This window comes from Streptomyces sp. SID5464 (genome assembly GCF_009862985.1).
GTDB classification, from domain to species: domain Bacteria; phylum Actinomycetota; class Actinomycetes; order Streptomycetales; family Streptomycetaceae; genus Streptomyces; species Streptomyces chartreusis_D.
In genome coordinates this window covers 402,593-455,624 of sequence record NZ_WWIQ01000010.1, presented here as the reverse complement: position 1 = coordinate 455,624, position 53,032 = coordinate 402,593, and the positions used below count along the sequence as shown (strand labels likewise).

The following is a 53,032-nucleotide window of genomic DNA, read 5'->3' as shown; positions in this document are numbered from 1 at the left end:
CGGCGCCACCGCCGACCGCACGGTCGTCGCCCAGAAGGGCGGCCTGGCGGAGGTCGCGATCGCCGTCTGACGGCGGCAAGGCCATGAAGGGCCGCACCCCACGGGTTGGACGCCTGGGGTGCGGCCCTTCGGGCTGCCCGGACCTACGCTGGACGTATGTACGCACGACGGCGGCATACGTACTTCGCGATGATGGGCCTGTGCATCGGCCTCTTCGTCCTGGCCTGGGGTGTCGTGCGGTTGTGGTCCATCCCTGTGGCCGTCGGGATGTGCGTGGTGGCCATGGTCATCCCGCCCGTCGCCGCGATGGTCGCGAACCGCCGGGGGCCGGAGGACCGCTGGTGGGACGACCCGTCCGGGGATCCCCAGTCCGACGAGTGGTGGGACGAGCTGGACGGCAAGAAGCGGCACTGAACCGATGAGGGGGGAGCAACCGTGCGCCTGACGGCGGCGACTCTGGACGCCCCGGACGCCCGTGAGCTGGCCGCCTTCTACCTGCGGCTGCTGCCCGGGTGGCGGGTGTGGCGCGGGGAGGAGTGGCAGGACTGGGTGCACATCCGGCCGCCGGGCGGCGGCACCGGCCTGTCCTTCCAGACCGAGCCCGCCTACCGGCCGCCCGTCTGGCCGAGTACGCCGGACCGGCAGCAGATGATGATCCACCTCGACATCGAGGTCGACGACCTGGAAGAGGAGACCGCGCGGGCCCTGGCCGAGGGCGCGCGGCTCGCCGCGTACCAGCCGCAGGACGGCGTCCGGGTGCTCCTGGACCCGGCGGGCCACCCGTTCTGCCTCCACACGGAGGCGGCTCAGTAGACGAGCGCCTGGGTCTCGTCCGCCAGCGCCTCCTGCACGAAGACCTGCGCGCCCGCGATGCGGACGCCTTCGATGACGTCCTTCTCCGTGATGTCGCGGCGGGCCGCGCACTGCGTGCACAGGGTGACGCGGCCGGCTGCCAGGACCGAGTCGAGCAGGTCGGGGAGCGGGGCCGCGTGCGGCAGCTCGAACTCGGCGGCGCGGCCGGGCAGGGCGAACCAGGCGGATTCGCCGGTCAGCCACAGGGAGACGTCGACGCCGCTCGCGACGGCCACCGCCGCCACCGTGAACGCCTGGGAACACCGCTCGGGGGCGTCGGCCCCCGCCGTCACCTTGATCACCAGCTTCTTCGCCATAGCCGGAATCGTAGTGCCGAAGGCGCCCGCGTAAGCTGGCCCCGGCCCTGTGCACACATCCGCACCCCGCTCAAGGAGCACCCCGTGGAGCTTTTCTTCGAAATCCTGTTGGTCCTGGTCGCCGTCGGCGTCCTCGCCTTCGCCGGACTGACCGTGAAGAAGCTGTACCAGGGCCAGCGCTGACCCCCGTCTAGGAACTTCCGATGATCGAGATCCCGTCCGACCTCCACAAAGACCTCGTCCCGCTCGCCTTCCTGCTCGGCAACTGGGCCGGTGCCGGTGTGCACGACTTCCCCGGCTCCGAGAAGTGCAACTTCGGGCAGGAGGTCGCCTTCACCCACGACGGCCGGGACTTCCTTGAGTACCGCTCCCACAGCTGGGTGCTGGACAAGGACGGCAACAAGGTCCGGCCGCTGGAGTCCGAGCACGGCTTCTGGCGGATCGACGCCGAGCGCAAGGTCGAGGTGACGATGACCCGCGACGACGGCGTCATCGAGATCTGGTACGGCGAGCTGGCCGACAAGAAGCCGCAGATCGACCTCGTGACGGACGCGGTGGCCCGCACCGCCGCCTCCCAGCCGTACACCGGCGGCAAGCGGCTCTACGGCTACGTCAAGAGCGACCTGATGTGGGTCGGCGAGAAGCAGACCCCCGAGGTGGAGCTGCGCCCCTACATGTCGGCCCACCTGAAGAAGGTCGTCACCCCGGAGGAGGTCGAGCGCTGGGCCAAGGCCCTGCCCGACGACATGCCCGACGACGGCATCGCCTTCTTCAAGTAGTTCTAGACTGGCCGGTGTGGTGAGCACCGACTGGAAGAGCGATCTGCGGCAGCGCGGCTACCGGCTGACCCCGCAGCGGCAACTCGTGCTCGAAGCCGTGGACACCCTGGAGCACGCGACCCCCGACGACATCCTCGTGGAAGTGAGGAAGACGGCGTCGGGGGTCAACATTTCCACGGTCTACCGGACGCTGGAGCTGCTGGAGGAGCTCGGCCTGGTCAGCCACGCCCATCTGGGGCACGGAGCGCCGACGTACCACCTCGCGGACCGGCACCACCACCTCCACCTGGTCTGCCGTGACTGCCAGAACGTGATCGAGGCGGACGTGTCCGTGGCGGCCGAGTTCACGGCGAAGCTGCGGCAGACGTTCGGGTTCGACACCGACATGAAGCACTTCGCGATCTTCGGCCGCTGTGAGGACTGCACCCTCAAGGCTTCAACTACCGAGTCGTAGGCTTACGGATATGAAGAGCCCCCTGCTGACCCTGCCCGGCGCCGTCCCCGCCGAGGGCGTGGACGAAGGCGTCGCCGCCCACTACGGCGATCTGTTCCGCGAGCAGCGTGCCCTCGCCGACGGCACCGGTTTCGTGGACCTCTCGCACCGGGGGGTCGTCACCGTCACCGGCGAGGACCGGCTCGCCTGGCTGCACCTCCTGCTCACCCAGCACGTCAGCGACCTCCCGGCCGGCCAGGCCACCGAGGCGCTGATCCTCTCCGCGAACGGCCACATCGAGCACGCCCTCTACCTCGTCGACGACGGCGAGACCGTCTGGGCCCATGTGGAGCCGGGCACCCAGGAGGCGCTGATCGCGTACCTGGAGTCCATGAAGTTCTTCTACAAGGTCGAGGTCGCCGACCGCACGGCCGACATCGCGGTCGTGCACCTGCCGGCCGGCTCCATCGCGGAGGTGCCGCAGGGCGTCGTCGTACGGGAGACGCCGTACGGCCGGGACCTGTTCCTGCCGCGCGCCGACCTGGAGGCGTATGCCGCGCAGGCCGGGCCGCCCGCCGGGATCCTGGCCTACGAGGCGCTGCGCGTCGAGCAGCACCGGCCCCGGCTCGGCTTCGAGACCGACCACCGCACCATCCCGCACGAGCTGGGCTGGATCGGCTCGGCGGTGCACCTCCAGAAGGGCTGCTACCGGGGCCAGGAGACGGTCGCCCGGGTGCAGAACCTGGGCAAGCCGCCGCGCCGGCTGGTCTTCCTGCACCTGGACGGCAGCGAGGTCCACCTGCCGGTGGCCGGCACCGAGGTCCGGCTCGCGGACGACGGCCCCGACGGTCGGAAGATCGGCTTCATCACGACCTCCGTACGCCACCACGAGCTGGGGCCGGTCGCCCTCGCCCTGGTGAAGCGGAACGTGGCCGTGGACGCGCCGCTGGTGGCCGGGGACACCGCCGCCGCCCAGGAAGTCGTCGTCGCGCCGTAAAGCTTGTAGACCTTTCGGGTCAGATTTCGATCAGCACGGTGAACGGGCCGTCGTTCGTCAGTGATACGCGCATCGCCGCCCCGAAGCGGCCCGTGGCCACCGTCGCGCCCAGCGAGCGCAGCTGGGCGACCACCTCGTCGACCAGCGGCTCGGCGACATCGCCGGGGGCGGCGGCGTTCCAGGTGGGGCGGCGGCCCTTGCGGGCATCGCCGTACAGGGTGAACTGGCTGATCACCAGGAGCGGGGCGTCGATGTCGCTGCACGACTTCTCGTCGTGCAGCATGCGGACCGACCAGAGCTTGCGGGCCAGCTGGGCCGCCTTCTCCTTGGTGTCCTCGTGCGTGACGCCGACGAGGACGCACAGCCCCTCGCCCTCGATCGCCCCCACGGTCTCGCCGTCCACGACGACGCTCGCGCCGTCCACCCTCTGCACCACTGCTCGCATACGTCCATCATGCAGGGCGGTGAACATGAGACCGCGGGTGGTTCGCACATGGCCCGAAAGGGTGGTTTGCTCAGGGCGCCAACGGGCCGCGCACGGCCGTATTTTGCTGCTTAACCGCCCATCTGGGGTCTATCGGGGGCACTCGTTCCCATAGCGGCCACTTGGGGTGGCACGATGCTTTCACACACCGGTCGAGGGGACGGTTGAGGCACATGAGCACATCCAGTACCGGACATCCGCTGGGGGCTGTCTGGTCGAGCCACACGGGGACCGGGGCACCGGAGTACCACCGGCCGCCCACACAGCGCACCGACAGCCCGCCGCTGCCCTCGGACGCTCCCGAACACGACCTGGTCGCGCTGAGCCTGCCCGAGCTGCGCACGCTGCGCCGCGACGCCCAGCGCGACGAAGCCGACCTCAGTTACGTACGGCGGCTGCTGCAGGGGCGGATCGACATCCTGCGGGCGGAGCTGACGCGGCGCACCCCGGTGGGCGCGGCCTCCGTGGCCGTACCCGCGGAGGCGTCCGTCGTCGAGCGGCTCGCGGAGATCCTGCGGGACTCCCCGGCCCGGCACCGTTCCTCCGCCCGTCATCTGACCCTCGGCACGCCGCGGGGCGAGGAGTACCGGCGGCTGGCCGCGGAGATGCTCGCCGAGGTCGAGCTGTCCGACCTGGACGCCCGGACGGACCTGGAGCTGAACACCGCGATGGGCCGGCTCGTGCGCTACGAGCAGCAGGTCTCCCGGCGGCGGCAGCGGCTCCAGCGCACCGCCGACGAGTGCAGCGCGGAGATCGCGCGCCGGTACCGCGAGGGGGAGGCCCAGGTCGACGACCTGCTCGTGTGAGGCTCCGCGGGCCCGGGGAGGGCCGGCGGTCGGATATTTACGCGACACCGACCGGCCCTCCGCCTAGCGTGAATCCATGACCGCCACTCCCCGCGCCGACGGCATCGACGTACGCCCCATCACCGAAGCCGAGTTCACCGACTGGCTGCGTGCCGTGAACACCGGCTTCCTGCGGGTGCCGGGCCCGTCCGAGGAGGAGATCGAGGGGCGTCGCCGGCAGTTCGTCCCCGGCCGTCATCTCGGCGCTTTCGACGGCGGCCGGTGCGTGGCGACCTTCCGGTCCTTCGACCAGGAACTCACGGCCGTGGGCGGGGCGAGCGTCCAGGCCGACGCCGTCTCCGGCGTCACCGTCACCGCCACCCACCGCCGCCGCGGGCTGCTCAGCCGGATGATGGCGCGGGACCTGGCGGCCGCGAAGGAGCGCGGGGACGTCGTCGCGACGCTGATCGCCGCCGAGTACCCGATCTACGGCCGGTACGGCTTCGGGCCGGCGACCTGGATGTCCGAGTGGACGGTCGACGTGCCCCGCGCCGGTCTCGACGCCCGCTGGGCGGGCCCGGCGGACGGCGGCCGGATCGACCTGGTGGACGGCGAGGACGTCCGCAAGCTCGGCCCGGAACTGCACGAGCGGCTGCGCCGCACCCAGCCCGGTGTGATCACGCGCGACGAGGTGTGGTGGAAGCTCAACACCGGCGCGCTGCGGTTCGACCCGTCGTGGAAGCTGCCCTTCTTCGCCGTGTACCGCTCGGCCTCCGGCGAGGTCGAGGGCATGGCCGCCTACGAGGTCGACGACCACTGGGGCGACGCCAAGCAGCCGTTGAACACGGCCACCGTGAGGTGGCTGCTCGGCGCGACCCCGGCCGCGGAGCGTGCCCTGTGGCAGTACCTGTGCTCCATCGACTGGGTCGTGACGGTCAAGAGCGGCTGGCGGGCGCCCGACGACCTGCTCCCGTTCCTCCTGCCGGATCCGCGGGCGGCCAGGATCACCTCGCTGTCGGACTGGCTGTGGGTGCGGATCCTCGACGTCGTACGGGCGCTTCAGGCGCGGACGTACGAGGGGGAGGGGACGCTGGTGCTGGAGGTCGCCGGCGTGGACGATCTGACCGGGGGGCGCTACCGGCTGGAGGCCTCGGCCGCCGGGGCGTCCTGCACGCCGACCACCGAGAGCGCGGAACTGACTCTCGGACTGGGCGAGTTGGCGGCGCTGTGGCTCGGTGACGAGTCGGCGGTGCGGCTGGCGGCGCTGGGCCGGGTCCAGGAAGAACGAGCGGGCGCCGCCCGGAAGGCCGACGCCCTGCTGCGCACGTCCAGGCGGCCTTGGTGCCCGGACATGTTCTGAGCCGCCCTCCTTCCGCCGACGACTGGGATCCCGCATCCGTAGCGAGCTGTCGGGGCTCCCGGCTCCCCTCCGGAAGGGAGCCCCATGATGGATGGCCAACCCCTTGAAGGCCTGACCATGTCACCCAAGTTGGCGACCAACTTCACTGTACTTATCTCCGCTTGGAAGCGGCTCATAACCACCTGGTGCTGAACTGCCGAAAGATGGCGGGAAGTTGTACTGTTTGGTTGTGGACCCGGAACACGCCTCCGTCAATGGACGGAAGAGGTCGCAGCGGCCACAGAGAACACATCGCGAGGTGGCCGACGAACTGCGCGCCCGGATCAGGTCAGGAGCACTGCGGCCGGGCGAACGCATGCCCACCCAGGCCCAACTGGCCCACGAGTTCGGTGTCGAGCGCGGTGCCGTACGCCAGGCCCTGCGCATCCTCCAGTCCGAGCGGCTGCTCACCAACGTGTCCAAGGGCAGCCCGGCGACCGTCGCCCCCGACCCCGCCAGGGCGCTGACCGGCCCGGAAGCCCCGCCCCTGCCCACCACTGTGGCCCTCGCACCCCGGATCGCCGAGGCCTTCGCCGCGGAGCACGTCGAGATCGACGCCGTGTGCCTGACCTCCATCTCCCTCACGCTCGCCATCGGCGAGCCGCTGCGGCAGATCCACGCCGGACGGCTGAAACCGGCCAAGGTCGACGTCCGGGTCCTGCTGCCGAGCCGGGACATCGACCTCGCCTTCCCGGTGCCGGTCGAGGGGTGCGGCGACGACTGGGTGCACGAGCGGTGGCTGGCGATGCGCAACGCCCAGGGGCAGGTCCTCCAGCACAACCTGCTGGCCCTGCGCTCCACGCACGGCATCGACGTGCACGTCACGTTCCGCGCGCTGCCCTTCACCCCACCGGTGAAGCTGTACCTGCTCAACAACACCGAGGCGCTGTTCGCGTACTACACGCTGATGCGCCGGGAGGCCGAGATCGACCACGAGCACCTGGAGATGTACGACGCCCAAGGCACCCAGTCGATGCTGTTCTCCTTCCAGCAGGGCCCCGGCCTGCGCGACACGACGTTCGTCGAGCAGTCGCACCTGTGGTTCAACGCGCTGTGGGAGACGATCAGTTCGGAACTGGTGCTCACGAGCTGACTCAGCGGGCGGGCCCCGTCATCAGCAGCGCGAGCACGACCGCTCCCGCCGAGCTGACGGCCGGGCTCTTGGCCTTGATGCCCACGGTGAGAAGGATCAGCCCGACGATTCCGGCCGGACCGTACTTCCACTGGACGAGCTGTTCGAAGGCGACGACGAAGGCGGCGGAGAGGAGAGCGAGGGCGGGCATCTGAGTTCCCCCTTCGGAAGCAAAACTTCCGCCAACTCAGGTGAGTTGGCAACCAACTCTGATTAAGTTGTCCCCGCTTGGCTACTAGCAATAAACAACTTTCAAACAACTCCCGTCAGATGGATCAGAGTTGTAGCGTTTGGTCGTGACCCAGGACAACATGGCGGAGAACGTGGCAGTGAACGGCAGCAGCAGGCTCTCGCCCCAGAAGATCGCCGACATCCTGCGGGAACGTATCCGCGCCGGTGACCTCAAGCCGGGCGACCGCCTGCCCACCCAGGCCGAACTGGCGGAGGAGTTCGGCGTGGAGCGCGGCGCCGTCCGCCAGGCCCTGCGGGCACTCCAGGAGGACGGCCTTCTCGCCGACGTCAGCAAGGGCAGCCCGCCGCGGATCGCCGCACCCGTTCCGGCCCGCGGCGAGCCCCAGCCGACGATGGTGGGCCTGGCGCCGCGGCTCACCGAGGCGTTCTCGGCCCGCCGGGTCCGCGTCGACGTCGTCTGCCACACCGCGGAGACCCTGATGGTCGCCATCGGCGAGCCGCTCCGCCTGATCCACGAAGGCCGGATCCGCCCCGAGTCGATCGACGTCCGCATCCTGGTCCCGTCCCGGGACATCGAACTGGCCTTCCCCGTCCCCGTGGAGGCGCACGGCGACGACAACCCGGTCCACACGCGGTGGCTGGCGATGCGCAACGCGCAGGGGCAGGTCCTCCAGCACAACCTGCTGGCCCTGCGCTCCACGCACGGCATCGACGTGCACGTCACGTTCCGCGCGCTGCCCTTCACCCCGCCCGTGAAGCTGTACCTGCTCAACGGGGAGGAGGCGCTGATCGGCTACTACATGCTGACCAGGCGCGCGGAGGAGTGGGGCAGCCAGACGCTGGACATGTACGACGTCCTCGGCTCCCAGTCGCTCCTCTTCTCCTTCGTGAAGCGGGCGGGCCTGCGGGACGCGGCGTTCGTGCAGGAATCCCAGAAGTGGTTCGACGCCCTCTGGGAAACCATCACCACGGACCTGACACTCTCCTAGTGACTTCTGATACGACACAGACTGGTTCGGCGACAGTCGAGAACGAGAACGATCAGCACCACCTTCCGACTCTGATCAAAAGCGCCCGTGTCGTGCTGTGGGACTTCGACGGGCCCATCTGCCGGCTGTTCGCCGGTCACTCGGCGGACCGGGTGGCGAGCGACCTGGTGTCCTGGCTGGAGAGCCGGGGTCTGCACGGTCTGCTGACCGAGACGGAACGCGAGTCGCTCGACCCGCAGGTCGTCCTGCGCGCCGTGGACCGCAGGCACCCCGGCAGCGACCTCGTCGCGGAGCTGGAGGAACGTCTCACCCAGGAGGAGCTGAGGGCCGCGTCCTCGGCGATGCCGACCCCGTACGCGGATCCGCTGATACGCACCTGGTCGGCGGTGGGCTCCGGCCTCGCGATCACCACCAACAACTCCCCGCGGGTGGTGCGCAAGTACCTCGAAACCCGGGGCCTCGTCGGCTGTTTCGCCCCCCACCTGTACGGCCGCACCCAGGAGCTCCACCTCCTGAAGCCGGACCCCCACTGCCTCAACCGGGCGCTGAACGCCATGGGCGCCGCCCCGGCCGACGCCCTGATGATCGGCGACACGCCCTCGGACCGCGAGGCCGCCGCCCGGGCCGGGGTGCCGTTCCTCGGGTACGCGAGCAACCCCCGCAAGGCCAAGCTCCTGAGGGAATCGGGAGCGGACGCGGTGATCGAGTCCCTGGAGCCCGTACTGGCGTTGCTGCGCGGCCAGTAGCGCCGGTTCACCTGAGAGGGGGTGAGTTCGGCTCGATAGCCGGGTTCTCCCCTGATGACGGTGTCCGGTGGAGTAACGTGCCTTCCCCCTTACACCATCCGCACCACCGGGGCAGGCTGAACCACCCAATGACACCCCCATCGGTCTCCGGTGCTCGGCAGCGAGCAGTCGAGATGAGTGGCGACCCGAACCTGGTCAAGGGGCCGCTCAAGGGGTACCACCACGAGACCTACGTCCTCGCGTTGCCCGGCGGGACACGAACCGTCAAGGTCCGCGAGCCGCGCTCCGAGATCCTGTGGTTCGACCGGAGGTGCTTCAAGTCGGAGGAGGCGCTGCTGCGCGCCCTCCAGGAGCACATCAGTCGCGTCCCCGGCATCGTCGATGTCGCCGGTATGGGCTTCCAGGACTTCATCGAGGGGCGGACGCTCGGTGAGCAGCGGCGGCCGGGGCGGCGCGTTCCCGACGCGGTGTTCGACCAGATCGTCGACCTCTTCCGGGAGATGGTGCGGGTCACGCCGGGCATGCTGAGTGTGCAGCGGCGCTGTGAGGACCGGGACCGCGCCGAGGACGGGGACAGCGACGGCTTTCTGGAACGTCTGATCGTCTTCGTCGAGGAGCAGGTCTACCGGAAGAACCACACGGCGTTCGCCGGCCTGTTCCGCGCGCTCGGTATCTCGGACGAATCGTTCACCCTCCTGAGGAAGCACGTGCTGGGGCTCCAGGAGCGCCCGTTCTGTCTCCTGCACGCGGATCTGCACCGGGAGAACCTCGTCCTCGACCCGGAGGGCCGGCTCTGGGTCATCGACTGGGAGCTGGCGATGCTGGGCGATCCGCTCTACGACCTGGCCACCCACCTCTACCTGATGCGCTATCCGGCCGATCAGGAGAGCCGTATGGTCCGTGAATGGTGCGACCTGGTCGAGAGGATCCGGCCGGGCAGCTCGTCCGGGTGGGAGCGGGACCTGCCGCTGATCCTCGACTTCAAGCGGGCGCAGTCGGTCTTCACCGACGTCATCCGGGTGTCGCTGTCCCTGCGCGAGGACGCCGCGTTCAACTGGGTGGCCCTGCCCGTGGCCGCCGGCAAGCTCCAGAAGATCCTCACCGCCGCCGCGCAGCCGCTCGGACTGGCGCAGGTGCCGAGCCGTTCGCAGATCATGGCCGCGCTGATCCGCTGGCACGGTTCCTGACGGGAACCCCGCCCCGCGGTACTGCGTAGGCTCGCCGCATGAGTGAGATCGGGCTGCGGGAGCGCAAGAAGCAGCGGATGTACCAGGTCGTGTCGGACATCGCGATCGGGCTCTTTCTGGAGAAGGGGTTCGACGCGGTGTCCGTCGCCGAGGTGGCGGCGGCGGCCGAGATCTCCAAGCCGACGCTGTTCCGGTACTTCCCGGCGAAGGAGGATCTGGTGCTGCACCGGATCGCCGACCACGAGGGCGAGGCCGCGCGGGTCGTGACGGAGGCCGAGGGGGAGCCCGTGGCGGCGTTGCGGCGGCACTTTCTGGAGGGGCTGGAGCGGTGCGATCCCGTGACCGGGCTCAACGACGATCCCCGGGTGCTCGCCTTCCACCGGCTGCTCTACGGGACCCCCTCCCTGGTGGCCCGGGCGCACACGCATCAGGAGCGGTCCGAGGCCGCGCTCGCCGAGGTGCTCGGGGGTGATCTCGACGCGCGGCTCGCGGCCGGGCAGATCATGGCCGTACAGCGGATCCTCGCGATGGAGAACTGGCGGCGGATCGCGGCGGGGGAGCGGGTGGCGGACGTACGGGCGGACGCGGTGGCGGCGGCTGAGCGGGCGTTCGGGTGGCTGGCGGCGGGGCTGCCGCCGCGCGTCCGGGTGGACCGGCCCAGTAGTGATACTGAGTAATAAATTTAACTCGGTTACGTTCTTTCGGTACGCTCGGTGGAATGACGTCGACCGAGCCTGCCCTTCAGTACCTCCTCGACCGGGAACGCGCCCACCACGAGCGCTGCCGGGACGCCCTCGCCGCGATGGTCCAGGGCGCCGGTGAACAGGTCGTCGTCGGCGAGGACGTCTCCGCGTCCGGTGCCGACGCCGAAGTCCTCGGATACCAGCTGCGCAGCAGGGCGAAGGCGTTGCGTGAGCTGCCCGAGGGGCCCTTGTTCTTCGGGGCGCTTCAGGGGGAGCAGGGTGAGTTGCACATCGGGCGGCTGCGGATCTCCGAGCATCCCGCCGAACCGCCCCTCGTCGTCGACTGGCGTGCGCCCGTCTCGCGCGCCTTCTACCAGGCCTCGGCCCGGGACCCGCAGGGCGTCGCCGTGCGCCGGCGGTTCGGGTGGGCGCCCGGCAGCCGGGGCGACTCCGGCGACCTCACCGGCCTGGAGGACGAGCACCTGGGGCAGGGCGAGGCGCGGACCAGTGAGATCGTCGCCCGGGAGATCGAACGGCCTCGCGTCGGGCCCATGCGGGACATCGCCGCGACGATCCAGCCCGAGCAGGACGACCTCGTACGCGGGGACCTGGCGGTGTCGTTGTGCGTGCAGGGGGCGCCCGGCACCGGCAAGACCGCCGTCGGGCTGCACCGGGCCGCGTACCTGCTCTACACACACCCGCAGCGCATCCGGCGCGGCGGTCTGCTGATCCTCGGGCCCAACCGCACCTTCCTGTCGTACATCGCGGAGGTCCTGCCGTCCCTCGGCGAGACCGGTGTGCGGCAGTCGACGCCGGCCGAGGAGATCGCACGGCATCCGGTCAGGGGCCATGACGAGCCGGCGGCGGCCGTCGTCAAGCACGACGCCCGGATGGCCGAGGTGCTGCGGAGGGCGCTGTACGCGCGCGTGCGCGCCGACGGCGGTGGTGGCGAGGCGCTCGCGGTGCCCGACGGGGCGTACCGGTGGCGGGTGCCGGCGGCGGAGCTGGCGCGGATCGTGGCCCGGGTGCGGGAGGAGGAACCGCCGTACGGGGTCGGGCGCGAGCGGGTGCGGTCGCGGATCGTGCGCTCGGTGCGCGAGCAGGCCGAGCGGCGGGCCGGGCCGCAGTCCAACGCCTGGGTGCGCCGGGTCGAGCGGGCGCGGCCGTTGTCCGCGTACGTCGACGCCGTCTGGCCCCGGGTGCGGCCCGAGGAGGTCGTGGCCGGACTGCTCGGCGATCCCGGGGCGCTGGCGGAGGCCGCCGACGGGCTGCTGGACCCCGGCGAGCAGCGGGCGCTGCTGTGGCGGAAGCCGCCCCGGACGTGGAAGTCGGCGCGCTGGTCGGCCGCCGACCTGGTGCTCCTCGACGAGGTCGCCGGGCTGATCGAGCACCCGGAGGGATACGGGCACGTCGTCGTGGACGAGGCACAGGACCTGTCCCCGATGGAGTGCCGGGCCATCGCCCGCCGGGCCCGCTTCGGCTCGCTGACGGTCCTGGGCGACCTGGCGCAGGGCACGACACCGTGGGCGGCCCGCTCGTGGCCGACCGTCCTGGCGCACCTGGGGAAATCGGACGCGCCCGTGGTCGAGCTGACCACGGGCTTCCGTGTGCCGCGGGCGGTCGTCGGCCTCGCCAACCGGCTGCTGGAGCGGCTGGACGTGGACGTACCGGCCACCCGGTCGCTGCGCGGGGACGGGGAGTTGCGGATGCGCGAGACGGACCCGGACGGTGTGCCCGGCGCGGTCGTGGAGGCCGTCCGGGACGCACTCGGGCGGGAGGGCTCGGTCGGGGTCGTCCCGGCGGACGCGGACGTGCCCCGGATCCGGGCGGCCCTGGACGCGGCCGGCATCGACGCGGCGGGCCCGGAGGAACTCGGCGCACGGGTGTCCCTGGTACCGGCGAGCGTCGTCAAGGGCCTGGAGTACGACCACGTCGTGGCCGTCGAGCCGGCGACGATCGCCGAGGCGGAGGAACGCGGGCTGCACCGGCTGTACGTGGTGCTGACCCGGGCGGTGTCACGTCTGGAGGTGGTACGGGGGAGGCCGTTGCCGTTCTGACCTGTCTGTCAGGCCCGGGAGTCGCGACGGCGTCCCCACGGTGTCCCCAGGCTGTGGACGCCCGCGCGGGAGGTCACGTGGTCATGAGGCCGGGGCGAAGGGGCCGTTCCCGGTGAAGGCCAGTTCGTGGAAGCGTTCGCCGATGTGGCGGTGGGTGGCGGCGTCCGGGTGGACCTCGTCGGGGAGGGGGAGTCCGGCCGCGTCGGACGCGCCGTAGAGGTCGAGGCCGTCGAGGTAGTGGATGTTCGGGTCGTCGGCGGCGCGCTGCCGGACGATGCGGGACAGTTCCTCGCGGATGACGCCGAGCGTCAGTTTCCCGGCGGGCACCTCCGCCGGGTCGCCCATCGCGGAGAACCGCAGCCGGCCCTCACCGAGCGCGCCGAGGTCGGGGGCCGTGGGCCCGGGCGTGGCCTCGTGGATGGCGCAGTGGATGGAGGAGACGACCAGCAGCGGGGCGTCGGGGTGCCCGTCGCGGATCGTGTCGAGGAAGCCGTGCACGGCCGGCCCGAACGCGCGCAGCCGCATCGCGTCCGCGTTGACGATGTTGATGCCGATCTTCACGCTGATCAGGTCGGCCGGGGTGTCCCGCATGGCGCGCGCGGTGAACGGGTCGAGCATCGCGCTGCCGCCCAGACCGAGGTTGACCAGTTCCACACCGCCGAGCGACGCGGCGATCGCGGGCCAGATGGCGGTGGGGCTCGCGGCGTCGGAGCCGTGGCTGATCGAACTGCCGTGGTGCAGCCACACCTTGCGGCCCCGGTCCGGCACGGGCTGCACGGGCGCGTCGGTGCGCAGGGCGACGAGCTCGGTGGTCTCGTTGTGCGGCAGCCAGATCTCGACGTCCTTCTCGCGCGCGGGCAGGCCGGTGAAGCGGACCGTACCGACCGGGCCCGCCGTGACCTCACCGTCCCAGGTGGCCATGTCGATCGTGAGGACGTTGCCGCCGGTCCCGGGGGCCTGGCCGGCCGGGCGGCCGTCGACGAGCAGGTCGTACAGGCCGTCCGGGCGGGGCGGGAAGCCGGCGTAGTCGCGCTTGGTGCGCAGCGTGTCCAGTTCGACGGCGGTCGCGGCGGTACGGAACGCCAGCCGTACGCCCGAGGGCTGGGCCTCGGCCATGGCCAGCTGGGCGTTGGTGTTCTGGGCGCGGGCCCGGGCGGGCAGCCGGTGCGGGAGCAGCCCGTGCTCGGTGCGCTCCACGTCGAGGGCGCCGCGCAGCAGGTCCGCCGTGAGGGGGGTGGTGATCCAGTCGTGCTCGGTGTGCATGGGTGTCAGCCTCGGGAGTCGGTGGGGGGTTCGGGCCAGTTGCGCAGCAGCGTGTCGAGGGCGTCGAGGATCCGGGCCCAGGTGACGTCGGTGTCGGGGGCGCTGTGGCTGAACCCGCCGCCCATCTCCAGGCTGACGTACCCGTGGAAGACGCTGCCCAGCAGCCGGACCGCGTGGGTCTGGTCCGGTTCCGTCAGGTCGTAGCCGCGCAGCAGCGCCCGGGTCATCTGCGCGTGCCGGACGCCGGCGCTCGCCGCCGCCGTCTGCGGGTCGAGTCGCAGTTGGGCGGCGGCGTAACGGCCGGGGTGCTCCCGGGCGTAGTCGCGGTAGACGTTCGCGAGGGCGGCCAGGGCTTCCTTGCCGGCCCGTCCCGCCAGGGCGTCGGCGGCCCGGTCGGCGAGTTCCGTGAGCGCGAGCAGGGCGATCCGGGTCCTGAGGTCCTGGGAGTTCTTCACGTGCGAGTACAGGCTCGCGACCTTGACGTCGAACCGGCGGGCGAGGGCCGAGACGGTCACCTGCTCGAAGCCGACCTCGTCGGCCAGCTCGGCACCTGCCCGGGTCAGGCGTTCCGGTGTCAGTCCTGCGCGTGCCATACGGCCACTCCCTTCTGCCAGAAAGAAGTGTGCATCTGCCTAAAAGCATTAGGCAAATCGGTTGCCGACTTAGGCGTCCTGGAGGGCACGCCGGGCGGGTGCCCGCAGCCTCCTGCCCCGCCTGGTCAGGCCCCAGGGCTTCAGCACGGAGATCACCGTCATGAAGACGTAGGCGGACAGCGAGACGACCGGCCCGAACAGGACGTCACCGGCATCGGGCAGGGGCCCGCCCGCGGCGACGGCGGTGACCGCGGAGTTCACCCCGGGGCGCAGGGCGAACACCGTGGCGGTGGTCGTGGCGAGGGTCAGCCAGAACTTCGTGCAGACCCATCGGTACCGGGCGAGTCCCCACGGCGTGCCCAGGGACAGCACCAGGCCGCTGAGCAGCGTGAGGAACGCGACGGGGAGCAGGAGCCGGTCGGCGAAGAGCTTCATGGCCCGGACGGACGCCTCCACGGTCACGGCGGACCCGGTGGTGGCCGCGGTGGCGCCGAGCGCGAGCAGCCCGAGCGTGAGCCCGAGCCAGCTCGCGGAGGCGATGACGTGGACGACGAGGACGGCCCGGCGCGCCGGGCGGCCGAGTTTCGGAATCGGGTGCGGCTTCTGCTTCGGCTTCACGCTGCCACCGTGCCGGGCGGGAGGTGGCGGAAGCGTCTCACGGCGGGAGTAAAGCGGCGTACTGGCGTCGGAGTACGGGCGGGGTGCCGGCAGTACTCGCCCGGCGTGACGGCCCGGCCCTGTCAGCACGGTCGTCTACCTTCACGGCATGACCGAGCCCTCCCACCTCGCCGCCGTCCGAGAGTCCTACGACACCGTCGCCGCCGACTACGCCCGACTCGTCAAGCAGCCGGCCGAGCTGGACCCGGTGTCGCGCGCGATGCTGGCCGCCTTCGCCGAGCTGGTACGGCCGCCGCACCCCGGGCCGGTGGCCGACCTGGGCTGCGGCCCGGGCAAGGTGACGGCACATCTGGCCGCCCTGGGAGTCTTGGTGTTCGGCGTGGACGTGTCGCCGGAGATGGTCCGACTGGCCCGGGCGGCGTACCCGGATCTCCGCTTCACCGTCGGCTCGATGACCGCGCTGGAGACCGGCAGCGGCGAACTCGGCGGCATCCTGGCGTACTTCTCCACCCACCACACCCCGCCGCAGTGGCTGCCGACCGTGTTCGCCGAGTTCCACCGCACCCTCGCGCCCGGCGGGCGGCTGATGCTGGCCGGCCCGGTGGGCAGCGGCGAGCACCTGCGCCCGTCGCACGCCTACGGCGACCACCCGGTGTCCTACGAGTCGTACCTGCTGCCGCCGGACCGCATCGCCGAACTGCTCCACCGGGCCGGGCTGGTCGTCACGACGCGGGTGGTGCAGGAGCCGGAGGAGGGGATCAAGCGGCGGACCGGCACGTTTCTGGCGTACAAGCCGCACTAACGGGAGACGGGGCCCCGCCGCTACCCGCCGTGCAGCCACACCCGCAGCGGACCGACCGGCTCGAAGCCGTACCGGACGGCGGTCTCCAGGTCGTCGCCGCTCTCGTAACCGACCACGGGCAGGCCGGGGAAGAGCCGGTCGAGCGCGTGCAGCACGACCGGCCAGGCCGCGTCTGGCCCGCCGTCCCGCCCGAAGACGTTGGAGACGCCGACGACGTGCGCGCTGCGGCAGGCCACCGCTCCGGCCACGACTCGCCCGTCACCGGACCGTCCCGCGATCACGGAGGTCTCCGGGTCGGCGAGCAGCCCGTCCGGGAAGAGGCCCGCGTGCCCGGCGCCGCCGTCCCAGGCCAGCGCCCAGGCGCGCAGTGTGCCGGGATCGCCCACCACGTCCCACGCGAGATCCGTCGGCCCGGGAGCGCGGGCGGGCGCGGCCGTACCGGCCGGACGGTGGATCCACTGGGCCTCGAAGAGCACCAGGAAACCGGCCCCCGTCAGATCGAGGTCGGCGAAGCTGTCCTTGACCGCGGCGCCGGGCGAGCCCATGTCGACGCGTGCCACGAGCGCGTCCGGGTCGGCGCCCGGCTCCAGCGTCACCGCGTCGGGGTAGTGGACCGGTGCCCGCCCCGCGGCGGCCCACGCCTCGCCCCCGAACTCACCCGCCACCCCGTGCGCCCGGCACATCGCCGCACACCACTCGGCGTTGTTACGGGCGGCGGCCCGGACCGGCAACTGCCGTGAAGTCGTCACGAGCGCAGATCATGGCCGCGCGGGGCCCGGCTCGTCGAACCGTTTTCGAGGTCCGGTCACTTTCCGGCCGCTTCTAGGGTGATCGCGAGAGGGTCCACCCGATGACCGGCCTGGAGGCGGCATGTCCGTACGGATGACGTTGAGCGCGATAACCCTGGACTGTCCTGATCCGCTCGCCCTGGCGGCGTTCTACCAGGCCGCCACCGGCCTCGAACCGCACCCGAGGTCGAACGCCGACTTCGCCTCTCTGGGCGGTGGGGACGGACTCTCCCTCGGCTTTCAGCGGGTCGACGGCTACCGGGCCCCCGGCTGGCCCGGCCAGGACGTGCCCCAGCAACTGCACTGCTGCTTCAGGGTCGCGGACCTGGAGGAGGCCGAGGCCCGGCTGCTGGAGCTGGGGGCGGGCAGGCCGGAGCGGCAGCCGAACGAGAGCAGGTGGCGCGTGCTCACGGATCCGGCGGGGCACCCCTTCTGCATCGTCGGAGGCTGACGTGCCCGCCTTGTGGGCCAGAGCGGGGCGTCGAACACCTGCGGATCCGGGCTCCTCAGGGTGGCGTGGCGCACTTTTGCAAGCGGGTGCTTGCAATAGTTAGCGGGGTGCGGCACTGTGGAGCCATGGCATCGCTCAACGTCGGCAATCTCGGTGACTACCTGCGCGAACAGCGGCGCAACGCGCAGCTGTCGCTGCGGCAGCTCGCCGACGCCGCCGGGGTGTCCAATCCGTATCTGAGCCAGATCGAGCGCGGGCTGCGCAAGCCGAGCGCGGAGGTGTTGCAGCAGGTCGCCAAGGCCCTGCGGATCTCCGCCGAGACGCTGTACGTCCGGGCCGGCATCCTCGACGCCGAGCGGGACCTGGACGAGGTCGAGACGCGTGCCGTCCTCCTCGCGGACCCGACGCTGAACGAGCGGCAGAAGCAGGTGCTGTTGCAGATCTACGAGTCCTTCCGCAAGGAGAACGGGTTCGGGACCGGCGACGGCTCCGCGGTCGTCGACCTCGTGGTCGCCGAGGACGAGGTGGACGGAGACGGGGACGCCCCGGACGGCGGCACCGGGATACGACCGACCCGCACGGCCGACGGCGGCCGGCCCGCCGTTCGCCGTCCCCGCGACAGCGACGGCAGCGACGGCGGTACGTCCGCGTCACCGTCGGCGACCCGCCGCACCCGCAAGGACGACGGCGGTACGTCACCGTCGCCCGCCCGCCGTACTCGCAAGAACACCGGCGGTACGTCCGCCGCCCGCCGGGCCCGCAAGACCACCGGCGGCAGTGACACCGACCCGCAGCAGACGGCCGGCTGAGCCGGACCAGGGCACCGGCCGTACCGCTGCGGATCACACGACCCTCAGCCGAACCCTCAAGCGAAACAGAATCCGGGAGGACCATCACCATGGCCATCACCGACGACCTGCGCAAGACCCTCAGCGACCCGACGCCGCTCTACTTCGCCGCAGGCACCGCCGACCTCGCCCTTCAGCAGGCCAAGAAGGTGCCGGCCCTGGTGGAGCAGCTGCGCTCCGAGGCCCCCGCGCGGTTCGACGCCGTACGCAACACCGACACCAAGGCCGTCCAGGAGAAGGCCTCCGCCCGGGCCAAGGAGGCCTCCGCCCGCGTCAAGGAGACGCAGCAGATCCTCCAGAACAAGGTCACGGAGTTCATCGGCTCCATCGACGTCGACATCAAGAAGCTCGGCAGCACGATCGACGCGGACCTGAAGAAGGTCGGCGAGACCGCCCAGGACTTCGCGCTGCGCGGCGTCGGCGTGGCCGCCGAGTACGCCGTCAAGGCGCGGGAGACCTACGAGAAGGTCGCCGAGCACGGCGAGCAGGCCGTGCGCACCTGGCGCGGCGAGGCCGCCGAGGGCATCGAGGACGTCGCCGAGGGCGTCGAGGAGCTGGCCGTGGCCGTCGAGCCGAAGGCCGAGCCGGTCAAGGTCAAGGAGGAGCCGGCGAAGCCCGCCGCCACGGCCGCCCCGGCGCAGAAGGCTCCCGCCAAGAAGGCCCCGGCGCGCAAGACCACCGCCAAGAAGACCACCCCGCCGGCCAAGTAGGACGGCGGAGGGCGCAGAGCGACCACACGGGCCGGGCACCCTGGGGGTGTCCGGCCCGTTGTACGGGTACGGTGACCGCGTAGGGACGAGCCGAGTCAGGTGGTGGACGTAGTGCTGATGCAGGGCTTCGCAGGGTTCATGTGGCTTCTGAGCATTGCCCTGATCATTTTCAGCGGCTTCGCGTTGTTCGACGCCGCCGTGCGGCGGGAGGACGCCTACCGAGCGGCCGACAAGAAGACCAAGCCGTTCTGGCTGATCATCCTCGGGCTGGCCTTCGTGGTGAACCTGCTCTTCCCGATCCTGTCGTTCCTCCCGATCATCGGCCTCATCGCGACGATCGTGTACATGGTCGACGTGCGCCCCGCCATCCGCGCGCTCCCCGGCGGCGGCCGCAGCCGGCGCGGCTCCAGCAGCGACGGTCCGTACGGCCCCTGGAACGGCGGCCGGTAAGACCCCGGCAGCACCGGAGCCCGGGGCCCGGGGGTACGGCAGCTGTACCCGGTCCCGGGTCCGGGGCTTCGGCACCTGTCACCCGGCCCCGGAGCCGGGGCTACGGCACCCGGTCCAGCAGCAGTACCGCCACGTCGTCCGTCAGCTCGCCACCGTTGAGGGCGCGCACCTCGTTCACCGCCGCCCGCAGCAGCTCCTCGCCCCGCAGCCCCTCGGCGAACTGGCGGCGCACCATCTCCGTCATGCCCTCCTGGCCGAGCCGCTCCCGGCCCTCGCCGACGCGGCCCTCGATCAGGCCGTCGGTGTAGAGCATCAGGCTCCACTCGGCGCCCAGCTCCACCTGCATCCGCGGCCAGCGGGCACCCGGCAGCAGCCCGAGGGCCGGCCCGTTGTTGTCGTACGGCAGCAGGCGGGCCGGCTTGCCCGGGCGGGCCAGCAGCGGCGACGGGTGGCCCGCCAGGCACAGGCCGGCGCGGCGGCCGTCCGGGGCGATGTCCACCGTGCACAGGGTCGCGAAGATCTCGTCGTCGGCCCGCTCGTGCTCCAGCACCTGCTGGAGCGTGCCCAGCAGCTGGTCGCCGCACAGGCCCGCCAGCGTCAGCGCGCGCCACGCGATCCGCAGCTCCACGCCCAGGGCGGCCTCGTCCGGGCCGTGACCGCAGACGTCACCGATCATGGCGTGCACGGTGCCGTCCGGCGTGCGCACGACGTCGTAGAAGTCGCCGCCGAGCAGGGCGCGCGAGCGACCCGGGCGGTAGCGGGCGGCGAACCGGAGCGGGGAGCCGTCCAGCAGCGGGGTCGGCAGCAGACCGCGCTCCAGGCGGCGGTTCTCCTGGGCGCGCAGCCGGCCCTCGGCGAGCCGGCGCTCGGCCGACTCGGAGCGCTTGCGCTCCACCGCGTAGCGGATCGCCCGGCTCAGCAGCCGGCCGTCCAGCTCGTCGCGGAAGAGATAGTCCTGGGCGCCCACGCGCACCGCCTCCGCGCCGCGCTCGGCGTCACCCGAGGCGGTCAGCGCCAGGACGGCATGCCGGGGTGCGAGCTCCAGCACGTGCTTGAGCACGGCGAGCTCGTCGTCGGCGTCGCTGCGGCCCGGCGCCGGCAGCGCGAGGTCCAGCAGGATGCAGTGGACGTCGTCGGTCAGCAGCCGCCCGGCCTCCGTGAGGTTGCGGGCCGTGCGGACGCGGATCGGCTTGCCCGCCTGGTCGAGCATGTCGGGCACGATCGGCGAACCGGCCGGATCGTCCTCGATCAGCAGCAGGGTCAGGTTGGTGTGGGCGGTGTTGTTCTCCACCTTGTCCGTGATGTTCCCGGCGGTGTCCGGCGTGCGCGGGGCCGCTGCCGAGGCGTCCGTGACGGACTGCTCGGCGGGGCCGTCGCACCGGGACTCGGCCTGCGCCTGACCACTCTCCACGGCCGGGATCGCTCTCTGCCGCGGTATGGGTACGGGCATCGTCTTGGGTTCCTTCCCTCCCCCCGAGGGCATGGCGGGGGCGAGGGACCTCGACCCACCGACCGGGACCATAGCGGGTGTCGGCGCCGCATTGGAATGGTGTGAGCCACGCCGCTGCGCCATCGGCCAGTGTCATATGCCGCGAAATGCCCCCCAGTTGGACACCGCCGGGATGCTGTGGGGATGACGAACGTCACGTCAGCGTGCGGTTTGGAGCCGGATTCGGGGTGGGCTGGGTCACGTCGTCCAGGTCACCGCCGCTCAGTCGGTGCCGGCGTCGGCGTCCGGTCGTACCACCCCGAGGATGGGCATCGATCCGGCCCCCGCGAGGGTCACCGTCCGCCCGGGCCGCGGCGCGTGCACGATCACCCCGTCGCCGACGTACATCGCGACATGGCTGGCGTCGTCGAAGTAGATGATGAGGTCGCCGGGCCGCATGTCCTGGATGTCGATGTGCCGCAGCTGCTTCCACTGCTCCTGCGAGGTGCGCGGAATGCCGCGGCCGGCGGAAATCCAGGCCTGTGAGGTCAGTCCGGAGCAGTCGTAGGTCTTCGGGCCCTCGGCGCCCCACTGGTAGGGCTTGCCGATCTGGGCCGTGGCGTACGCGACGGCCTTCTTGCCCTGCTCGGAGGCCTTGCCCTTGATCTCGTCGAGGATGCCGGAGTCGAGCCAGGCGGTCTGCGCCTTGCCGGCGGCCTCCTTCTCCAGCTCGGCGAGGCGCTCCTGCTCCTCCTTCCGGAGCTCGGATTCGAGCTTCTCCGCCTCCGCGATCTGCTTCTCGATCTCCTTCTGCGCGGCGGCCTTGGCCTTGCGGCCCGCCTCCAGTTTCTTCCACTGCGCGGAGGCGTCCCGCGCGTACTGCTCCAAGTCCTCCTGGGTGCGGGTCAGTTCCCTGATCAGGCCCTTGGCCGCGTGCTGGCCCTGGCGCACCCGCCCCGCCCCGTCGAGGAACTCCTGCGGATCGTCGCTCAGCATCAGATGGGCCTCGGGCGGCAGTCCGCCACCGCGGTACTGGGCGGCGGCCGCGGCGCCCGCGCGGTCCTTCAGCTTCGCCAGCCTCTCCTGGCCCTTGACGATCTTCTTGGCCAGCTTGACGATCTCGGCGGACTGCTTGTCCGCCTTCTCCTCGGCGGCGTTGTACTCGTCGGTGGCGCGGGCCGCGGCGCGGTAGAGCTTGTCGAGTTTCTTGCGTACGGCCTCGAGGTCCTTGTCGGGCGCGAGGGCCGGGCCCGCGCTCGGGGTGGGTGCGGGACCGGGGCTCGCGAACGCCGTGCCCGGTGCCGCCAGCACCGTGAGCGCGCAGACCACCGTCACGGCCGTCGCGATCAGGCCACGCTTGCCCGTTCCCATACCTCATCCCCCAAAGTGATTAACCGTCAGTAACGTCCGGTTCGCCTGGGGATGCTGCCACGTCGGCGCGCGAAGCGACAGGGGTAGTACTTCCCTCGGCCCCCTCCCCGACATGCCCCCGGCATGACGATTTCCCCGCCTGTGTGACGAACGACTCAAAGAGATCGTTCCCGGCGGGCCCGGGGCCGGGCCCGGACCGGGCGAGGGGGTTTCAGCCCCGCGGCGCCAACGCCTCCCACCGCACCGTCACTTCGCCCTGCCGCCACCGCACCGGCCCGTCCGTCACCGGCCAGTCGGTGGTCAGGTCCCGTACCGCCCGTATCCAGCGCTGGCGGGCGCCGTAGGACGCGTAGGGCGCGGCGGCGGCCCAGGCGCGGTCGAAGTCGCGCAGGAAGGCGTGCACCGGCTCGCCCGGGACGTTGCGGTGGATGAGCGCCTTCGGCAGGCGCTCCGCCAGGTCCGAGGGGCGTTCCAGGGAGCCGAGCCGGGTCGCGAAGGTGACCGTGCGCGGTCCCTCCGGGCCGAGCGCCACCCAGACGTGCCGGCGCCCGATCTCGTCGCAGGTCCCCTCGACCAGCAGCCCGCCGCGCGCCCCGGTCGCCGGATCGGCCGGCGCGAGCCGCCCGCACAGCCGGTGCCAGACGGCCTCGACCTCGCCCTCCGCGTACTGCCGCAGCACGTTCGCCGCGCGGACCAGCAGGGGCCGCTGCGGGATCGGGATCTCGAAACCGCCGTGCCGGAAGACGAGCCCCGTCCGCTCGTACGGCAGCGCCGCCGCGACCCGGGCCGGCTCGATCTCGACGCCCACCACGCGCGCGCGTGGCGCGACCGTACGGAGGCGGTGCAGCAGTTCGACGGCCGTCCAGGGAGCGGCGCCGTACCCGAGGTCGACGGCTACGGGATCGGCGGCACGGCGCAGCTCGGCGCCGTGCGTGGCCGCGATCCAGCGGTCCATGCGGCGCAGGCGGTTGGGGTTGGTCGTCCCGCGTGTCACCGTTCCCAGCGGGCGGGGAGCTGCGCGGGATGTCATGCGTACGAGGTTAAGCGGCCCCCAGAGGTTGAACGGCCCCCCGGGCTGAAGGGCCTCCTAGGCCCCGGCCCCGCCGCTCCCACCTCCGTACGTCCCGAACTCCGGAACCCCCGCCGACTCGAACACATGCACCGACAGGCCGCCCGGCGTCGTCCGGTGGTCGGCCAGCCGCAGCCCGGCCGGTGTGCCGCCGTCCGGGAAGAGGCGGCGGCCCTGGCCGACCACGACCGGGGCGATCACGAGCCGCAGCGTGTCGATCAGCCCGGCGGCCAGCAGGGACTGGGCGAGCCGGGCGCTGCCGTGGATCTGGAGCTCCCGGCCGGGCTGCCGCTTCAGCTCCGCCACCTGGGCGGGGACGTCACCGGACAGGATCGTGGTCGGGTTCCACTCGGCCGTGGTCAGGCTCCGGGAGGCGACGTACTTGGGCAGGCCGTTCATGATCCCGGCGAGGGGATGGTCGGTCATCGCGGGCCAGTCCCGGGCGAAGTTCTGGTACGTACGCCGCCCGAACAGCAACGCGTCCGCCTCGCCGAGCCAGCTGCCGGCCAGCCGCTCGAACTCCTCGTCCAGGTGCGGCACGAACCAGCCGCCCCGCTCGAAGCCGTCGCTGGTGTCCTCGTCCGGGGCGCCCGGCCCCTGCGAGACACCGTCGAGCGACAGGAACTCCTGCACCACCAGCTGCATCGCGCACCACTCACCTCTCGCTCGTCGTCACCACTCCTTCCGGCGCCGTGGGACGCGGAAACTCATCGGTCGGCCGTCCGGGGAACCCGCGCGGTTCCCCGGACGGTGAGAAGCGTCAGTCCTGGCGGACGATGCTGTCGCCGTCAGTCCTGGCGGACGATGTTCCTGCCCGGGCCCCCGGAGAGCGTGTCCGCACCGGGCCCGCCGTACAGCTCGTCGTCGCCGCTGTTTCCCCAGATCCGGTCGGCGCCGCTGTGCCCGTACAGGATGTCGTTGCCCCTGCCGCCGTGGATCTCGTCGTCGCCGGCCCCGCCGTAGACCGTGTCGTCACCGTCGTCGGCTCGCATGATCTGGTCGCCCGCGCCGCCGTGGAGGACGTCGTCGCCCGCGCCGCCGTCCACGATCTCGCCGTCGATGCCGGCGTAGAGGGTGTCGTCGCCGTCACCGCCGCCGGCGTATCCCAGCGCGCCCGCCCTGATGACGTCGTCGCCCGCCCCGCCCCGGACGGAACTGCCGTCCACTCGGTCGCCGGTGGCGCCGGTCCACTTGTCGTTGCCGTCGCCCAGCTCGATCGTGTTGGAGTAGAAGACCTGGTCGGTGGCGTTGTCGAAGGAGGCGGTGTCGGCGCCGTCGGCGAGGTCCATCTCCATGGAGTTGAGCGGGGACTGGCTCTCGGGGGCCTCCACCGTGCAGGAGATCCTGGTGTCGTCCGCGCTGTCGGGGTGGCTGCAACCGTTCCCGGCGCTGATCGGGACGACGTCGTCGATCACATAGGTGAAGTGTGCGCGGTCGCTGGTGAACGACTGGGTGACGGCCACCCGGTTGGCCTGCCCGGGGGCGGCCGTATAGGTGAGCTGCCAGCCGTACTCGTTCACCGCGGCGGTGGCCGTCGGTTCCGCGGCACCGGCCGTGCCGGCCAGGGCGATCGGAACGGCCAGACCCATGCCGAGAACGGGCGCCAGAACCGATGAGGCGCGTAACAGTCGGCGGCTGACGAGGCGAGAGGGCATTGCATAACCTCCGTGGGGCAGTTGTCGGTCCTTGCGCAGGTGATGACCGATGGGGGAGGCGCCCGGTTGTCCGCGGTGCCGGTACGTCAGCCCTTTCGCGGCCTTTTCATGGTGGGGACAGCTCCAGTGATCTGCGATTTTCGATCCAGTTCACCTGCCTGTCACGCTCCCGGGGGCGGGCGCAGGGGGAGCCCTCCGCACTCGAACGGTTGAGCGGGAGTCGGTAATGATTCGGTAAAAGTCGCGAATCCGGAAATGGAGCCCAACCTTCCGGTGTTGCAGCCCCTGGAGGGCACGTGCGCCCTGCCCAGGCATGCCCGTAGCGAGGAGGAACGCCACGTGAGCCAGTACATCGGCAGGCTCGGGCGGCGCTCCGCGTCCACGCCCACGCGCCTCCGGCTGCACCGCAGGCCCCGCCGGGTGGCCATGCTCTCCGTGCACACCTCCCCGCTCCACCAGCCGGGCACCGGCGACGCCGGCGGCATGAACGTCTACATCGTGGAGCTCGCGCAGCGCCTCGCCGCGATCAACATCGAGGTCGAGATCTTCACGCGCGCGACCTCGGCCGCCCTCCCGCCGACCGTCGAGCTCGCCCCCGGCGTCCTCGTCCGGCACGTCGACGCCGGGCCCTACGAGGGCCTCAACAAGGAGGACCTCCCCGCCCAGCTGTGCGCCTTCACGCACGGCGTGATGCAGGCCTGGGCCGGCCACCGCCCCGGCCACTACGACCTGGTCCACTCCCACTACTGGCTCTCCGGCCACGTCGGCTGGCTCGCCGCCCAGCGCTGGGGCGCCCCCCTCGTGCACGCCATGCACACCATGGCCAAGGTCAAGAACGCCAACCTGGCCGACGGCGACACCCCCGAACCGGCCGCCCGCGTCATCGGCGAGACCCAGATCGTCGCCGCCGCCGACCGCCTCATCGCCAACACCACAGAAGAGGCCGACGAACTGGTACGGCACTATGCGGCCGACACCGACAAGGTCGCCGTCGTCCACCCGGGCGTGAACCTCAGCCGCTTCTCGCCCGGCGACGGCCGCGCCGCCGCCCGGGCCCGTCTCGGCCTGCCGGGGGACGCGCTGATCCCGCTCTTCGCGGGCCGCATCCAGCCCCTGAAGGCCCCCGACGTGCTGCTGCGAGCCGTCGCCGTCCTCCTCGACGAGCGCCCCGAGCTGCGCTCGCGCATGCTCGTCCCCGTCGTCGGCGGTCCCAGCGGCAGCGGCCTCGCCAAGCCCGAGGGCCTCCAGAAGCTGGCCGCACGCCTCGGCATCGCGGACGTCGTACGGTTCCACCCGCCGGTCGGCCAGGAGCAGCTGGCGGACTGGTTCCGCGCGGCTTCCGTCCTGGTCATGCCCTCCTACAGCGAGTCGTTCGGCCTGGTCGCCATAGAGGCGCAGGCGGCGGGCACCCCGGTGCTGGCGGCATCCGTCGGCGGTCTGCCGGTCGCCGTGCGCGACGGACACACCGGCTTCCTCGTCCGCGGGCACGATCCCGCCGACTACGCGCGTGTGCTGCGCGACTTCGCCGACGATCCGGAGCTGTCGCCCCGGCTCGGCGGGCAGGCCGCCCGCCACGCGCAGTCCTTCGGCTGGGACACCGCGGCCGCCGCCACGGCGGACGTCTACACGGCCGCGATGCAGGCACACCGCCGTCGCGTACGCTCGCCGCATGGGTGAAACCGATCTGGAACAGCGAGCGGCACAGGTCGTCGAGGGAGTGCTGAAGGACGCCGGCCTGGAGTGGGAGAGCCCCCAGCCCGGCACCTACGTGGCGCAGCTCCCCGGCACCCGCAAACTCAAGACGACGGTCTCCCTGATCGTCGGCCGCCACTCACTCTCGCTCAACGCCTTCGTCATCCGCCACCCCGACGAGAACGAGCAGGGCGTCCACCGCTGGCTCCTGGAACGCAACCTCAAGCTCTACGGCGTGAGTTACGCCGTCGACCAGCACGGCGACGTCTACGTCACCGGCCGGCTCTCCCTGTCCGCCGTCACCGCCGACGAGATCGACCGCCTGCTCGGCCAGGTCCTTCAGGCCTCCGACGGCAGCTTCAACACCCTCCTGGAACTGGGCTTCGCCTCGGCGATCCGCAAGGAGTACGAGTGGCGGGTGTCGCGCGGGGAGTCGACGCGCAACCTGGACGCGTTCGCCCACCTCACGCAACGCCCCGACCGCTAGGGCCTGACTGCCAGGCTCACGCGACGCCCCGACTGCCAGGCCGTCCCGCCCGGTAACGCCCGGGCGGCACACCCACCAGCTTCCGGAAGTGCCGGGTGAGGTGCGACTGGTCGTAGAACCCGGTCTCGGCCGCCACCTCTCCCGGTGAGCGCCCTTCGAGCAGCAGCCGCCGGGCGCGGCCCACGCGCAGCGACGTGAGGTACTGGTGCGGGGCGATGCCGTAAGCGGCGCTGAACGCCCGTACGAGATGGGCGGGATGGGCTCCCACCAGCCCGGCGGCCTCCCGGAGCCCGACGCCCTCCACGACCCGCTCGTCCAGCAATTCCCGCAGCCGCCGCGCGAGAACGGGATCGGCGGGCCGAGGCGATACGGGGTCCCCCCGGAGGTGCCCGCGCAACCGCGCCCCGACGAACATCAGCCTGCTCTCGGCCTCCAGCTCCTCACCCGGCCGCACCAGCGCGCCGTGCAACTGCCCGACGCGCCGCCGCAGCAGCGGATCGCGCAGGTCCGGCCGGTCGACGGCGGCCCCGATGAGTTCGTCCCCGAGATACGTCCGGTCGAGATACAGCACCCGCTTGCGGAAGCCCTCCGGGGTGACGGGGGAGCCGTTGTGCGGCACGTGGGGCGGCAGCAGCGACACGGTGTCGTGCGGGGTGCCGTGCTCGTGCCGGTCGAGGTCGTACCGGACGGCGCCGGTGTCGACGATCAGCAGCGTCCAGGCGTCGTGGACGTGCATCGGGTACGCGTACTCCGTGAAGCGGGCGTGGAAGACCTCGACGACGCCCGGGACGGCGGGCCGCCAGGCGGAGACGATCCGGGCGGACTGGGAGGCCATGCAAAGAACGTACAAGACCCCGGCGAGGAGCGCCGGGCACGCTCGCATCATGAACACGCAACCCGAACCGGCTCCGGAGCCGATCCGCTTCGACACGAAGATCGCCGTACTGCTGCGCGCCGACCTGGAGCCCTGGCAGCGGCTCAACGTGACGTCATTCCTGGTCAGCGGCCTGGGTACGCAGATCCCCGAGGTGATCGGCGAGCCGTACGAGGACGCGGACGGCGTGCCCTACCTGCCGATGTTCCGCCAGCCGGTCCTGGTCTTCGAGGCCACGAAGGAAGCCCTGACCACGGCCCACACCCGCGCCCTGTCCCGCTCCCTGCCCCGCGCGATCTTCACCTCGGACCTGTTCTCCACGGGCAACGACCGCGACAACCGCGCGGCCGTACGGTCGGTGCCGACGGCGGACCTGGATCTGGTCGGCCTCGCGGTCCACGGCCCGAAGAACGCGGTGGACAAGGTGGTGAAGGGAGCGCGCATGCACCCCTGAGACCAAAGTCGTCAGGGACGTAGACCAACGGCTGATGACGGCACGCACGGCACTTCCCGAGACTCGTCCCATGGAGGAAGCCAGGAAGGTGCACATGGGGAAGCGGCCTGTTCCGCCGCCGGAGGAGTCCACGGAACTCGCGGAGTCGGCATGGGGCATCGTGCTCTTCTGCGTCGGCTGCGGTGCCGCCGCCGGCGCGCTGCTCCCCCTCCTCGCCCGCTTGCTGCTGAAGCTGCCGTGGGCACCGCTTGAGGGCCCCGCCGAACTGCTGACCTCGATCCCGGAACCCGCCCTCACCCTCGGCACGGTCGCGGTGGGCACGCTCGGCGGCCTGCTGCTGGGCCTCGCCGCCGCGCACGATGCGCTGTCGGTCCGCGTCTCCGGCACGCACCTGGCCCTGACCATCAGGGACGCCACGCAGGAGTTCACCCGCAAGGAGATCGGGGTGCTGTTCAGGGACGGCAAGGAACTCGTGGCGGTGGCCCCGGACGGCATGGAACTGGCCCGCGAGCACTGCGGCCTGCCCTGGCCACGCCTGGCCGACACCCTCACCGAGCACGGCTACCGCTGGGCTGAGGAGGACCCGTACCGCGCCCAGTTCCGCCGCTGGGTCCCCGGCACCCCCGGGCTTCCCGAGGGCGCGGACGCCCTCCTCAGGGCACGCGCCGAGGCCCGCAAGAGCGACGACGACGCCGAGGACGCCCGGGAGCTGCGCCGCGAGCTGCTGCGGCTGGGCGTGGTCGTACGGGACGAGGAGAAGCGGCAGTACTGGCGTCCCGCCCGGCAGGACTGAGCAGCCGTACCGCTCACGGAGTGCAGGCCTCGGCGATGGACAGGCTGTTCTCGTACAGGTGGTGCCGGGTGATCCGGCCGTCCTCGACGGTGAGGCGCAGCGCGAACGGCCCTTCGAACGACTTCCCCGTCGCCCGTACGGTCCCCGACACGTGCCCCGTGAGCACGGCGTCGGTGCCGTCGACGAGGAAGGCGTCGAGGGAGGCCCGGGCGTCCTCGGGCACGGTGTGCTCCATCAACTCCGTGAACTGCGCTGCGCATTCGGCGGCGGTGGACCGGGGCCGGATCCACGGGACACCCGGGTTCTCGGCGAGCACCCAGTCGACCTCGTCGGCGAACAGCTCGACGAGCCGCTCGGTGTCCCCGGCGAGCCGCGCGGTGAGGAACGCCTGCACGACGGCGCGGGTGGACTCGGCGACGGAAGCCGGCTTCACCGGGCTGGAGTTGACGGACATGGCACTCTCCTCGCGACTACGGCCGGACTCCGGACGGTTTTCGTGGGAACGTGACCGATCCTGCCGGTGATGGGAAGACAGGTCGATTACCCGGGGGGTAATGAGCGACAGCCGGGACGGGGCACGGGATCGTCATTGCCCGACGCGGCCGTCGATCAGCTCGCGCAGCAGGTCGGCGTGGCCGCAGTGCCGCGCGTACTCCCCGATCTGCGCCACCAGGACGTCGCGGAGCTGGACCTGCCCACCGGGTTCGGCCCCGAGGTCGGAGTACCCGGCGTTCGGGGTGGCGAGGTCGGTGACACCGGCCAGATACCGGTCGGTGAGCTCCACCTCGGTCCGCCACCGCCGCCACGCCTCGGCCACGACCGCCGGGTCCGCGACCGCGCCGTTGAAGTCACCGTCCCGGTCCTCGTCGGTGCGGTACAGCTTCGGCGCGTCCTCCCCGGCCATCACCCGCCGGAAGTGCCGCTCCTCCTCGGCCAGATGCCGCACCAGCCCGAGCAGCGACATGCTGGACGGCGGCGCGGACCGCCGGGCCATCTGCTCCGCGTCCAGCCCCGCGCACTTCATCTCCAGGGTGAGGCGATAGTGCCGCAGGTTCTCCAGCAACGCCCCACGCTCATCGACGACCTCGACCTCGCTCTCGCGCGGGTCGTCGTCCGGATCCACCCACATATCGGGATAGACGGTCGCCCGCGTCCACCGAGTCGCCGCTGCTGCCGCTCGTTCACTGACGTGCTCATGCGAGACCATGCGGGGATGGTGACGGCACGGGACGGGTTTGGCCACCGAATATCGGGAGCCGCAGGGGGGCGCCCCCCTGCGGGGGAGCGAACGACTACTCAGACGAGCCGCTTACGACCCCAGAAGAAGAGGAACGCCACGACGCCGGCGGTCAGGGCGAACAGAATCGACGCCCCGAACCACTGCATACCGCTCATCTGCGACATGGGGATGTAATCCATCGACGCGCCGACGATGTCCGCCTTCTTCATGCACAGCTCAATCCCCTGCTCCGCCGGCGCATCCGCACACGTGTTCAAGTCGACCAGCTTTCCGCTGCCGGTGAGGTACGAGGTGTCGGCCAGGTACGCGGTGCGGGGCACCTCCGGAAAGGTGATCACGGTGCCGGGGCTGACCGGCTTGCTGGTGACCGTGACGATGTTGCCGAGCGAGATCGCGAAGTGGCCCCAGACCATCTGGAGGGCGACGGTGAAACCGAGGGTCACGACCATGGCCACCAGCGTGCGGCGCAGCACCACACCGATCAGCACCCCGCCGGACACGGAGAGGAGGGTGAGGGCGACGGGCACCGGGCCCGTGGTGTTGAAGAAGTCACTGGAGGTCCAGTCGATGCCGGTGTTCTCGGACTTGATGGGGCTCCACCACCAGGCGAACACAGCCGACAACGTGACCGTGCTCACCGTGACCACCAGCCCGGCCAGCCCCAGCTTCGTGGCGAGCCAGCGGTTGCGGCTCACGGACTGGGCGGCGATCAGCTTGGCCGTGCCGTTCTCCAGGTCGCCCGCGAGCAGTGGGGCGCCGATGAGGACACCGAGTATGACGGGGATCGCCGTGAGACCGGTGGTGACGGAGTGGAACGCGTCGACGTACGGCTGGAATTCCCGCTCCGCATCGTCGAGGTTCTTGGCAGGAAAGCCGTAGCCGTCCAGGAAGTCCATCATCTGGCCGCGCTGGTAGACGATCCAGGCCACGCAGAGCACGGTGGCGGCGATGATGGTCCAGAACGCGGCCCGGTGCTGGTGCCAGACCAGCCAGGTCATACCGCTGAGGCGGGGGCGCCGGGTGGCCTCGGTGGTGGTCGCGCTCCTGGCCCCGTGCCCGGGTCCGGTCTTGGTTGCGTTCATTGTCCCGTTCATCGTCCGGTTCGTTGTCCCGTCCTTGCCGTCGGTCGAGGGGCTGGTGAAGGTGCTCATGCCGCCACCGTCCCGGTGCCGAACGCCTGGCCCTGGACCTGGGCGGTGGGGGTGATCAGCGGTGGTGCCTCGGGGGAGCGGAGATAGGCGAGCAGGAGTTCCTCCATGCTCGGGGCGGCCACCTCCCAGGGGCCGGTGACCGGGCCCTCCGGGCGGATGAGCGCGGTGAACTGCCGTCCGCTGGTCCGGGACTCGACGAGGGTGTGGTACCCGAGGCCGGCGGGCAGACCCTCGCCCTCCCTGACCCCGGTGACCACGGCGTGCACGGTCATCAGCTCGTCCACGTCACCGGCGAGGCGCACTCCGCCGCCGGAGACGACGACGAGGAAGTCGCACACGTTGTCCAGTTCGGCGAGGACGTGGGTGGACATCAGCACGGTGGTGCCGCGCTCACCGGCCTCGGCGAGGAGGGTGCCCATGAGTTCGTGGCGCACGACCGGGTCGAGGTCCGACATCGGCTCGTCGAGCAGTAGCAGGTCGGGGCGCTTGCCGAAGGCGAGGGCGACGGCGACGCGGGTGCGCTGGCCGCCGGAGAGGGTGCCGATCTTCGCGTCGAAGGGCACGTTGCCCGCGCGGACGATGTCCTCGGCGGCGCGCTGGTCCCAGCCGGGGTTCAGCTCCCGCCCCAGCCGCAGGGTCTCCGCCACGGTGAAGCGACGGAACAGCGGCTTGTCCTGCGCGAGGAAGGCCGTACGCCGACCGGACTCCACCGAGCCCGGCGCCTCTCCGAACAGACTGAGCGAGCCCTGCGTCGGCTTCAGGACATGGGCCGCGATGTTCAGCAGCGTGGTCTTGCCCGCCCCGTTGGGGCCGACCAGCCCGCAGATGCTGCCCGCCGGGAGCCGGAAGGTGCAGTCCCGCAGCGCCCAGCCCCGCCGGTAGCGCATCCCCAGTCCGTGCGCCTCGAGCGCCGGCTCCCCCGCGTACATGACGTCACTCACCTGTGCTCCTGGTTGTCGTGGCCCCCATGACCGCCGTGGTCCCCGGGGCGAACTGCTTCTCCAGCGCCGACGCGACCAGTGCGGCCACGTCCTCCTGCTCCAGACCGGCCCCGGCCGCCTTCGACATCCACGCCACCAGCTCCCCGTACAGCGGCGAGTCGGTGCCCGTCTCGGGCCGGCCCAGCGTGCGGCGTACGAAGGTGCCCTGGCCCGGTCGCGGTTCGACCAGTCCCTCGCGCTCCAGCTCGCGGTACGCCTTGAGGGTGGTGTTCGGGTTGACCGCGCTCGTCTCGGCGACGTCCTTGGCGGTGGGCAGCCGGTCGCCCGGCACGAGTACGCCCAGCCGCAGGGCCTGCTTGGTCTGCTGCACGATCTGCTGGAAGGCGGGGACCCCGCTCCGCCTGTCGATGCGGTACTCCACGGCCACCACTCCCTTCCATCATCATTCCACTACTTGATTAGTGGAGTGATGATGGAAGGGAGTGACGGCAGTTGTCAACGGGGTCCGGGAACGGGCGGCGCGCTCTGTGCGAGTGCTGGATCCCGAAACGGCTGCAAACGCAAGAGGCCCCCCACCGCGACAAGGTCGCAGGTGGGGGGCCTCTTGGCGCTGCTTACTTCTTCTTGCCCTGGTTCTTGACCGCCTCGATGGCCGCCGCGGCCGCCTCCGGGTCGAGGTACGTCCCGCCCGGGTTCACCGGCTTGAAGTCCGCGTCGAGTTCGTAGGACAGCGGGATGCCCGTCGGGATGTTGAGGCCCGCGATGTCCGCGTCGGAGATGCCGTCCAGGTGCTTGACCAGGGCGCGCAGGCTGTTGCCGTGGGCGGCGACCAGGACCGTGCGGCCGGTCAGCAGGTCGGGGACGATCGAGTCGAACCAGTACGGGAGCATGCGGTTGACGACGTCCTTGAGGCACTCCGTCTGCGGGCGCAGCTCCGGCGGGAGGGTCGCGTAGCGCGGGTCGGAGAACTGGGAGTACTCGGCGTCACGGTCCAGCGCCGGCGGCGGGGTGTCGTAGGAGCGGCGCCACAGCATGAACTGCTCCTCGCCGAACTCGGCGAGCGTCTGGGCCTTGTCCTTGCCCTGGAGGGCGCCGTAGTGGCGCTCGTTCAGGCGCCAGCTGCGGTGGACCGGGATCCAGAGGCGGTCGGCGGACTCCAGGGCGAGCTGCGCGGTGCGGATGGCGCGCTTCTGGAGCGACGTGTGCACGACGTCGGGGAGCAGGCCGGCGTCCTTCAGCAGCTCGCCGCCGCGCGTCGCCTCCTTCTCGCCCTTCGCGGTCAGGTTGACGTCCACCCAGCCGGTGAACAGGTTCTTCTCGTTCCACTCGCTCTCGCCGTGGCGGAGGAGGATCAGCTTGTACGGTGCGTCGGCCATGCCTCAGAGCGTAATCCACGCATTCGCCCGTTCGCGTGGCTGCCCGGCAGGCGGACGTTTGACGGGTTCTGTTAATTGAGTGGCCTCCGTCAACCGACGCTTTGTAATTTGTGACCCCTAAGCGCGCCGCTTACATCCTTGCGCCCTGGGGGGAGCCCATGTCGTCCATGCCGTACGCCGTGCGGGCCGGACGTGCCGTCCGGGAGACCGTCTCCGGCATGCCCCGCGAGTTCTGGTGGCTGTGGACCAGCACCCTCGTCAACCGGCTCGGCGCCTTCGTCGCGACGTTCATGGCGCTGTACCTGACGCTCGACCGCGGCTACTCCGCCACCTACGCCGGTCTGGTCGCCGCCCTGCACGGGCTCGGCGGGGTGATCTCCTCACTGGGCGGCGGCGTGATGACCGACCGGCTGGGGCGGCGGCCGACACTGCTGATCGCGCAGGCCTCGACCGCCCTGTCCGTCGCGCTGCTGGGATTCGTGCGCGATCCGGTCGCGATCGCCGGCGTCGCGTTCCTCGTCGGCATGGCCAGCAACGCGTCCCGGCCCGCGGTGCAGGCGATGATGGCGGACATCGTCCGGCCCGAGGACCGTATCCGCGCCTTCTCCCTCAACTACTGGGCCATCAACCTCGGCTTCGCCATCTCCTCCATGGCCGCCGGGTTCATCGCCGAGGTGAGCTATCTCGCCGGGTTCCTGATCGAGGCGGGGATGACGATGGTCTGCGCGATCGTCGTCTTCCTGAAGCTGCCGGAGTCCAGGCCCGCCGAGACGGTGAAGACGCCCGCCGATACGGCGAAGACGCCCGCCGCCTCCGACGGCTCCGTCAGCCTCCGGACCGTACTGCGCGACCGGCGCTTCATGAGCGTCGTCGGGCTGTCCTTCCTCGTCGCGGTGATCTTCCAGCAGGGGTCGGTGGGCCTGCCGGTGGCGATGGGCGAGGCCGGGTTCACGCCCGCCGAGTACGGCATGGCGATCGCCGTGAACGGCGTCCTGATCGTCGTACTCCAGATCCCGGTCACCCGGTTCATCGAGCACCGCGACCCCCGCCGCCTGCTCATCGTCTCGTCCGTCCTCGCGGGGTACGGCTTCGGACTCACCGCCTTCGCCGGGTCGGTCGGCGTCATCGCCCTCACGGTGTGCGTGTGGACGCTGGCCGAGATCGTCAACGCCCCCACGCAGACCGGCCTGGTCGTCCGGCTCTCCCCGCTCCACGGGCGCGGGCGCTACCAGGGGATGTACACCATGTCCTGGTCCGTCGCCGCGCTCGTCGCCCCGCTGATGTCCGGGTTCGTCATCGACCGGTTCGGGGCGGAGTGGCTGTGGGGAATGTGCGCGGTGGTGGGGACCCTGGCCGGGCTGGGGTACGGGGCGTTGATGAGGCGGCTGCCGGAGGAGGAGCAGCCGGTCGAACCCGATCCGGCTGCTCCCGCTGAGCCGGCTGCTCCCGCTGAGTCGGCCGGGCCTGCTGCCGGGGCCCTCAGAGCTCCCTGAGACCGGCCGACCGCACTGCTTCACCTCACTGGACGGTCAACGGCACCGGGTGGATCTCGTCGGCCTTGTGTCCCGCGCGTTCGTGGATGCGCTGGACCGCTTCCGCGGAGGGCGCTTCGGAGAGGCAGTACACCAAGCCGGACTCCGGGTCCGCCCAGGCCCTCTCGAAGTGCACCTTCTCGTCCCCTTCTATGGCGAGGTCCGCGTTGTGGGCCTCGCGCAGTTGCTCTTCCGTGATGCCCTTCATGCTGTGGTGGACATCCATGAACTTGGCCATGACGTCGCGCCTCCTTCCAGGTACCCGGCGGTACGCCGATACGGCGGACGTACTTCCATGGTCCGCCCGTACGGGCTCGGAGGCGAGCACAACGCCGCAGGGCCCCGGCGGCGAACCACCGAAGCCCTGCTGGTCGTACGAAGGTGCCGGCGTCAGCCGCACTGGCAGGGGCTGCCCGACTGGCATCCGCAGCCGCAGCCCGAGCCGCAGCCGCACGCGGCGACCAGGGGCAGGTTCCTGATCTGGGCGGGCTGCTCGGTCTCGCGCTCCTGCGTGGGGTCGGGCGTGGTACTGGGGGATTCGGCCATGGGTCCCTCCTCGAGGCTGGTGCCTGTGCCCATTGGATGCCCGCTCCGCTGGGCGCATCAACGGCGCACAGAGGCGCCCACGCGCCCCAGCCGATCCCCGCCCGGCCCTTTCACGCCCTGGCGGGACCGCCCTCAGGACAGGCGGGGCGGGCAGGGCCCCGCAGGGCCCCGCCGCACCGGACGTCAGGCGCTCTCCGCCCCCGTCACCGCCTGGATCTCCGGCTGCCCGTCCGTCTGGAGCTCGTCCGCGTGCTCACCCGTCACCAGGTACACCACCCGCTTGGCGACCGAGACCGCGTGGTCGGCGAACCGCTCGTAGTAGCGGCCGAGCAGCGTCACGTCCACGGCCGTCTCGATGCCGTGCTTCCAGCGGTCGTCCATCAGGTGCTGGAAGAGGGTGCGGTGCAGCAGGTCCATCTCGTCGTCGTCCTGCTCCAGCTGGAGCGCCAGGTCGACGTCCTTGGTGATGATCACCTCGGCGGCCTTGGCCATCAGGCGCTGGGCGAGCTGGCCCATCTCCAGGATGGTGGCGTGCAGGTCGCTCGGGACCGCGCGGTCCGGGTAGCGCAGGCGCGCGAGCTTCGCCACGTGCTGGGCGAGGTCGCCCGACCGCTCCAGGTCGGCCGACATGCGCAGCGACGTGACGACGATGCGCAGGTCCGTCGCCACCGGCTGCTGCCGCGCCAGCAGGGCTATGGCCCGGGCCTCCAGGTCGTGCTGGAGCTCGTCGACCTTCTGGTCGGCCTCGATGACGTTCTCGGCCAGCTTCAGGTCGGAGTCGAGCATGGCGGTGGTGGCGCGCCCGATCGCCGAGCCGACCAGCCGGGCCATCTCCACCAGACCGTCGCCGATCGAGTCCAGTTCCTCGTGGTACGCGTCCCGCATCAGGCTTCCCTCTCGTGCGTCTGTGTCGGGGGTTCAAGGGCCGGGGCCCACCGAACAACCGGCGGTACGACCGTCGTACAACCAACGGTCCGAACCCCACGCTCCCACGTTCCGGCCCGTACGCGTCCGTTTCCGTCATCCCAAATGAACCAATACTGGCTCCAAGGTGAACTCTGGGCGACGAGTGTTCGAGCTCGCTGCCCGACGGCTGTGGCCCGTGCCCGAGCCATGCCTAACCTGGGGGCATGGACGTGAACGCGGCGGTCGCCGCAGCGGCAGCGATCGCCGGGGTGCTCACCGGCGTGATCGCCATGCTGGCGTTCCGCTGGAGTGAGCGTGAGCAGAAGCGCCCCACCCGGACCTCCCTGCACACGGACCCGGTGCTGCCACCGGGCGTGGACACCGTCCTGTCGGTCCTCAGGTCCTCCGCCGTCGTGCTCGACGAGGCGGACGCGGTGGTCAAGGCCAGCTCGGCGGCGTACGCCCTCGGCCTGGTCCGCGGTGGCAAGCTCGCTGTCGAGCCGATGCTCCAGATGGCCCGGGACACCCGGCGCGACGGGGAGATACGCCAGGTCGAGCTGGACCTGCCGCGGCGCGGCACCGGACGCGGGGAGGCCCTGGCCGTCTCCGCGCGGGTCGCGCCGCTCGGCTCCCGGCTGGTGCTGCTGCTCGTGGAGGACCTCACCGAGGCCCGCCGGATCGAGGCGGTGCGGCGCGACTTCGTCGCCAACGTGAGCCATGAGCTGAAGACGCCCGTCGGCGCCCTCTCCCTGCTGTCCGAGGCCGTCATGGACGCCTCCGACGACCCCGAGGCCGTCGAGCGGTTCGCCGGGCGCATGCAGATCGAGGCCACCCGGCTCACCAGCCTGGTGCAGGAGCTCATCGACCTGTCGCGGGTGCAGAACGACGACCCGCTGGAGGACGCCGAGCCGGTCCGCGTCGACGAGCTCGTCGCCGAGGCCATCGACCGCTGCCGGCACCAGGCCGGCACCAAGCAGATCACCATGGCCGCCGGCGGCACCGCCGACCTGGCCGTGTGGGGCAACCGCGGCCAGCTCGCCGCGGCCCTCGGCAACCTCGTCGAGAACGCCGTCAACTACTCGCCCGCCCGCACCCGCGTCGGCATAGCGGCCCGCAGGGTGAACGCCCCCGGCGGGGAGCACATCGAGATCGCCGTCACCGACCAGGGCATCGGCATCTCCGACAAGGACAAGGAGCGCATCTTCGAGCGCTTCTACCGCGTCGACCCGGCCCGCTCCCGTGCCACCGGCGGCACGGGACTCGGGCTGGCGATCGTGAAGCACGTGGCCGCCTCGCACGGCGGGGAGGTCACGGTGTGGAGCGCCGAAGGCCAGGGCTCCACCTTCACCCTGCGGCTGCCGGAGGCCGGTGCGGCCCGCGACCGCGCACATCAGCAGCCCGCCCGATCAGAACGCGCAGGAGGCGCGGGCCTCGACGAAGAGGCCGGGCGGTCCACCCCCACATCCCCCGAATCAACCGCGTACGAAACGCTTCCCGCCCCGGAGGTCCTTCCGTGACCCGAGTGCTCGTCGTCGAGGACGAGGAGTCCTTCTCCGACGCCCTGTCGTACATGCTCCGCAAGGAGGGCTTCGAGGTCGCCGTCGCGACCACCGGGCCCGACGGACTCGACGAGTTCGAGCGCAACGGCGCCGACCTCGTCCTCCTCGACCTGATGCTGCCCGGTCTGCCGGGCACCGAGGTCTGCCGCCAGCTGCGCGGCCGCTCCAACGTCCCCGTCATCATGGTGACCGCCAAGGACAGCGAGATCGACAAGGTCGTCGGCCTGGAGATAGGAGCCGACGATTACGTCACCAAGCCGTTCTCCTCGCGCGAGCTCGTCGCGCGCATCCGGGCCGTGCTGCGCCGCAGAGGCGAGCCCGAGGAGGTCACCCCGGCCGCGCTGGAGGCCGGCCCGGTCCGCATGGACGTCGACCGGCACGTGGTCACCGTCGGCGGCACCAAGGTCGACCTGCCGCTGAAGGAGTTCGACCTGCTGGAGATGCTGCTGCGCAACGCCGGCCGCGTGCTCACGCGCATGCAGCTCATCGACCGCGTCTGGGGCGCCGACTACGTCGGTGACACCAAGACCCTGGACGTCCACGTCAAGCGCCTGCGCGCCAAGATCGAGCCGGACCCGGGCGCCCCGCGCTACCTGGTGACGGTCCGCGGCCTGGGCTACAAGTTCGAGCCGTAAGCCGGCGCAGGCACCACGAAGGGCGGGACCTCTCCTCGGAGAGGTCCCGCCCTTTCGCTACGACTGTTCGCTGTTCCGCGGGGCTCAGTGCCCGGCGCCGGCCGTCGCGCTCGCGGAGGCCGCGTCGGTCGGCGTGGCCGACGACTCGTGGCCGCCCGGCGTCTCGCCCGCGGCGGGGCTCTCGGTGCCGGCCGGTGAACCCGAGGGGCTGCCCGACGGCGAACCGGACGGGGACGCCGAGGCGCCCGGCGCGGCCGGCACCTCGGTCGGGCCCCACTCGGCGAAGTAGTGCTTCGCGGGGACGACGAACGCGCGCAGGCTCACGTCGCCCGTCTTGCTGAAGGTGAAGGTGACCTTCTGGGCGTTGCCGTCCTGGACGGCCTCGCGGCTGCTCGGCACGATGGCGGTGGCGTTGTCCTTGCCGCCCAGGACCAGCGAGCCGTGGGCCGGGATGCTCAGGCTGCCGCCCTTGGCGGGCTTCAGCTCGACCTGCTTGCCGGTGCCCGGCAGGGTGATGGACTCCAGCGTCTCGGCGGTGCTGCCGGAGTTGAAGAAGGTGGCGGAGATCGCGGCCGGGCCGGTCGACTCGAGGTCGGGCTGCGTGATCACGATCGCGTTCTGGACCTTGATGTTGCCGACGCTCGTCGCCGCGTTGTCCGGCTTGATCTCGAGGGTCTGCGCGTTGTTGCCGGCGCCGCACGCGGCGAGCGAGGCGACGGAGAACGCGATGGCGGCCGCGGCGAGGACGCCGCGTCGAAGGCTGCTGCTCACGGCGGCGGCAACTCCTTGACTCGAGCGGAGCGGCCGATAAAGCCGCCCTAAGTGTCTGTCAGCAGGCCACAGGTTACCGAGCCGTTCCCGCCCGGCCGCACCCGACCCCCCGGCACCTGTGGTCCCACAGGAGTCACAACTGACACCTGGGGCACATTGGCCGGGTGTTCGTCCGGCATTCACATAAGAGCCTCGGGCGGCAGCGCGAATTTTCCGTGAAGGAATGCGCGGGTGACCTCGGAATTGATCACCGACGGCACGCCCGGACGCCCGGTGATCAATTCCGGATTCGACCGGAACCCGGCTCGGGCCACCGAACGGAGTAGCGGAAGTCGATCATACGGAACCGGACATATGGGACTGTTCGGCCGCTTGGAGGAGGCTCCGGATGTGTGTAACGTACGCGTTTCGCTCGGCCCGGAGAGCGGCTCCGACCTGCGAATACCTTCTTCCATCCCCTGTCCGAAGCACGTTCCTGTTGGACTTGTCAAGCCCCGAGATATGCCCTGACCTGCGAAAACGCCATTCAGAACCCGCGGTTTCCGTGTTACCCTGGATAGCCACGGAAGGGGTACCTGTCACATGACGTTCAAGGTTGGCGACACCGTGGTCTATCCCCATCACGGGGCCGCGCTGATCGAGGCTATCGAAACTCGCCAGATCAAAGGCGTGGACAAGACCTACTTGGTGCTGAAGGTCGCCCAGGGTGACCTGACAGTGCGTGTGCCAGCGGACAATGCGGAGTTCGTCGGCGTGCGTGATGTGGTCGGTCAGGACGGGCTGGACCGGGTCTTCGAGGTGCTGCGCGCGCCGTACGCCGAGGAGCCCACGAACTGGTCCCGTCGTTACAAGGCAAACCTGGAGAAGCTCGCCTCGGGCGATGTCATCAAGGTCGCGGAAGTGGTGCGTGACCTGTGGCGTCGTGAGCGTGAGCGCGGACTCTCCGCCGGTGAGAAGCGCATGCTCGCCAAGGCCCGCCAGATCCTGGTGAGCGAGCTCGCCCTCGCGGAGAACACCAACGAGGACAAGGCCGAGGCCCTGCTCGACGAGGTTCTCGCCTCCTGAGGCGAAGCCGGTCGCTCAGCACTCTGCTGATCAACTCTGCACATCGAAATGCCGCGGTGCCCGATGACGATTCTCTGTCGCCGGGCGCTGCGGCATGTTCGTACTCGGATGCCCAATGCGCCGTCACCGCCGGATGTGTTATCACTCACGATCCGGTGCTTGGCGTGCCGGGCCCGGGCAGCCGGCTCGACCAGCGTCACGGAAGGGTCCGGTCGAGCGCGTCGCGCCCGGCACTCCTCCAGGCCATACCCACGCCAGGGCAACACACAAACCTGACAGGAACCGATGTCTGACGATTCCCGCCCCACGCCGTCGGCCGCCCCCTCGGCAGCCCGTACGGCGGCCGTGATCCCGGCCGCCGGCCGTGGTGTCCGGCTCGGCCCGGGCGCCCCCAAGGCGCTCCGCGCGCTGGGCGGCACTCCCATGCTCATCCACGCGGTCCGCGCGATGGCCGCCTCCCGCGCCGTTTCGCTGGTCGTCGTCGTGGCCCCGCCCGACGGTGCCGCCGAGGTCAAGTCGCTGCTCGACGCGCACGCGCTGCCCGAGCGGACCGACTTCCTCGTCGTACCGGGCGGACGGACCCGCCAGGAGTCCGTGAGGCTCGGCCTGGACGCGCTGCCGCCCGGCCACGACATCGTGCTGGTGCACGACGCGGCCCGGCCGCTGGTGCCGGTGGACACGGTCGACGCCGTGATCGAGGCCGTCCGCGAGGGCGCCCCGGCCGTGGTCCCGGCGCTGCCGCTCGCCGACACCGTCAAGCAGGTCGAGCCCGCCCAGGCCCCCGGCGAGCCGGAGCCGGTGGTCGCCACGCCGGAGCGCGCGCGGCTGCGGGCGGTGCAGACACCGCAGGGCTTCGACCGGGCGACGCTGGTACGGGCGCACGAGACGGTCACCGGGGACGTCACCGACGACGCCGGCATGGTCGAGCAGCTCGGCCTCACGGTCGTGGCGGTGCCCGGCCACGAGGAGGCGTTCAAGGTCACCCGGCCCCTGGACCTGGTGCTCGCGGAGGCGGTCCTGGCCCGCAGGAGGCTCAACGATGGCTTCTGACGCGATGCCCGGGATGCCGCTGCCCCAGGTCGGCATCGGCACCGACATCCACGCCTTCGAGGAGGGGCGCGAACTGTGGTGCGCCGGCCTGAAGTGGGAGGGCGAGGGGCCGGGCCTGGCCGGCCACTCGGACGCGGACGTCGTCGCGCACGCCGCGTGCAACGCGCTGTTCTCGGCGGCCGGCCTCGGCGACCTGGGACAGCACTTCGGCACGGGCCGCCCCGAGTGGTCCGGCGCGTCGGGCGTCACGCTGCTGACGGAGGCGGCCCGGATCGTCCGCGAGGCCGGGTTCCGCATCGGCAACATCGCCGTACAGGTGGTGGGCCCGAGGCCGAAGATCGGCAAACGGCGGGACGAAGCGCAGAAGCTCCTGTCGGAGGCGGCGGGAGCACCGGTGTCGGTGTCGGGGGCGACGACGGACGGCCTGGGCTTCCCCGGGCGCGGCGAGGGCCTCATGGCGGTGGCGACGGCGCTGGTCGTGCGAGTCGGGTGAACGACACTGCCCCACACACCCCCCACGGCCTACTACCCTGGTCCCGTGACTATTCGCCTGTACGACACCAGCGCCCGGCAGATCCGTGACTTCTCCCCGCTCAAGCCGGGTTGTGTCTCGATCTACCTGTGCGGTGCCACCGTGCAGGCCGCACCCCACATCGGGCACATCCGGTCGGGTCTGAACTTCGACATCATGCGCCGCTGGTTCGCGTACCGCGGCTACGAGGTGACGTTCATCCGCAACGTCACGGACATCGACGACAAGATCATCGCCAAGTCGGCCGACCAGAACCGCCCCTGGTGGGCCATCGGCTACGAGAACGAGCGCGCGTTCAACGACGGCTACCACGCCCTCGGCTGCCTGCCGCCGACCTACGAGCCGCGGGCCACGGGCCACGTGACCGAGATGGTCGAGATGATGCGCGGCCTCATCGAGCGCGGGCACGCCTACGAGGCCGACGGCAACGTCTACTTCGACGTGCGCTCCTTCCCGGAGTACCTGGCGCTGTCCAACCAGGAGCTGGACAACCTCCAGCAGCCGTCCGGCGCCGGCGAGACCGGCAAGCGCGACCCGCGGGACTTCGCCATGTGGAAGGCGGCGAAGCCGGGGGAGCCCAGCTGGGAGACACCTTGGGGCCGCGGCCGCCCGGGCTGGCACCTGGAGTGCTCGGCGATGGCGCACAGGTACCTCGGCACCGCCTTCGACATCCACGGCGGCGGCCTCGACCTGGTCTTCCCGCACCACGAGAACGAGATCGCCCAGGCCAAGGCCTACGGCGACGACTTCGCCCAGTACTGGGTGCACAACGCCTGGGTCACCATGAGCGGCGAGAAGATGTCCAAGTCGCTCGGCAACTCGGTCCTGGTCAGCGAGATGGTCAAGCGCTGGCGCCCCATCGTGCTGCGCTACTACCTCGGCACCCCGCACTACCGCTCGATGATCGAGTACAGCGAGGAGGCGCTGCGCGAGGCCGAGTCGGCGTTCGCGCGGATCGAGGGCTTCGTGCAGCGCGTGGTGGAGAAGGCCGGTGCCGTCGAGCCGGCCGCCGAGGTGCCGCTGGCCTTCGCCGAGGCGATGGACGACGACCTGGGCGTGCCGCAGGCGCTCGCCGTGGTGCACACCACGGTCCGGCAGGGCAACAGCGCGCTGGCCGCCGACGACAAGGAAGCCGCGGTGGCCCGGCTCGCCGAGGTCCGTGCCATGCTCGGCGTCCTCGGGCTGGACCCGCTCGACCCCCACTCGGCCGGGGAGAGCGACCGAGGCGAAGACCTGCACGGCGTGGTCGACACGCTCGTCCGCATGGTCCTCGACCAGCGCGAGGCCGCCCGGGCCCGCAAGGACTGGCCCACCGCGGACGCCATCCGGGACCAGCTGAGCCAGTCCGGTCTGGTCATCGAGGACAGCCCGCAGGGACCGCGCTGGAGCCTCGGACCGCGCTGACCCGATCGCGATCCGGAAGATCGATTGTGCCGCCCGGGCCTCCGGGCGGCACACTTCATAGTCGTAGTACGTCACCGCACCCACAGACAGGTAGGTCATGGCAGCCAACAACCGCCGCATGTCCGGCAAGAAGGGCGCGCAGGTCGGCAGTGGCGGCCAGCGGCGCAAGGGCTTGGAGGGCAAGGGCCCCACTCCGCCCGCCGAGATGCGCAAGGGACACAAGAAGAACCGTGTCGCCAACGCCAAGGCGCGGCAGACGGCCCGCCGCCCCGCGCCCCGGGGCCGCGGCGGCAAGTCCACGTCCGAGCTGGTCGTCGGCCGCAACCCGGTCTACGAGGCGCTGCGCGAGGGCGTGCCCGCCTCCACGCTGTACGTCCAGCAGTTCATCGACAACGACGAGCGCGTCCGTGAGGCCCTCCAGCTCGCCGCCGAGCGCGGCGGGATCAACCTCATGGAGGCCCCCCGCCCCGAGCTCGACCGGATGACGAACGGGCTGAACCACCAGGGGCTCGTGCTCCAGGTCCCGCCGTACGAGTACGCCCACCCGCAGGACCTCGCCGAGGCCGCCCTCGACGACGGCGAGGACCCGCTGATCGTCGCGCTCGACGGTGTCACCGACCCGCGCAACCTGGGCGCGGTCGTCCGCTCCGTCTCCGCCTTCGGGGGGCACGGCGTCGTCGTACCCGAGCGGCGGGCCGCCGGGATGACGGCCGGTGCCTGGAAGACGTCCGCCGGCACGGCCGCCCGTACGCCCGTCGCCCGCGCCACCAACCTGACGCGCGCGCTGGAGGCGTACAAGAAGGCCGGCATCGTGGTCGTCGGACTGGCCGCCGACGGTGAGGTCGAGCTCGGTGAACTGGAGGCCCTGGGCGGGCCCGTCGCCATCGTCGTCGGCAGCGAGGGCAAGGGACTGTCCCGGCTGGTCGGGGAGACCTGCGACTTCCGGGTGCGGATCCCGATGCCGGGCGGCGCCGAGTCGCTCAACGCCGGTGTGGCGGCGGGGATCGTGCTCTACGAGGCGGCCCGCCGACGCGCCTGAACAGGCGTCTGCCGCCTCACCCGTACGGGTTAATTCCGGTGACAGCAGGGCGATGAGGACAAGCTTGACGGGGTCCGGACAGATCCGGCGAGTCAAAGCAGTGTCCTATCCGGACGTCACTCGGTTAGATGAGTGTGGACACCAGAACACCCCGCACACCCACGGGGGACCGCTCGTCGGGACTCGACGACGCTCCCGCGCTGAGCATGGTGAAGGTGCCGAGCGACCCGGCGCAGGTCATCGTCAATCACGCGAGTTTCCGCGTGCAGTTGGGCGTCTCGACGCGTCGCGTCCAGTCCCCCCGGGTCGCACGGCATCTGACCGCCAGCGAGGACACCGCCCGCATCCCCGTCGTCACCGCCGGGGGCGCGGCGGACGGGGCCACCACCCGCCGCCGGCCCGTCGTCTGGAGCGGCAAGTCCGCGCCCGACGACACCGGCGCGCACCGGCTCCTCCAGGCCGTCCGGCACGAGAGCGTCCGCCACCCCGACGAGTCCGCCACGGACACCGGGGCCACCCAGGTCATCTCCCGCGTGGGCACCGACCCGCAGGGCCCGGGCTACGGCGCCGGATACCCGGGCGGCGGCTACGGCGGCACCGGCTACGAGGGCGACGGCCACCAGGACGAGCTCACCCAGACCGTCGAGACCCCCGTCATCGGCCCGCAGCGCACCCACGATCCCGCCGACGGCACCCGACTGCTGCCGCCGATGCGCACGGTGGGCAGCGCCTACGAGGAACCCGCCTACGAGGGCGGGCAGTTCGAGGAACTCGCCGCCGAGGCGGACGACACCGAGCGGCCCGCCAAGCGTCACGGCGACGACCCGGCACGGCACGCCTACTACCCGGGCCGCCGGATGAACCTCGGCGTCGTCCTGCTCCCGCTGCGCGTCTTCCTCGGCTTCATCTCCATCTACGCCGGCATGGGCAAGCTGTGCGACCCCGTCTACTTCGACGGCGGCAAGCGCGGCTCCATGGTCAAGTGGCTCAACACCCTGCACCCCTGGGAAGTCGCCGAGCCGCTGCGCCAGTTCGCCCTGGAGCACCCGATCGGCTCCGGACTGGTCATCGCCTTCGCCCAGGTCGTCGTCGGCGTCCTGACGGTCCTCGGCTGCTGGCAGCGCGTCGCCGCCTGCTTCGGCGCCCTGCTCTCGGCCGCGCTGCTGGTCACCGTCAGCTGGAAGAGCGTCCCCGTCTACGAGACCCCCGACATCATCTACCTCGCCGCCTGGTCCCCGCTGATCATCGCCGGCGCCCCCGTCTACTCCGTCGACGGCCGCCTGGCCGGCAGCGCCTGGCGCCGTCTCGGGCCCCGCGCCGACATCTGGGACCTGCGCCGCTACGTGCTGCGCCGTGGCGCCCTCGTCACCGCCGTCGCCACGGGCCTCACGCTGCTCGTCGGCTCACTGCTCGGCGGCGCCGTCCGCGACGCCGACCGGGTCGTCGTCCCCGGCCCGGGCGAGGCGCCGCGCAACGAACTGCCCGGCTCCCCGCTCCCGGGCGAACCCGGCAAGCGGCACGACAGGCGGACCCCGTCGGCCTCCTCCTCGCCCACCCAGGGCGCCACGGCCGGCTCGGCCAGCCCCAGCGCGGGGACCACGACCAGGCCGGGTGCCACCCGGAACGCCGGCACCGTCACCGGCGGCTCGCCCAGCCAGACGCAGGGCAGCGCGGGTCAGGCCCCGCCCCGGCAGTCCTCCCCGGCCGGTCAGGCCCCGAGCACCACCTCGGGCCCCACCTCCGGCGGCACGGGCTCGACCGGCGGCACGGGCTCGACCGGTGGCTCCGGCGACGGCGGCTCCTCGTCCACGGGCCGGCCGGGCCTGGTGGGCGGCCTGCTGGGCTAGCGGACAGAGCAGGTGGCGAAGGGCCCCGCACCGTGAAGGTGCGGGGCCCTTCGCCGCCTTGGGGGCCCGGGCTTCTCAGCGCCCAGAAGCCGCCAGCTCCTTCGCGGCCTCGGTCAGGTCCTTGGCCGTGTCGATCGCACGCCAATACGACCCCTGAGGGATCGTGAACCCGGCCAGCCGCCGCTCGCGGGCCAGTCGCGGGAACGTCGTGCGCTCGTGGTCCCCCCGGTCCGGCAGCAGCCCCGCGAACTCGGGGGAGAAGACGTACACACCCGCGTTGATCTCGAAGGTCGACGGCGGGGCCTCGATGAAGTCCGTGATGCGGCCGAAGCCGTCCGTCTTCACCGCGCCCCACGGCAGCCGGGGCCGGGCCAGGGCCAGCGTCGCGACGGCGTCCCGCTCGGTGTGGAAGTCCGCCATGTCACGCAGCGAGAACCGGGTCCAGATGTCGCCGTTCGTGGCGTACCAGGGCTGGTCCGGGTGGGGAAGATGCGCGGCGGCGTACTTCAGGCCGCCACCGCGGCCGAGAGGCTCCGACTCCACGACCGTGGTGACGGAGACGGGCAGATCGGCCGTCTCCAGCCACTTCTGGAGCACCTCGGCGAGGTGGCCGCAGGAGACCACCACGTCCGTCACGCCCTCCTCGGCGAGCCAGGACAGCTGATGGCCGATGATCGGAGTCCCCGTCCCGGGGATCTCGACCATCGGCTTGGGCCGGTCGTCGGTGTACGGACGGAGCCGGGAGCCCTGGCCACCGGCCAGAACGACGGCTTGAACGGGGCGGGACGCGGCGCTCGGATCGCTCATGAGACCGAACTGTACGTGGCGTCCCGCCCGGGGCCGCGGCGGACGAGGGTTCTCGCGTCAGCCGCTGCCGGCTTCTTACCTCTCTTGTCCGGCGGCAGGGCGGGGTGCTCAGCTGTGCGCGGCCGCGACGCCCGTGGCGAAGGCGGTGTCGCAGACCGGGCGGGCGTAGGACTGGGCGCGCGTCGGGCCGTAGACCCGGACGGCGGCCTCGCCGAGGGCGCGGGCGATGGACGCGCAGTGCTTCGCCAGCGACGGGCGGCCGTTGACGGCCTGCTGGAGATGGGTGAGGGCGACGCCCGGGTTCTCCTCCTGGAGCTCGGTCAGCAGTGTGTCGCGCAGGACGTCCTGCGGCGCGCGCTTGGCGGCCCGCGGGGTACCGGCGGACGTGCTGGTGTCCGCGGCGGTGAGCACCGGGTCGGAGGTGCTCCCCGACCAGTTGACTCGGGTGACCGCGAGGGTCCCGGAGAGCACCAGGACGACGGGCAGGACGAAAGCGAGGGTGCGGCCGATCCGGCGGGCGGGGCCCCGGCCGCGTCGCGTCTGTTGGTTAGTGGAGTGCTTCACGCGTGTGAGGGTAGCGCGGGGTAATGGTTTGTAGACATTTAGTCACCGGTTCGGGGGATGAGAGAGTGCCCATTTTTGGGTAAGGCGTTGACGCACGCCGCTCGAAACGTCCGGTCTGCCGGGGTATTTGTCGACAACGACAAGGGCCCCGCAGCACGCTGCGGGGCCCTCTTCGTCAACTCGGGTGATTCACCCGGGTTGTGCGTTTGCGGGTGGGTCAGTCGGACAGGCGCTCGCCCGTAGAGGTCGAGAACACGTGGGTCTCGCCGGAGCGGGGCACGATGTGCAGCTGGCTGCCCTTCTCCGGGACGTCACGGCCGCTGACGCGGACCACGAGGTCCTTGGACTCGTCGCCGACCTTCGCGGTGCCGTAGACGTAGGCGTCGGCGCCGAGCTCCTCGACGACGTTCACGGTGACCGCGAGGCCCTGCTCGACGTCCGGACCGGCCACGTCGAAGTGCTCCGGGCGGACACCGACCGTGACGGTCTTGTCGGTGGTGGCGGCGATCGCGTCGCGCTGCACCGGCACGACCGACTTGCCGAACTTCACACCGCCGTCCGTCACCGGGACCTCGACGAGGTTCATCGCCGGGGAGCCGATGAAGCCGGCCACGAAGAGGTTCGCGGGCTTGTCGTACATGTTGCGCGGGGTGTCGATCTGCTGGAGCAGACCGTCCTTGAGGACCGCCACGCGGTCGCCCATCGTCATGGCCTCGACCTGGTCGTGCGTGACGTAGACGGTGGTGATGCCCAGGCGGCGCTGGAGCGAGGCGATCTGCGTACGGGTGGACACACGGAGCTTGGCGTCCAGGTTGGACAGCGGCTCGTCCATGAGGAACACCTGCGGCTCACGCACGATGGCGCGGCCCATGGCGACGCGCTGGCGCTGACCACCGGAGAGCGCCTTCGGCTTGCGGTCCAGGTACTCGGTGAGGTCGAGGATCTTCGCGGCCTCCTCGACCTTCTGCCGGATCTCCGCCTTGTTGACGCCGGCGATCTTGAGCGCGAAGCCCATGTTGTCGGCGACGGTCATGTGCGGGTAGAGCGCGTAGTTCTGGAACACCATGGCGATGTCCCGGTCCTTCGGCGGAAGGTGGGTGACGTCGCGGTCGCCGATGCGGATGGAGCCGGCGTTGACGTCCTCGAGCCCCGCGAGCATGCGGAGCGAGGTGGACTTGCCGCAGCCGGACGGGCCGACGAGGACGAGGAACTCGCCGTCCTCGATGTCGATGTCGAGCGCGTCAACAGCGGGCTTGGTGGAACCCGGGTAGATCCGGGTCGCCTTGTCGAACGAGACAGTGGCCATGGTGAGTGAACCCCTTCTACCGGCAGGAACGTGCCGGACGATCCGAGTAGGAAGGCGGTGCCACGACGGTGATTCCGTTGTGGTGTAGTCCACGCGTGTGAACTGGCTCAGGACGGTACCCGGCGTTCACCTGTCTGTCAGTACCTCCGGGCCTGTGAACTTCGTGGAAATTTTCGAAGGGCTGCACGGCGGCCCGTACCGGTCCGCCAGCGCCGCCACCGCCCGTGCCACGGCCTGCCGCAGCTCGGGCGGCCCGAGGACCTCCGCCTCCGGACCCAGCCGGAGCAGGTCCCCGACCGCCACGGCCTCCGACTCCACGGACAGTTCCACCTCCACCCAGCCGTCCGCGTCCGTCGCGCCCGCGCTCTGAAGGGCCTGTGCGCCCGCCGCCCCGAACTGCATCGGCAGCAACCGCTGCCCCCGGGGCGAGAGACGCAACCGGGCGACACCCTGCCGCAGGGCGGCCTCCAGCCGCCGGGACGACTCCTCCCAGTAGGCGGCCAGGTCGAAGCCGGCCGGACGGTCGAAGAGCTCCCCGGTCTCCTCCACGCTCAGCAGTCGGGACACCCGGTACGTCCGCACGGCCTCCTCCGCCAGGGCGACCAGGTACCAGATGCCGCCCTTGAGGACGAGTCCCAGCGGCCGCACCTCCCGGCGCACCTCCCCCCGCCACCGCCGGTAGTGCACCCGCAGCACCCGCCGCTCCCACACGGCTGCCGCCACCGGCTCCAGACACGGCACCGGATCGGCTTCCCGGAACCACGCCGGCGCGTCCAGATGGAACCGCTCCTGCACCCGCCGCGCCTGCCCGGCCAGCTCCGCCGGCAGCGCGGCCTGGACCTTCAGCTGGGCACTGGCCAGCACCGCTCCCAGTCCCAGATCGCGCGCCGGTCCGGGCATCCCGGCGAGGAACAACGACCCGGCCTCGGCGTCGGTCAGACCGGTCAGCCGCGTCCGGTAGCCGTCCATCAGCCGGTAGCCGCCCTCCGGCCCGCGATCCGCGCACACCGGCACACCCGCCGCGCCCAGCGCCTCGACGTCCCGGTAGACCGTGCGCACCGACACCTCCAGCTCGGCGGCGAGCTCGGGCGCGGTCATCCGCCCGCGGTTCTGGAGCAGCAGGAGCAGGGAGAGGAGCCGGTCGGCGCGCATGGGGGCCATTGTCCGGCGTACCTGCCCGTACCTGACAGGAGATGTCAGGTACGGGGAGGAGAGTGGTCCTCCTCGACGGCCGGCCCGGCCGTCGGCTGATCTCCTGATTTCCTGATCGAGAGGATTTGACCCATGCCCGGCACAGCGACCACCACTGGACACTTCACTTTCGCCGACTGGCAGGAGCGCGTGATCGGCCCGGGCGAGGAGGCGAACCCGCGGCTCGCCCACGCCTCCGTCCGGAACACCTTCAGCGGCGGCATCGAGGCGGCCGCGACGATCTGCGAGTACAGCATCGTCTACGTCACCCAGAAGACCGGCTCCTTCACCGGCATGGAACTGATCACCGGCCGGCTCGACGGGCGGGAGGGGAGCTTCGCCGTGGAGGAGCGGGGGTGGTTCGGCGAGGACGGGACGGTGCACTGCACGTTCGAGGTGGTGCCGGGCTCCGGGAGCGGGGAGCTGGCCGGACTGCGGGGGAAGGGCGGGTTCACCGCGCCCCACGGCGAGACGACCGTGACGTACCGCTTCGAGTACGCCGTGGAGTGAGACCGGGCGGGGCGGAACGTCGTGGCTCGGGGTAACGGGCTCTGTGTACAGTGGTGCCGCCCTCGCGCGCGGCGTTGTAGCACGCGGTGCCTCCTTAGCTCAGTTGGCCAGAGCAACGCACTTGTAATGCGTAGGTCGTCGGTTCGAATCCGACAGGGGGCTCAACAAAGGGGCAGGTCAGGGCAGGTTTCATCCCTGGCCTGCCCTTCACCGTGAGGCTCCCGCGTGAGCGGATGTGCCAGAGACCGGCCTCCGGGTGGGCACAGCCGCCGCGGATCCCCCCGTCCCGATGGGCGTCCACCCATCCGTCACGATCTCCACTCCCTCCCCGGGCGCAGTCCGTGGTGGGCGACGGCCTACCGTGCAAGGGGCGTTTCGTCATGCTCCGAGCACATCCATGAGATGGTCGTCAAGGTCGGCTACCCAGTCCTCCCGCCGCCAGGGCCTCAGTTCCCTGCGGGCCCGGCGCAGGCGCAGCGCCGGTACTCGGCCCCCCGTGGTGGACGCGGCGGCCACACAACCGTGCAGCAGGTCCGCGGCGGCGCGAGGTTCGCCCAGCCGGATTCTGGCGAGCGCCTGATCGGTGGTCACGATCGGTGCCAGTCGGTGGCCGCCAAGGCCGCGGTCAAGGTGGGGGTGAGCGCCGCGCCCTGGGGGTTGGCGGTGAAGGCGGTGCCGAGCCACTTGCTGTAGGGCGGGTAGCGGCGGTTCATGAGGAGGCTCAGGCGCATCAGGTCGCGGATCAGACGCGCGGCCACGATCGCGGAGCCGAGTTCGTCGCCCACCTCGCCGCAGCGGCCTACGAAGGCCTCCTCCTGGGAGACGCGTTTCCACTGGCAGGCCAGGACGTACAGCCAGATCTCGTGCGGGTACCAGCCGACGGCGGTGCGGGCCGGGGTGAGCCGGTCGAGGCCGTCGTGGAAGACGGCGCCCGCGGTGACCTCGGCCAGGCGTTGGGTGGGGGTGGCCAGCCAGTCCGCCGTGGTGACGCCCTGGGCCGGGTCGAAGCCGAGCCGGGCCGTGAACCAGGTGGCGGGATCCGTGATGTCGACGCGGTGGTGGACCGGGCCGGCGGTGCTGGTCATGACACGGATGTCGGTGCCCGGGTCGTCGTCGGTGCGGGCGAAGTGGGTGGGGTGGCCGAGGAAGGTCTTCGGAAGGCGGTGGGAGAGGAGGGCGCTGAGGCGGGGGCCGTGGGTCTCGGCGTCCTCCGGGCGAAGGAAGAGCTGGAGGCGCGGGCCCCACTCGTGGTCGGCCGAGCGTGCGGTGTCGTAGCCGAGGACCTCGGAGCCGCTGCCGAGGCGCGCGGCCGAGTGGGGCAGGCCGGGGAGGGCCTCGTCCAGGAGGGGGCGTACGGCATCGCTGTAGAAGCGGCGGGAGAGTTCCAGGCCGGGGAGGAAGGCGGGCATGGGTCAGCCGCTGTGGGCGCGCAGGCGGCGGGCGATTTCGAGTTGGGCGTCGTCCAGGGGGCGGCCGTCCTCGATGTCCCACAGGGCGTTCTGGAGGAGGCGGCCGAGGGTCCAGGCGCGGGCGCGGGGGCGGTCCAGGGCGAGGACGTCGGTCATGGCGTCGAAGCGCCAGAGGATGTCGTCGGGGTCGTAGCGGTTGTCGATGGCCGGCCACAGTTCGAAGCCGGGGTCGCCGGCCAGGGGCTTGGGGTCGATGGCGAGCCAGGGGGCGC

At 71.4% G+C, this 53,032-nt stretch carries 61 protein-coding genes, 1 tRNA gene and 2 pseudogenes (2 of these 64 cut by a window edge); 34 read left to right on the top strand and 30 right to left on the bottom strand.

All coding sequences use genetic code 11. The features are described from left to right. From GTY47_RS12185 to GTY47_RS12175, 3 genes are all read left to right on the top strand, one after another. Positions 1–70, top strand: the 3' portion of a protein-coding gene (locus tag GTY47_RS12185; RefSeq protein ID WP_010036201.1) for a DUF1416 domain-containing protein. Its footprint begins 218 nt before the window's first position; only the last 70 of its 288 coding nucleotides appear in the window; the start codon falls outside the window, past its left edge; its stop codon occupies positions 68–70. Between the two features lie 86 nt (positions 71–156). Next, positions 157–414 (top strand): DUF3099 domain-containing protein, encoded by a 258-nt coding sequence (locus GTY47_RS12180; protein ID WP_029180924.1) that lies wholly within the window; start codon positions 157–159, stop codon positions 412–414. A 21-nt stretch (positions 415–435) separates the two neighbouring features. Next, a complete protein-coding gene (locus tag GTY47_RS12175; RefSeq protein WP_010036196.1) occupies positions 436–813 on the top strand; it encodes a VOC family protein in 378 nt (125 codons plus the stop codon). Here the strand turns inward: GTY47_RS12175 and GTY47_RS12170 are convergent. Beyond that, the gene (locus GTY47_RS12170) at positions 807–1,169 is read right to left on the bottom strand and encodes a DsrE family protein (protein ID WP_010036190.1); all 363 of its coding nucleotides are present in this window, start codon (positions 1,167–1,169) and stop codon (positions 807–809) included. The genes GTY47_RS12175 and GTY47_RS12170 overlap by 7 nt on opposite strands. Before the next feature lie 203 nt (positions 1,170–1,372). Here GTY47_RS12170 and GTY47_RS12165 point away from each other — a divergent pair, with 203 nt between their 5' ends. From GTY47_RS12165 to GTY47_RS12155, 3 genes are read left to right on the top strand one after another with little or no spacing between them, the layout of a single operon-like run. After that, positions 1,373–1,948: an FABP family protein gene (locus GTY47_RS12165; protein ID WP_010036187.1), complete on the top strand. Its 576-nt coding sequence runs from the start codon at positions 1,373–1,375 to the stop codon at positions 1,946–1,948. Positions 1,949–1,964: 16 nt separating this feature from the next. Further along, positions 1,965–2,402, top strand: coding sequence for a transcriptional repressor (locus tag GTY47_RS12160; protein ID WP_010036186.1), 438 nt, complete (start codon positions 1,965–1,967; stop codon positions 2,400–2,402). Positions 2,403–2,412: 10 nt separating this feature from the next. After that, positions 2,413–3,378, top strand: coding sequence for a folate-binding protein YgfZ (locus GTY47_RS12155; protein WP_010036185.1), 966 nt, complete (start codon positions 2,413–2,415; stop codon positions 3,376–3,378). 19 nt (positions 3,379–3,397) lie between these two features. Here GTY47_RS12155 and dtd read toward each other — a convergent pair whose 3' ends face one another. Then, complete coding sequence (dtd, locus tag GTY47_RS12150) at positions 3,398–3,823, bottom strand: D-aminoacyl-tRNA deacylase (RefSeq protein ID WP_010036184.1); 426 nt, start codon at positions 3,821–3,823, stop codon at positions 3,398–3,400. A 212-nt stretch (positions 3,824–4,035) separates the two neighbouring features. Here dtd and GTY47_RS12145 point away from each other — a divergent pair, with 212 nt between their 5' ends. The 3 genes from GTY47_RS12145 to GTY47_RS12135 all read left to right on the top strand — a co-directional run bounded on the left by GTY47_RS12145 (position 4,036) and on the right by GTY47_RS12135 (position 7,139). Beyond that, positions 4,036–4,668: a hypothetical protein gene (locus GTY47_RS12145; RefSeq protein WP_010036183.1), complete on the top strand. Its 633-nt coding sequence runs from the start codon at positions 4,036–4,038 to the stop codon at positions 4,666–4,668. A gap of 76 nt (positions 4,669–4,744) precedes the next feature. Then, positions 4,745–6,007: a GNAT family N-acetyltransferase gene (locus GTY47_RS12140; RefSeq protein WP_010036181.1), complete on the top strand. Its 1,263-nt coding sequence runs from the start codon at positions 4,745–4,747 to the stop codon at positions 6,005–6,007. Positions 6,008–6,230: 223 nt separating this feature from the next. Continuing rightward, the gene (locus tag GTY47_RS12135; protein ID WP_078602766.1) at positions 6,231–7,139 is read left to right on the top strand and encodes a GntR family transcriptional regulator; all 909 of its coding nucleotides are present in this window, start codon (positions 6,231–6,233) and stop codon (positions 7,137–7,139) included. 1 nt (position 7,140) lies between these two features. Here GTY47_RS12135 and GTY47_RS12130 read toward each other — a convergent pair whose 3' ends face one another. Beyond that, positions 7,141–7,329 carry a hypothetical protein gene (locus GTY47_RS12130; RefSeq protein WP_010036177.1) on the bottom strand — a complete coding sequence of 63 codons (189 nt, stop codon included), beginning with the start codon at positions 7,327–7,329 and terminating at the stop codon, positions 7,141–7,143. Between the two features lie 160 nt (positions 7,330–7,489). On the opposite strand from GTY47_RS12130, the gene GTY47_RS12125 reads away from it, so the two are divergent. From GTY47_RS12125 to GTY47_RS12105, 5 genes are all read left to right on the top strand, one after another. Beyond that, a complete protein-coding gene (locus tag GTY47_RS12125; RefSeq protein ID WP_029180923.1) occupies positions 7,490–8,359 on the top strand; it encodes a winged helix-turn-helix domain-containing protein in 870 nt (289 codons plus the stop codon). Continuing rightward, positions 8,308–9,105, top strand: coding sequence for an HAD family hydrolase (locus tag GTY47_RS12120; protein ID WP_078602765.1), 798 nt, complete (start codon positions 8,308–8,310; stop codon positions 9,103–9,105). The genes GTY47_RS12125 and GTY47_RS12120 overlap by 52 nt, the downstream gene beginning before the upstream one ends. A gap of 173 nt (positions 9,106–9,278) precedes the next feature. Beyond that, the gene (locus GTY47_RS12115; protein ID WP_010036171.1) at positions 9,279–10,292 is read left to right on the top strand and encodes an aminoglycoside phosphotransferase family protein; all 1,014 of its coding nucleotides are present in this window, start codon (positions 9,279–9,281) and stop codon (positions 10,290–10,292) included. Between the two features lie 38 nt (positions 10,293–10,330). Further along, entirely contained in the window at positions 10,331–10,969 is a 639-nt protein-coding gene (locus GTY47_RS12110; protein WP_010036170.1) for a TetR family transcriptional regulator, read from the top strand. Between the two features lie 41 nt (positions 10,970–11,010). After that, positions 11,011–13,032, top strand: coding sequence for an ATPase AAA (locus GTY47_RS12105; RefSeq protein WP_010036169.1), 2,022 nt, complete (start codon positions 11,011–11,013; stop codon positions 13,030–13,032). A gap of 81 nt (positions 13,033–13,113) precedes the next feature. Here GTY47_RS12105 and GTY47_RS12100 read toward each other — a convergent pair whose 3' ends face one another. From GTY47_RS12100 to GTY47_RS12090, 3 genes are all read right to left on the bottom strand, one after another. Further along, a complete protein-coding gene (locus tag GTY47_RS12100; protein ID WP_010036168.1) occupies positions 13,114–14,295 on the bottom strand; it encodes an SGNH/GDSL hydrolase family protein in 1,182 nt (393 codons plus the stop codon). A gap of 5 nt (positions 14,296–14,300) precedes the next feature. Continuing rightward, positions 14,301–14,888: a TetR/AcrR family transcriptional regulator gene (locus GTY47_RS12095; RefSeq protein WP_010036165.1), complete on the bottom strand. Its 588-nt coding sequence runs from the start codon at positions 14,886–14,888 to the stop codon at positions 14,301–14,303. 69 nt (positions 14,889–14,957) lie between these two features. After that, a complete protein-coding gene (locus tag GTY47_RS12090; RefSeq protein ID WP_010036164.1) occupies positions 14,958–15,506 on the bottom strand; it encodes a hypothetical protein in 549 nt (182 codons plus the stop codon). Positions 15,507–15,654: 148 nt separating this feature from the next. Between GTY47_RS12090 and GTY47_RS12085 the strand changes: the two genes are divergently transcribed. Beyond that, positions 15,655–16,308 carry a class I SAM-dependent methyltransferase gene (locus GTY47_RS12085; protein ID WP_010036161.1) on the top strand — a complete coding sequence of 218 codons (654 nt, stop codon included), beginning with the start codon at positions 15,655–15,657 and terminating at the stop codon, positions 16,306–16,308. Positions 16,309–16,328: 20 nt separating this feature from the next. Here GTY47_RS12085 and GTY47_RS12080 read toward each other — a convergent pair whose 3' ends face one another. After that, on the bottom strand, positions 16,329–17,057 hold the full coding sequence (locus GTY47_RS12080; protein ID WP_029180919.1) for a hypothetical protein: 729 nt from the start codon (positions 17,055–17,057) through the stop codon (positions 16,329–16,331). A gap of 121 nt (positions 17,058–17,178) precedes the next feature. Here GTY47_RS12080 and GTY47_RS12075 point away from each other — a divergent pair, with 121 nt between their 5' ends. From GTY47_RS12075 to GTY47_RS12060, 4 genes are all read left to right on the top strand, one after another. Then, positions 17,179–17,547: a VOC family protein gene (locus GTY47_RS12075; RefSeq protein ID WP_029180918.1), complete on the top strand. Its 369-nt coding sequence runs from the start codon at positions 17,179–17,181 to the stop codon at positions 17,545–17,547. Between the two features lie 125 nt (positions 17,548–17,672). After that, positions 17,673–18,356, top strand: coding sequence for a helix-turn-helix transcriptional regulator (locus GTY47_RS12070; RefSeq protein ID WP_010036154.1), 684 nt, complete (start codon positions 17,673–17,675; stop codon positions 18,354–18,356). Between the two features lie 89 nt (positions 18,357–18,445). Continuing rightward, positions 18,446–19,105 (top strand): hypothetical protein, encoded by a 660-nt coding sequence (locus GTY47_RS12065; protein WP_010036151.1) that lies wholly within the window; start codon positions 18,446–18,448, stop codon positions 19,103–19,105. Between the two features lie 117 nt (positions 19,106–19,222). Then, positions 19,223–19,555, top strand: a complete 333-nt coding sequence (locus GTY47_RS12060) for a DUF2516 family protein (protein WP_078602772.1) — start codon at positions 19,223–19,225, stop codon at positions 19,553–19,555. Between the two features lie 100 nt (positions 19,556–19,655). Here GTY47_RS12060 and GTY47_RS12055 read toward each other — a convergent pair whose 3' ends face one another. From GTY47_RS12055 to GTY47_RS12035, 5 genes are all read right to left on the bottom strand, one after another. Beyond that, positions 19,656–21,005 carry a response regulator gene (locus tag GTY47_RS12055; RefSeq protein WP_010036148.1) on the bottom strand — a complete coding sequence of 450 codons (1,350 nt, stop codon included), beginning with the start codon at positions 21,003–21,005 and terminating at the stop codon, positions 19,656–19,658. Positions 21,006–21,266: 261 nt separating this feature from the next. Continuing rightward, entirely contained in the window at positions 21,267–22,355 is a 1,089-nt protein-coding gene (locus GTY47_RS12050) for a C40 family peptidase (protein ID WP_010036147.1), read from the bottom strand. 211 nt (positions 22,356–22,566) lie between these two features. Further along, positions 22,567–23,385: an SAM-dependent methyltransferase gene (locus GTY47_RS12045; RefSeq protein WP_086012478.1), complete on the bottom strand. Its 819-nt coding sequence runs from the start codon at positions 23,383–23,385 to the stop codon at positions 22,567–22,569. A 57-nt stretch (positions 23,386–23,442) separates the two neighbouring features. Then, positions 23,443–24,069, bottom strand: coding sequence for a dihydrofolate reductase family protein (locus tag GTY47_RS12040; RefSeq protein WP_010036142.1), 627 nt, complete (start codon positions 24,067–24,069; stop codon positions 23,443–23,445). 143 nt (positions 24,070–24,212) lie between these two features. After that, complete coding sequence (locus tag GTY47_RS12035) at positions 24,213–25,013, bottom strand: calcium-binding protein (RefSeq protein WP_010036140.1); 801 nt, start codon at positions 25,011–25,013, stop codon at positions 24,213–24,215. Between the two features lie 405 nt (positions 25,014–25,418). On the opposite strand from GTY47_RS12035, the gene mshA reads away from it, so the two are divergent. Continuing rightward, positions 25,419–26,756: a D-inositol-3-phosphate glycosyltransferase gene (gene mshA, locus GTY47_RS12030; RefSeq protein WP_010036136.1), complete on the top strand. Its 1,338-nt coding sequence runs from the start codon at positions 25,419–25,421 to the stop codon at positions 26,754–26,756. Further along, positions 26,749–27,258, top strand: a complete 510-nt coding sequence (locus GTY47_RS12025; RefSeq protein ID WP_010036134.1) for a YbjN domain-containing protein — start codon at positions 26,749–26,751, stop codon at positions 27,256–27,258. The genes mshA and GTY47_RS12025 overlap by 8 nt, the downstream gene beginning before the upstream one ends. A 16-nt stretch (positions 27,259–27,274) precedes the next feature. Here GTY47_RS12025 and GTY47_RS12020 read toward each other — a convergent pair whose 3' ends face one another. Continuing rightward, positions 27,275–28,093 carry an AraC family transcriptional regulator gene (locus GTY47_RS12020; RefSeq protein ID WP_010036133.1) on the bottom strand — a complete coding sequence of 273 codons (819 nt, stop codon included), beginning with the start codon at positions 28,091–28,093 and terminating at the stop codon, positions 27,275–27,277. A gap of 49 nt (positions 28,094–28,142) precedes the next feature. On the opposite strand from GTY47_RS12020, the gene GTY47_RS12015 reads away from it, so the two are divergent. Together GTY47_RS12015 and GTY47_RS12010 are read left to right on the top strand one after the other, a co-directional pair. Then, positions 28,143–28,586 (top strand): DUF2000 domain-containing protein, encoded by a 444-nt coding sequence (locus tag GTY47_RS12015; RefSeq protein ID WP_010036131.1) that lies wholly within the window; start codon positions 28,143–28,145, stop codon positions 28,584–28,586. Between the two features lie 70 nt (positions 28,587–28,656). Further along, a complete protein-coding gene (locus tag GTY47_RS12010; RefSeq protein WP_102514845.1) occupies positions 28,657–29,379 on the top strand; it encodes a hypothetical protein in 723 nt (240 codons plus the stop codon). A gap of 13 nt (positions 29,380–29,392) precedes the next feature. On the opposite strand, the gene GTY47_RS12005 is transcribed toward GTY47_RS12010, so the two are convergent. The 6 genes from GTY47_RS12005 to GTY47_RS11980 all read right to left on the bottom strand — a co-directional run bounded on the left by GTY47_RS12005 (position 29,393) and on the right by GTY47_RS11980 (position 34,087). Continuing rightward, positions 29,393–29,833, bottom strand: coding sequence for a nuclear transport factor 2 family protein (locus tag GTY47_RS12005; protein ID WP_010036127.1), 441 nt, complete (start codon positions 29,831–29,833; stop codon positions 29,393–29,395). Positions 29,834–29,965: 132 nt separating this feature from the next. Then, a complete protein-coding gene (locus GTY47_RS12000; RefSeq protein WP_029180914.1) occupies positions 29,966–30,586 on the bottom strand; it encodes a DinB family protein in 621 nt (206 codons plus the stop codon). An 89-nt stretch (positions 30,587–30,675) separates the two neighbouring features. Beyond that, complete coding sequence (locus GTY47_RS11995) at positions 30,676–31,770, bottom strand: ABC transporter permease subunit (protein WP_010036123.1); 1,095 nt, start codon at positions 31,768–31,770, stop codon at positions 30,676–30,678. After that, positions 31,767–32,711: an ABC transporter ATP-binding protein gene (locus GTY47_RS11990; protein ID WP_029180913.1), complete on the bottom strand. Its 945-nt coding sequence runs from the start codon at positions 32,709–32,711 to the stop codon at positions 31,767–31,769. Before GTY47_RS11990 ends, GTY47_RS11995 begins: the two co-directional genes overlap by 4 nt. Further along, positions 32,704–33,132, bottom strand: coding sequence for a GntR family transcriptional regulator (locus GTY47_RS11985; RefSeq protein WP_029180912.1), 429 nt, complete (start codon positions 33,130–33,132; stop codon positions 32,704–32,706). Before GTY47_RS11985 ends, GTY47_RS11990 begins: the two co-directional genes overlap by 8 nt. Positions 33,133–33,325: 193 nt before the next feature. After that, complete coding sequence (locus GTY47_RS11980) at positions 33,326–34,087, bottom strand: phosphoglyceromutase (RefSeq protein WP_010036108.1); 762 nt, start codon at positions 34,085–34,087, stop codon at positions 33,326–33,328. Positions 34,088–34,254: 167 nt separating this feature from the next. On the opposite strand from GTY47_RS11980, the gene GTY47_RS11975 reads away from it, so the two are divergent. Beyond that, positions 34,255–35,580 carry an MFS transporter gene (locus GTY47_RS11975; protein WP_040902745.1) on the top strand — a complete coding sequence of 442 codons (1,326 nt, stop codon included), beginning with the start codon at positions 34,255–34,257 and terminating at the stop codon, positions 35,578–35,580. A 25-nt stretch (positions 35,581–35,605) separates the two neighbouring features. On the opposite strand, the gene GTY47_RS11970 is transcribed toward GTY47_RS11975, so the two are convergent. From GTY47_RS11970 to phoU, 3 genes are all read right to left on the bottom strand, one after another. Then, positions 35,606–35,857 carry an SCO4226 family nickel-binding protein gene (locus GTY47_RS11970; protein WP_010036098.1) on the bottom strand — a complete coding sequence of 84 codons (252 nt, stop codon included), beginning with the start codon at positions 35,855–35,857 and terminating at the stop codon, positions 35,606–35,608. Between the two features lie 152 nt (positions 35,858–36,009). Continuing rightward, positions 36,010–36,165 (bottom strand): hypothetical protein, encoded by a 156-nt coding sequence (locus GTY47_RS40185; RefSeq protein WP_173937275.1) that lies wholly within the window; start codon positions 36,163–36,165, stop codon positions 36,010–36,012. 183 nt (positions 36,166–36,348) lie between these two features. Next, positions 36,349–37,050 carry a phosphate signaling complex protein PhoU gene (gene phoU / locus GTY47_RS11965; protein ID WP_010036094.1) on the bottom strand — a complete coding sequence of 234 codons (702 nt, stop codon included), beginning with the start codon at positions 37,048–37,050 and terminating at the stop codon, positions 36,349–36,351. Positions 37,051–37,295: 245 nt separating this feature from the next. Here phoU and GTY47_RS11960 point away from each other — a divergent pair, with 245 nt between their 5' ends. Then, positions 37,296–38,588, top strand: coding sequence for an ATP-binding protein (locus tag GTY47_RS11960; RefSeq protein ID WP_010036092.1), 1,293 nt, complete (start codon positions 37,296–37,298; stop codon positions 38,586–38,588). After that, positions 38,585–39,265, top strand: coding sequence for a response regulator transcription factor (locus GTY47_RS11955; protein WP_004929857.1), 681 nt, complete (start codon positions 38,585–38,587; stop codon positions 39,263–39,265). The genes GTY47_RS11960 and GTY47_RS11955 overlap by 4 nt, the downstream gene beginning before the upstream one ends. An 84-nt stretch (positions 39,266–39,349) precedes the next feature. On the opposite strand, the gene GTY47_RS11950 is transcribed toward GTY47_RS11955, so the two are convergent. Beyond that, positions 39,350–40,036, bottom strand: a complete 687-nt coding sequence (locus GTY47_RS11950; protein ID WP_010036091.1) for a hypothetical protein — start codon at positions 40,034–40,036, stop codon at positions 39,350–39,352. Positions 40,037–40,618: 582 nt separating this feature from the next. Here GTY47_RS11950 and GTY47_RS11940 point away from each other — a divergent pair. The 6 genes from GTY47_RS11940 to GTY47_RS11915 all read left to right on the top strand — a co-directional run bounded on the left by GTY47_RS11940 (position 40,619) and on the right by GTY47_RS11915 (position 46,973). Continuing rightward, complete coding sequence (locus GTY47_RS11940) at positions 40,619–41,101, top strand: CarD family transcriptional regulator (protein ID WP_003953493.1); 483 nt, start codon at positions 40,619–40,621, stop codon at positions 41,099–41,101. 285 nt (positions 41,102–41,386) lie between these two features. Then, positions 41,387–42,151 carry a 2-C-methyl-D-erythritol 4-phosphate cytidylyltransferase gene (gene ispD, locus GTY47_RS11935; protein WP_010036041.1) on the top strand — a complete coding sequence of 255 codons (765 nt, stop codon included), beginning with the start codon at positions 41,387–41,389 and terminating at the stop codon, positions 42,149–42,151. Beyond that, positions 42,141–42,644, top strand: a complete 504-nt coding sequence (gene ispF / locus GTY47_RS11930; RefSeq protein ID WP_029180911.1) for a 2-C-methyl-D-erythritol 2,4-cyclodiphosphate synthase — start codon at positions 42,141–42,143, stop codon at positions 42,642–42,644. Before ispD ends, ispF begins: the two co-directional genes overlap by 11 nt. A 45-nt stretch (positions 42,645–42,689) precedes the next feature. After that, positions 42,690–44,087: a cysteine--tRNA ligase gene (gene cysS, locus GTY47_RS11925; protein WP_010036036.1), complete on the top strand. Its 1,398-nt coding sequence runs from the start codon at positions 42,690–42,692 to the stop codon at positions 44,085–44,087. A gap of 97 nt (positions 44,088–44,184) precedes the next feature. Further along, positions 44,185–45,126 (top strand): 23S rRNA (guanosine(2251)-2'-O)-methyltransferase RlmB, encoded by a 942-nt coding sequence (gene rlmB, locus GTY47_RS11920; protein WP_010036029.1) that lies wholly within the window; start codon positions 44,185–44,187, stop codon positions 45,124–45,126. 128 nt (positions 45,127–45,254) lie between these two features. Then, positions 45,255–46,973 (top strand): DoxX family membrane protein, encoded by a 1,719-nt coding sequence (locus GTY47_RS11915; RefSeq protein WP_029180910.1) that lies wholly within the window; start codon positions 45,255–45,257, stop codon positions 46,971–46,973. 75 nt (positions 46,974–47,048) lie between these two features. On the opposite strand, the gene GTY47_RS11910 is transcribed toward GTY47_RS11915, so the two are convergent. The 4 genes from GTY47_RS11910 to GTY47_RS11895 all read right to left on the bottom strand — a co-directional run bounded on the left by GTY47_RS11910 (position 47,049) and on the right by GTY47_RS11895 (position 50,802). Beyond that, the gene (locus GTY47_RS11910; protein ID WP_010036026.1) at positions 47,049–47,780 is read right to left on the bottom strand and encodes a nucleotidyltransferase family protein; all 732 of its coding nucleotides are present in this window, start codon (positions 47,778–47,780) and stop codon (positions 47,049–47,051) included. Positions 47,781–47,888: 108 nt separating this feature from the next. After that, positions 47,889–48,344: a hypothetical protein gene (locus GTY47_RS11905; protein WP_010036025.1), complete on the bottom strand. Its 456-nt coding sequence runs from the start codon at positions 48,342–48,344 to the stop codon at positions 47,889–47,891. Positions 48,345–48,561: 217 nt separating this feature from the next. Beyond that, the gene (ugpC, locus tag GTY47_RS11900; RefSeq protein WP_010036022.1) at positions 48,562–49,650 is read right to left on the bottom strand and encodes a sn-glycerol-3-phosphate ABC transporter ATP-binding protein UgpC; all 1,089 of its coding nucleotides are present in this window, start codon (positions 49,648–49,650) and stop codon (positions 48,562–48,564) included. A gap of 126 nt (positions 49,651–49,776) precedes the next feature. Beyond that, on the bottom strand, positions 49,777–50,802 hold the full coding sequence (locus GTY47_RS11895) for a YafY family protein (RefSeq protein WP_173937276.1): 1,026 nt from the start codon (positions 50,800–50,802) through the stop codon (positions 49,777–49,779). A 132-nt stretch (positions 50,803–50,934) separates the two neighbouring features. Between GTY47_RS11895 and GTY47_RS11890 the strand changes: the two genes are divergently transcribed. Both GTY47_RS11890 and GTY47_RS11885 read left to right on the top strand, forming a co-directional pair. After that, positions 50,935–51,351 (top strand): DUF3224 domain-containing protein, encoded by a 417-nt coding sequence (locus GTY47_RS11890; RefSeq protein WP_010036017.1) that lies wholly within the window; start codon positions 50,935–50,937, stop codon positions 51,349–51,351. A gap of 88 nt (positions 51,352–51,439) precedes the next feature. Next, positions 51,440–51,513 (top strand) — tRNA-Thr (locus GTY47_RS11885). 216 nt (positions 51,514–51,729) lie between these two features. Here the strand turns inward: GTY47_RS11885 and GTY47_RS40775 are convergent. The 3 genes and pseudogenes from GTY47_RS40775 to GTY47_RS11875 all read right to left on the bottom strand — a co-directional run. Beyond that, positions 51,730–51,945, bottom strand: a pseudogene (locus GTY47_RS40775) (hypothetical protein); the annotation flags it as partial. 5 nt (positions 51,946–51,950) lie between these two features. Further along, positions 51,951–52,760: pseudogene (locus tag GTY47_RS11880) on the bottom strand (DUF4037 domain-containing protein); the annotation flags it as partial. Positions 52,761–52,763: 3 nt separating this feature from the next. Next, positions 52,764–53,032: the 3' end of a hydroxyurea phosphotransferase gene (locus tag GTY47_RS11875; protein WP_010036013.1), read on the bottom strand. Its footprint extends 619 nt past the window's final position; only the last 269 of its 888 coding nucleotides appear in the window; its start codon lies off the right edge, out of view; it ends in the stop codon at positions 52,764–52,766.

Excerpts from the sequence above, each read along its gene's own strand:
- GTY47_RS11890 (WP_010036017.1), top strand. The coding sequence starts at position 50,935 with ATGCCCGGCACAGCGACCACCACTGGACACTTCACTTTCGCCGACTGG.
- GTY47_RS12105 (WP_010036169.1), top strand. The coding sequence starts at position 11,011 with ATGACGTCGACCGAGCCTGCCCTTCAGTACCTCCTCGACCGGGAACGC.
- GTY47_RS12155 (WP_010036185.1), top strand. The coding sequence starts at position 2,413 with ATGAAGAGCCCCCTGCTGACCCTGCCCGGCGCCGTCCCCGCCGAGGGC.
- GTY47_RS40185 (WP_173937275.1), bottom strand. The coding sequence starts at position 36,165 with ATGGCCGAATCCCCCAGTACCACGCCCGACCCCACGCAGGAGCGCGAG.
- dtd (WP_010036184.1), bottom strand. The coding sequence starts at position 3,823 with ATGCGAGCAGTGGTGCAGAGGGTGGACGGCGCGAGCGTCGTCGTGGAC.
- ispD (WP_010036041.1), top strand. The coding sequence starts at position 41,387 with ATGTCTGACGATTCCCGCCCCACGCCGTCGGCCGCCCCCTCGGCAGCC.
- ugpC (WP_010036022.1), bottom strand. The coding sequence starts at position 49,650 with ATGGCCACTGTCTCGTTCGACAAGGCGACCCGGATCTACCCGGGTTCC.
- GTY47_RS12110 (WP_010036170.1), top strand. The coding sequence starts at position 10,331 with ATGAGTGAGATCGGGCTGCGGGAGCGCAAGAAGCAGCGGATGTACCAG.
- GTY47_RS12140 (WP_010036181.1), top strand. The coding sequence starts at position 4,745 with ATGACCGCCACTCCCCGCGCCGACGGCATCGACGTACGCCCCATCACC.
- GTY47_RS12100 (WP_010036168.1), bottom strand. The coding sequence starts at position 14,295 with ATGCACACCGAGCACGACTGGATCACCACCCCCCTCACGGCGGACCTG.
- GTY47_RS12075 (WP_029180918.1), top strand. The coding sequence starts at position 17,179 with ATGTCCGTACGGATGACGTTGAGCGCGATAACCCTGGACTGTCCTGAT.
- GTY47_RS12115 (WP_010036171.1), top strand. The coding sequence starts at position 9,279 with ATGAGTGGCGACCCGAACCTGGTCAAGGGGCCGCTCAAGGGGTACCAC.
- GTY47_RS12005 (WP_010036127.1), bottom strand. The coding sequence starts at position 29,833 with ATGTCCGTCAACTCCAGCCCGGTGAAGCCGGCTTCCGTCGCCGAGTCC.
- GTY47_RS12015 (WP_010036131.1), top strand. The coding sequence starts at position 28,143 with ATGAACACGCAACCCGAACCGGCTCCGGAGCCGATCCGCTTCGACACG.
- GTY47_RS12165 (WP_010036187.1), top strand. The coding sequence starts at position 1,373 with ATGATCGAGATCCCGTCCGACCTCCACAAAGACCTCGTCCCGCTCGCC.
- GTY47_RS12180 (WP_029180924.1), top strand. The coding sequence starts at position 157 with ATGTACGCACGACGGCGGCATACGTACTTCGCGATGATGGGCCTGTGC.
- GTY47_RS11970 (WP_010036098.1), bottom strand. The coding sequence starts at position 35,857 with ATGGCCAAGTTCATGGATGTCCACCACAGCATGAAGGGCATCACGGAA.
- GTY47_RS12085 (WP_010036161.1), top strand. The coding sequence starts at position 15,655 with ATGACCGAGCCCTCCCACCTCGCCGCCGTCCGAGAGTCCTACGACACC.
- GTY47_RS11940 (WP_003953493.1), top strand. The coding sequence starts at position 40,619 with ATGACGTTCAAGGTTGGCGACACCGTGGTCTATCCCCATCACGGGGCC.
- GTY47_RS11975 (WP_040902745.1), top strand. The coding sequence starts at position 34,255 with ATGCCGTACGCCGTGCGGGCCGGACGTGCCGTCCGGGAGACCGTCTCC.
- GTY47_RS12025 (WP_010036134.1), top strand. The coding sequence starts at position 26,749 with ATGGGTGAAACCGATCTGGAACAGCGAGCGGCACAGGTCGTCGAGGGA.
- GTY47_RS12050 (WP_010036147.1), bottom strand. The coding sequence starts at position 22,355 with ATGGGAACGGGCAAGCGTGGCCTGATCGCGACGGCCGTGACGGTGGTC.
- GTY47_RS11980 (WP_010036108.1), bottom strand. The coding sequence starts at position 34,087 with ATGGCCGACGCACCGTACAAGCTGATCCTCCTCCGCCACGGCGAGAGC.
- rlmB (WP_010036029.1), top strand. The coding sequence starts at position 44,185 with ATGGCAGCCAACAACCGCCGCATGTCCGGCAAGAAGGGCGCGCAGGTC.
- ispF (WP_029180911.1), top strand. The coding sequence starts at position 42,141 with ATGGCTTCTGACGCGATGCCCGGGATGCCGCTGCCCCAGGTCGGCATC.
- GTY47_RS12055 (WP_010036148.1), bottom strand. The coding sequence starts at position 21,005 with ATGCCCGTACCCATACCGCGGCAGAGAGCGATCCCGGCCGTGGAGAGT.
- GTY47_RS12035 (WP_010036140.1), bottom strand. The coding sequence starts at position 25,013 with ATGGGTCTGGCCGTTCCGATCGCCCTGGCCGGCACGGCCGGTGCCGCG.
- GTY47_RS12000 (WP_029180914.1), bottom strand. The coding sequence starts at position 30,586 with ATGGTCTCGCATGAGCACGTCAGTGAACGAGCGGCAGCAGCGGCGACT.
- GTY47_RS12130 (WP_010036177.1), bottom strand. The coding sequence starts at position 7,329 with ATGCCCGCCCTCGCTCTCCTCTCCGCCGCCTTCGTCGTCGCCTTCGAA.
- GTY47_RS12045 (WP_086012478.1), bottom strand. The coding sequence starts at position 23,385 with ATGACATCCCGCGCAGCTCCCCGCCCGCTGGGAACGGTGACACGCGGG.
- GTY47_RS12040 (WP_010036142.1), bottom strand. The coding sequence starts at position 24,069 with ATGCAGCTGGTGGTGCAGGAGTTCCTGTCGCTCGACGGTGTCTCGCAG.
- phoU (WP_010036094.1), bottom strand. The coding sequence starts at position 37,050 with ATGCGGGACGCGTACCACGAGGAACTGGACTCGATCGGCGACGGTCTG.
- GTY47_RS11895 (WP_173937276.1), bottom strand. The coding sequence starts at position 50,802 with ATGCGCGCCGACCGGCTCCTCTCCCTGCTCCTGCTGCTCCAGAACCGC.
- GTY47_RS12145 (WP_010036183.1), top strand. The coding sequence starts at position 4,036 with ATGAGCACATCCAGTACCGGACATCCGCTGGGGGCTGTCTGGTCGAGC.
- GTY47_RS12095 (WP_010036165.1), bottom strand. The coding sequence starts at position 14,888 with ATGGCACGCGCAGGACTGACACCGGAACGCCTGACCCGGGCAGGTGCC.
- GTY47_RS12170 (WP_010036190.1), bottom strand. The coding sequence starts at position 1,169 with ATGGCGAAGAAGCTGGTGATCAAGGTGACGGCGGGGGCCGACGCCCCC.
- GTY47_RS12125 (WP_029180923.1), top strand. The coding sequence starts at position 7,490 with ATGGCGGAGAACGTGGCAGTGAACGGCAGCAGCAGGCTCTCGCCCCAG.
- GTY47_RS12020 (WP_010036133.1), bottom strand. The coding sequence starts at position 28,093 with ATGGCCTCCCAGTCCGCCCGGATCGTCTCCGCCTGGCGGCCCGCCGTC.
- GTY47_RS12065 (WP_010036151.1), top strand. The coding sequence starts at position 18,446 with ATGGCCATCACCGACGACCTGCGCAAGACCCTCAGCGACCCGACGCCG.
- GTY47_RS11960 (WP_010036092.1), top strand. The coding sequence starts at position 37,296 with ATGGACGTGAACGCGGCGGTCGCCGCAGCGGCAGCGATCGCCGGGGTG.
- GTY47_RS11995 (WP_010036123.1), bottom strand. The coding sequence starts at position 31,770 with ATGAGCACCTTCACCAGCCCCTCGACCGACGGCAAGGACGGGACAACG.
- GTY47_RS12070 (WP_010036154.1), top strand. The coding sequence starts at position 17,673 with ATGGCATCGCTCAACGTCGGCAATCTCGGTGACTACCTGCGCGAACAG.
- GTY47_RS12060 (WP_078602772.1), top strand. The coding sequence starts at position 19,223 with ATGCAGGGCTTCGCAGGGTTCATGTGGCTTCTGAGCATTGCCCTGATC.
- GTY47_RS12010 (WP_102514845.1), top strand. The coding sequence starts at position 28,657 with ATGGAGGAAGCCAGGAAGGTGCACATGGGGAAGCGGCCTGTTCCGCCG.
- GTY47_RS11915 (WP_029180910.1), top strand. The coding sequence starts at position 45,255 with ATGAGTGTGGACACCAGAACACCCCGCACACCCACGGGGGACCGCTCG.
- GTY47_RS11910 (WP_010036026.1), bottom strand. The coding sequence starts at position 47,780 with ATGAGCGATCCGAGCGCCGCGTCCCGCCCCGTTCAAGCCGTCGTTCTG.